We start from the raw sequence: 56019 nt of genomic DNA on the forward strand, positions 1-56019 counted from the left end.
AACATCTGGCATCGCGTCCAGGATGGCAAAGTCCAAGAGCGTTTACTTCAGCTCGACGGTTCGGCCCAGGAAGTCGTGCGCATTGATGGGCATACTCAATGCGTCAGCGGCACCCTGATGGCAGGGCTGGGGGACTCACCCAACTCCGCTGCTCGTGCACTCGATCCACAAAAGCTAAAGAATTGGTATGACCTTGCCGTCATCGGCAAGTCGCGCGTGGCCGGGCGTTCGGCGGTGATCGTCTCGTTGACACCTCGCGATCAGCACCGCTATGGTTTTGAACTGCATCTGGACAAGGAAACAGGCTTGCCGTTGAAGTCATTGTTGCTCAATGACAAAGGGCAACTGCTGGAACGGTTCCAGTTCACCCGGCTGGATACTGCCGAGGTGCCTTCCGACAGCGATTTGCAGGCAGGTTCCGAGTGCAAGCCCATTAACCTGGACAGTGACAAGGCGTCCGCCGTCAAGACTGCGCAGGTCTGGCATTCTGACTGGTTGCCGCCAGGTTTCGAACTGACCAGCAGTAACTCTCACAAGGATCCGGATACCAAAGTCCAGGTCAACAGTCTGATGTTCGACGACGGTCTGGCCCGATTCTCGGTGTTCCTTGAGCCATTGAATGGGGCAACAGTCACCGACACCCGTACCCAGCTGGGGCCAACAGTCGCTGTGTCCCGTCGCTTGACCACTCCGCAAGGCGAAATAATGGTGACCGTGGTCGGTGAAATACCGATTGGTACCGCCGAACGGATTGCGCTGTCCATGCGCAACGATGCCGCGGCTACCAACAAGCAGTGAGCTGATCAGTCATGCTCATCAATCGGGGCTGTAGGGTGCGGGAGGTTGGCAATGGCTACCCCGTCGTTGAGGCCTCGAAATGTTTTGCCGAGCATTTTCATTTGCAAATATCCCGAAAATTTTTTATAGGTCAGAGCCCCTCGGCTCTGGCCTTGTTTGTTGTTCCCGGAACAAAAATACCGGCGTATCGTTTCCGGTGTTCCTTGCTCCATATCGCTTAACCATGCTCGTCGTAACGGGAGCCGTATGTCGATACCACGCTTGAAGTCTTATCTCTCCATTTTTGCCACCGTGTTGGTGCTCGGTCAGGCGGTCACTGCGCAAGCGGCCGACTTGCCTGACTTCACGCAACTGGTCGAGCAGGCCTCGCCCGCGGTGGTGAATATCAGTACTACCCAGAAGTTGCCAGAACGCAAAGTGTCCAGCGAGCAAATGCCTGATCTTGAAGGCTTGCCGCCGATGCTGCGCGAGTTCTTTGAACGTGGTATGCCGCAGCAGCCACGCTCACCTCGTGGCGATCGCCAGCGCGAAGCGCAGTCCCTGGGATCGGGTTTCATCATTTCGCCTGACGGCTACATCCTGACAAACAACCATGTGATCGCCGATGCCGACGAGATTCTCGTGCGCCTCGCCGATCGCAGTGAGTTGAAAGCCAAGCTGATCGGTACCGATCCGCGTTCCGACGTCGCCTTGCTGAAAATCGAAGGCAAGAACCTGCCGGTTCTGAAGCTCGGCAAATCGCAGGACCTGAAGGCCGGTCAGTGGGTCGTGGCCATCGGCTCGCCGTTCGGCTTTGATCACACAGTGACCCAAGGCATCGTCAGTGCCATTGGTCGCAGCCTGCCGAACGAAAACTATGTTCCGTTCATCCAGACCGACGTGCCGATCAACCCGGGTAACTCCGGTGGTCCGCTGTTCAACCTGGCCGGTGAAGTGGTCGGCATCAACTCGCAGATCTACACCCGTTCCGGCGGCTTCATGGGCGTGTCGTTCGCGATCCCTATCGATGTGGCGATGGACGTTTCCAATCAGCTGAAAAGCGGCGGTAAAGTCAGCCGTGGCTGGTTGGGTGTGGTGATCCAGGAAGTGAGCAAAGATCTGGCCGAGTCGTTCGGTCTTGAGAAACCGGCCGGTGCGCTGGTGGCTCAGATCCAGGATGACGGTCCGGCTGCCAAGGGTGGCCTGCAAGTGGGCGACGTGATCCTGAGCATGAACGGTCAACCGATCGTCATGTCCGCCGATCTGCCGCACTTGGTGGGTGCGCTGAAGGCCGGCTCGAAAGCCAATCTTGAGGTGATCCGCGAAGGCAAACGCAAGAATGTCGAGCTGACCGTCGGCGCTATCCCTGAAGAAGGCAAAGAGCTGGACGCCCAGCCTAAATCTGGCGCGGAGCGCAGCAGCAATCGCCTGGGTGTTTCCGTGGCCGAATTGACCGATGAGCAGAAGAAAGCCTACGACCTTAAAGGTGGTGTGGTAATCAAGGACGTGCAGGACGGTCCTGCTGCCCTGATCGGCTTGCAGCCTGGTGATGTGATCACTCACCTGAACAACCAGGCGATCGGCTCCACCAAGGAGTTCACCGAGATCGCCAAGGCGTTGCCGAAGAACCGCTCGGTGTCGATGCGGGTTCTGCGCCAGGGTCGCGCCAGCTTCATCACCTTCAAACTGGCTGAATAAACCGGTTGTCGGCTTAATAAAAAACCGCCTCGAAAGAGGCGGTTTTTTTGTACCTGAATTTTGACCTCGAAGCGGTCAGCCCATCATGTCCTTGACCATGCGTTCCTGCTCCATCAGCTCGCGTTGCCGTGCGTCGATCCGCGATGACAGCGGGAAGTTGCTGCCCGCCTTGCGTTTGGCGAAGTCCAGTTGCTGGATCGCCTGGCGATAATCGCCGATCAGTGCGAAGTACTCTGCACGAGCTTGATGCAGGCCGATGATGTTGCCCGACAGGCCGCGAGTCTCGGCCACCAGGTACCAGACGTCCGGATCTTCGGGGCGGGTCTTGAGCAGGTTCTCCAGCGCTTTTTCCGCATCGGCTGCTCGATTCTGCTTGAGCAGCAGATCGACACGCACCTGATTCAGTGGGTAGTTGCCCGGATACTGAGTCAGCATCCGGTCAACCCGTGACTGAGCATCGGGCAGACGATTATTGGTGATGTCCAGATCGACCTGCGCCAGGTTGTAGATGATCTCGTTCGGCGACTTGGTCAGCAGCTGCTTGAGGTTCTCGCGAGCTTCATTCAGCTGGCCGCCCTTGATCTGGGCGATTGCCAGGCCATAGCGCGCGACGTCGTTTTTCGGGTTTTCATCGAGTTGGGCGCGGAAGCGCTTGGCACCCAAGCCTGGGGTTTCTTCATAGATCAGCTGCACGCGTGCACGAATCAGCTGATAACGCATGCTGTCTTCGATACCGCCCGGTTTGGCCTGTTCGGCACGGTTGCGGGTGTCGGCGATACGCGATTCGGTCACCGGGTGAGTCAGCAGGAATTCCGGCGGCTTGGCATCGTAGCGGTACTGGCGCATCAGCCGTTCGAACATGGTCGGCATCGAGCGCGGATCGTAACCGGCCTTCTCCAGATTCATGATGCCGATACGGTCGGCTTCCTGTTCGTTCTGGCGCGAGAACCGTCGTTGTTCCTGCATCGCCGCCGCCTGGGTGCCGGCAATGGTTGCGATCCCGGCATCGCCTGCGCCGGCAGCGGCAATCACGATCCCGGCCAGCAATGCAGCCATCATAGGAACTTGCATGCGTTGCGAGGCTTCGACACCACGGGCGAAGTGACGCTGCGACAAGTGGGCCAGTTCGTGGGCCAGGACCGAGGCATATTCGCCTTCGGTCTGGGCGTTGAGGAACAAGCCCCCGTTGACGCCGACGATCCCACCCGGTGCGGCGAAAGCGTTGAGCTGTGGGCTGTTGATCAGGATGAACTCCAGGCGCCGGTCATTGACCTGGCTGGTCTCCACAAGCCGGTAGACGCTGGATTCGACGTAATCCTTGAGTTGCGGATCGTTGAGTTGCGACACCTGGCTGCGCAGCATCGCCAGCCACGCACGGCCCAGTTGGTATTCCTGTTGCGGCGAGACGATGGCAGAACTGGCGTCACCGAGTGACGGCAAGTCGTCGGCGAAGCCCGGTGAGGCGAGCAGGCAAGCGAGCGTCAGCAGGGTAGGGCGCAAAAAAGTCATGCACAAAGCCTTAGTCGACAAAGACGTTACTGTAGCCGGACACTACGCTTGGGACCAGATATTCTAAGCGACTCAACCCCTGCCCCGGAGTGATTCGATGACTGACGCTGTAACCCACGACGCCGAGCTGGACGCCAGCGGTCTGAATTGTCCGCTGCCGTTGCTCAAGGCCAAGATGGAACTCAACCGACTGGCCAGCGGGGCGGTGCTCAAGGTGATTGCCACCGATGCGGGCTCTCAGCGCGATTTTCGCACCTTTGCCCGATTGGCCGGTCATACGCTGCTTCGTGAAGAAGATGAGGCGGGCGTTTACCGCTATTGGTTGAAAAAAGCCTGAAACCTGCGGCGTTCGTTCCTAAGGATTATTGATGTTCAAAGTGTTACGCGACTGGATTCAGCGCTATTTCTCGGATGAAGAGGCCGTGGTGCTGGCGGTGCTGCTGTTTCTGGCATTTACCGCCGTACTCACCCTGGGTGGAATGCTTGCGCCAGTGCTGGCCGGGATGGTGCTGGCGTATCTGATGCAGGGGTTGGTGGTGATCCTCGAGCGCCTGCGTCTGCCGGGGGCCGCGGCGGTGGGGCTGGTCTTCGCGTTGTTCATGGGGGGGCTGCTGGTATTCATCCTCGTCGTGGTGCCATTGCTTTGGCATCAGTTGATCACGCTGTTCAACGAATTGCCCGGCATGCTCGCCAAGTGGCAATCACTGCTATTGCTGCTGCCCGAGCGTTATCCGCATCTGGTGTCGGATGAGCAAGTGCTACAGGCAATCGAAGTGGCGCGGGGCGAGATCGGCAAATTCGGCCAGTGGGCGCTGACGTTCTCGTTGTCGAGCTTGCCGCTGCTGGTGAACATCATGATCTACCTGGTGCTAGTGCCGATCCTGGTGTTCTTCTTCCTCAAGGACCGGGAGATGATCGGCCAGTGGGTGCGTGGTTACCTGCCGCGGGAGCGAGCGCTGATCACTCGAGTCGCCCAGGAAATGAACCGGCAGATTGCCAATTACATTCGTGGCAAGGTCATCGAAATCTTCATTTGTGGGGGCGTGACCTACATCGCTTTCGTGGCGCTGGGGCTCAACTATGCGGCGCTGCTGGCGTTGTTGGTGGGTGTGTCGGTAGTGGTGCCCTATGTCGGGGCGGTGGTGGTGACCGTGCCGGTGCTGCTGATTGCGCTGTTCCAATGGGGGTGGAGCGATCAGTTCATCTATTTGATGGCGGTCTACGGGATCATCCAGACGCTGGACGGTAACGTGCTGGTGCCGCTGCTGTTCTCGGAGGCGGTCAACCTGCACCCGGTGGCGATCATCTGCGCGGTGCTGCTGTTTGGCGGGTTGTGGGGCTTTTGGGGCGTGTTCTTTGCGATTCCCCTGGCGACGTTGTTCAAAGCCGTGCTGGATGCCTGGCCGCGCAAGGAGCCGGAGGTGTCGCCGCTGCTTTGATCGTCGATTTGAGGGCCTCTTTGCGGGCAAGCCCGCTCCCACAGGGTTCATACCATCCCTATGGGAGCGGGCTTGCCCGCGAAGGCGTCCGAATAGACGCCCAAAAAATCAGGCCTTGTTCAGCGCCTGAGCAGCCGCCAAAACCGCATCCACATGCCCCGGCACCTTCACGCCGCGCCATTCCTGACGCAGCACGCCATCCTTGTCGATCAGGAACGTGCTGCGATCAACACCCATATATTCCTTGCCGTAGAGCTTTTTAAGCTTGATCACGTCGAACAGCTGACAGATGGCTTCGTCCTTGTCGCTGATCAGCTCGAAGGGGAACTCCTGCTTGCACTTGAAGTTTTCGTGAGACTTCAGGCTGTCGCGAGATAGGCCGAACACCTCGGTGTTGGCCGCCTTGAACGCCGCGTACTGGTCGCGAAAACCCTGGCCTTCGGTGGTGCAGCCCGGCGTGCTGTCCTTCGGGTAGAAGTAAATCACCACTTGCTTGCCTTTGAGGGCCGCGAGGCTGACGGTCTGCCCGCTGGTGGCGGGTGCTTCGAAGTCGGCAACCGGTTGGTCGATGGCTACGGCCATGAAAGCTTCCTTACATTGGGTTTTGTGGGCGCCACGGTTCAATCAGTGCGTCCAGGTTCATGGCGTCGGCGAAATCCAGGAACTGGTCGCGCAGCCAGCTGATCTGGGTGCCGGCCGGCAAGGTCACGGTAAACGTGGCGTTGAGCATGGTGCCGCCGGTCTGCGGAGCCTGATAGGTGTCGCAGGTCAGATTCTCCAGCTCGACGTTGTGGTCCATGAAGAACTGGCACAGCTCGTTGATGATGTCCGGGCGGTAGGCCGAGCTGACGTAGGCGACGTACGGCAGGGCCTGGGGGCGGTTCTCCAGGGCTGCGCTGCGCACCACGTTGACAGTGAAAGCGTGTCGTTTGGCCAGTACTGGCAGACTGCCTTCGAGGCGCGCCAGGGCGTCCCAGCTGCCGGAGATCTCAAGGATCAGCGCGCTGCATTCGCCATGACGCGTCAGGCGAGAGGTGACCACGGCGCAGCGGTTTTCATGGCTGGCGCGGCACAGGACGTTAGTCAGCTCCATGGGGTTGGCGCCGAGGGCACTGATGACAAGGAATTGTTCGCGAACTGTGGGGGTGGACATGCAGCATTCCTAAAGCGATGAGCGGTCGATACTGTTTATGGGCTTTTTTGCCGGGACGAGCCTGCGGATGCGAATTCACAAACCCCCAGCCGAAGGTTGCAACGTGCTCCAGTATGGCAAGAGCGAGGGGTGGCAACGCTGGATCGGGGCTTGTGATGCCGAAAATGGAGGCTGGAAACCGGCGTACGAGCTTATCAGTACCGATCAAAGTCTGAAGGGTAGCGAAAAGCAGCGCCAAGGGGAATGGCGGCAGCGCAGTACTTCGCTTGTACAAGCATCTTGGCGCCAGTACCATTACCGCTCTCTTTTTCCGGCAGGAGCGGTTGCATGATTGCGGGCAGTATGGTGGCACTGGTCACACCCATGGATGCACAGGGTCGTCTCGACTGGGACAGCCTGAGCAAACTGGTGGACTTCCACCTGCAAGAGGGCACCAACGCCATCGTGGCGGTCGGCACTACGGGTGAGTCGGCCACGCTTGACGTGAACGAGCACATCGAAGTGATTCGTCGCGTGGTTGCCCAGGTTGCAGGGCGTATTCCGGTGATCGCCGGTACGGGCGCCAATTCGACGCGTGAAGCGATCGAACTGACGACCAACGCGAAGAACGCTGGCGCCGATGCGTGCCTGCTGGTAACCCCTTATTACAACAAGCCGACGCAAGAAGGCCTGTACCTGCACTTCCGCGCCATCGCCGAAGCGGTCGATATCCCGCAGATTCTTTACAATGTGCCGGGTCGTACCGCGTGCGACATGCAGGCCGAGACGGTAATCCGCCTGTCGACCGTGAAGAACATCATCGGCATCAAGGAAGCCACGGGCGACCTGCAGCGCGCCAAGGACATCCTGGCCGGCGTGAGCAGCGACTTCCTGGTCTATTCCGGCGACGATGCGACCGCGGTCGAGCTGATGCTGCTCGGTGGCAAGGGCAACATTTCGGTGACCGCCAACGTTGCGCCGCGCGCCATGAGCGAGCTGTGCGCCGCTGCGATGGCCGGTGATGCCGTCAAAGCCCGGGCGATCCACGAAAAGCTGATGCCACTCAATAAAACCCTGTTTATCGAATCCAACCCTATCCCCGTGAAATGGGCGCTGCATGAAATGGGCCTGATGCCGGACGGTATCCGTCTGCCGCTCACCTGGCTCAGTGCTGCCTGTCACGAACCGCTGCGGCAGGCCATGCGCCAGTCCGGCGTCCTGGTTTAATTGAGGAAGTACTACGCATGAAGCGAATGGCCGGACTTTCCGCACTTGCCTTGATTATCTCCAGCACCAGTGGCTGCGGATGGATCTGGGGCCCGGAAGGTTACTTCCGTGACCGTGGTAGCGATTACCTGGAAGCGCAACAGACTGCACCGATGCAACTGCCACCGAACGTCAGCACCTCCAAGCGTCTGGATCCACTGTTGCCGATCCCGCGCAATGTGGCCGACGATACCGCCAAGGGCGAATATGTCGTGCCTCGTCCGCAGCCGCTGTCGGCGGCGGCTGATATCAGCGCCTACTCGTTGCAGAAGAGCGGCGATTCGCGTTGGATCATGGCGCAGAACCCACCGGCCGAAGTCTGGCCAGTGGCCGTGCAGTTCTTCCAGGACAACGGTTTCCGTCTGGACGAACAGCGCCCGCAAACCGGTGAGTTCACTACCACTTGGCAGCATTCCGACGAACTGTCCGCAGCCATGGCCAAGCGCCTGAGCGCGGCCGGTGTCGGCGCCGACAGCGAAACCCGCGTACGGGTGCGTATCGAGCCAGGCGTGCAGCGCAACACCAGTGAAGTCTATGTGGTCAGCGCCGAGCGTCCTGCCGGCAGCACCGCCAACGTCGACTTCACCAATCGTTCGGTCAATACCGGCCTGGACGCAGCATTGGTCGACGACATGCTCGCGAGCATGAGCCGTACTTCGGAGAAGGGCGGTTCGGTCTCCATGCTGGCCTCGCGTGATTTCGATACGCCAAGCCGTGTCAGCCTGACCGAGGATGGCAGTGGCAACCCGGTGCTCAACGTCGGTACCGACCTGGATCGTGCCTGGTCGAGCGTCGGTCGTGCGCTGGAACAGGGCGAATGGCGTGTTGAGGACATCAACCGCAGCCTGGGCCTGTACTACATCAACCTCGCCGAAAAGGCCGAGAAGAAGGATGAGCAGCCAGGTTTCTTCGGCAGCCTGTTCGGCAGCAAGCCGAACAAGGAAGAAGTTGAAGCCCGTGCCGAGCGTTATCAGGTTCGCCTGAGCAAGGTCGGCGAGAACGTACAAGTTACCGTCGAGAAAAACATCAACACCGTGGCGCCAGCAGACGTGGCGCGCAAAGTGTTGACCGTGATTCAGGACAACCTGGGCTGATCGCATGCGTTTTGCCGTTCTCGGCAGCGGTAGCCAAGGGAACGGCACGCTGGTAGCCAGCGATGACACGTATGTGCTGGTGGATTGTGGTTTCTCCTTGCGGGAAACCGAAAAACGCCTGCTGCGCCTTGGGGTAAACCCTGCGCAGTTGAGCGCGATACTTGTGACCCACGAACATGCCGATCACGTGCATGGCGTGGGTTTGCTGTCTCGGCGTTACAATCTGCCTGTCTACCTCAGTCGCGGGACCTTGCGCGGGATGCGCAAACCGATTGAACCCGCAGGCCTTCTGGCTGGCGGCGAGCAACTGCAAATCGGCCCTCTGAGCATCGGCGTCATTGCCGTGGCCCATGATGCACAGGAGCCGACGCAGTATGTTTTCAGCGATGGTCAGCGGCGTTTCGGCCTGCTGACCGACCTGGGCTCGTACTGCAACAAGGTGCTGGACGGCTATCGGGACCTCGATGCGTTGATGATCGAGGCCAACCATTGCCGTGACATGCTGGCTCGCGGTCACTACCCGTACTTTCTCAAGCAGCGGGTGGGCGGTGAATTGGGACATTTGAACAACCATCAGGCGGCATTCCTGGTGGCCGAGTTGGGCTGGCAAGGCCTGCAACACCTGGTCCTGGCCCATCTGAGCAGCAAGAACAACCTGCCGCAGCTGGCCCGGCAATGTTTTGTCGACACCCTCGGGTGCGACCCGGACTGGCTGCAACTGGCCGATCAAGATTCAGGGCTCGACTGGCGACACATCGCCTAGCCCACCTACTTAGCAAGCGGAGCCCATCATGGAAAAACGTGAAGAACTCTACCGCGGCAAAGCCAAATCGGTTTACAAGACCGACGACGCTGACCGCTTGATCCTGCTGTTTCGCAACGACACCTCGGCGTTCGACGGCAAGCGTATCGAGCAGCTCGACCGCAAAGGCATGGTGAACAACAAGTTCAACGCTTTCATCATGCAGAAACTCGAAGCAGCCGGCGTGCCGACTCAATTCGACAAACTGCTGGGTGACAACGAATGCCTGGTGAAAAAACTCGACATGATTCCGGTCGAGTGCGTCGTGCGTAACTACGCCGCCGGCAGCCTGGTCAAGCGCCTGGGTGTTGAAGAGGGTATGAAGCTCAACCCTTACACCTTCGAACTGTTCCTGAAGGACGACGCCAAGGGCGACCCGTTCATCAACGAATCCCACGTAGTGGCATTCGGTTGGGGCACCGCCGAGCAACTGGTTCGCATGAAAGAACTGTCGCTCAAGGTCAACGAAGTACTGAGCAAACTGTTCGACGACGCCGGCCTGCTGCTGGTCGACTTCAAACTCGAATTTGGCGTGTTCTCCGACGGCTCCATCGTTCTGGGCGACGAATTCAGCCCGGACGGCTGCCGTCTGTGGGACAAGGCCACCAAGAAGAAAATGGACAAGGACCGCTTCCGTCAGGGCCTCGGTGACGTCATCGAAGCCTACGAAGAAGTCGCCAACCGTCTAGGCGTACCGCTTTAATCGACGCAAGCATCTGATAGCACGGAAAAAAATCGCTAAAGGGGGTTCGCTTCCGGCGATTGTGCTGTTATGATGCGCGCCGTTGGAGAGATGCCAGAGTGGCCGAATGGGACGGATTCGAAATCCGTTGTACCTTCACCGGTACCTAGGGTTCGAATCCCTATCTCTCCGCCATACATAGAAAAGCCCCGTAGATGAAAATCTACGGGGCTTTTTCGTTTCTGGTTTTTTGGTTTAGGGCATTTTTAGGGCAAGAGCGAAGGTTGGTTGGCTCGGTTACATCGCCGATAAAATAGAAGGCCCAAACATGATCCTAAACGGGTCAGCATCAGAGGATTGGGCGCATTTAAGATCGCATAAGCTAGTTGTGGATTACGGGTGGTTTGCCCGTCTCATAAGCAGCCGGAAGACTTTTCGGCTCTCTCTAAGCGCTCACCGCACATTTCATGGATCGCGCGTTTAAGTGCCCTTCTGCTCGCTTGGGGAGGAGGGCTCCGCATCCATACGTCGTGCGATGACATCAAACAAGTCGCAGTCATCACGCAGCGGAATGAAGCAGTGCGAAGTCGCCGCGAGCGACGTGATACTCCGGGCATTCCACCAATCCCAGCAACTCGCTAGAGAAAGTGAGCTACAGTTTGTGTAACCACGAAGTGGCGCTTTCAATTGGAGAGAATCATGCTCGCAAGCATTACCGATGGAGTCTCACCAATGAGAGCATTCATCGCGCTGGTAATGCTGTTGTTGGGCAGCGCGATGGCTTACGCAGCCACATTCGATGGCTATCAATGCCAGGGTGACTGCTCAGGGCATCAGGCTGGGTATAACTGGGCAGAGCAGAATGATATTGATGACGAGAACTCATGCAGCACGCCTTCTCAGTCATTCAACGAAGGTTGTCAGTCGTACGTTGAAGACGGCAGCGGAGTGGCCTCATCGGATGACGACGAAGAGGAATGAGTGACTTGATGACAGCATCGTTGAGCTCTCATTGATCTGAAACGGGAGGTTGTATGAGAAAGGCATTGTTTTTGGCGGCTGTGGTGGCGGCAGTAGCGCTTTCAGGGGATGCTTATGCTCGTGGTAGCAGTTACGGCGGGCATTCTTCGTACAAGTCTAGTTATTCTTACGGAAGTCGTTCTGATCATACCATCAGTGGGTATACGCGAAGTAACGGAACGTATGTCGGACCTTCCCACGCTACAAATCCAGATACCACTAGGAATAATAACTACAGTACGAAAGGGAATGTGAACCCGTACACTGGAAAATACGGCACCAAACCTCGTGATAGTAAGTAGTTGGGCGAGATGGACTCTTGACTATGAGCGCGTCAGGTGACGGCTAACAGCTAAGCTGCTAGCGTAGAGGTGGTGACGCGCCTTAATGATTATGCCGACGCAGCAGGCTAGTGAGATTACCGAACTGCTGCTGCATAAATGGGCGTGCCGTACAGGTGGCAATTGAGTGTCAATTCTCCATTGGCGCTTTAGCGAGACTAAGTCTTATAAATCCCAACGCATCTTTGTAAATCTGATGCCACGCTTCTGAGGGCTCACTCATTAATGGATGCCAAAAAAAAATGAACTCATGTCCTCCATCATCTTCAGTATGATGAACCCAGGTATCAGGCAGGTCTTGCGCAACATGACACTCATGGAATGCCCACATGTGTCCTGTTATATGCGAGCGCAACGTACCCAAATCTCGTATCACCTTGCCTTGAATCCCGGCTTCTTCGACCAGCTCTCGTGCAGAGGCCACTTCAGTTGACTCTCCGGATTCCACGCTACCTTTGACCAATTGCAGACCTGCCAGCGGATGCTCAAAAGCCAAAATTTCTAGCGTTTCACTTCTCCGTAGCACTACCGGGCAGGCTTTATCTACCGTCATGCCATCTTCTCCTTGGCTTGTAATTTCAGCTGTTGATCAGTTGGAAAGCCTAGGTGATATCAGCTAACAAGAAAACCCAATTGATATGTGGACATCGTTAAGGTGCATTAGCCATCCGCTTTTGAGCCTAGGGTGAACGAGTGATGTGATGGCAAGGTGCCCAGAGAGCAGCTAAGATCAGCCAATCTTTCCTAAGGATATCGACATGAAAGCAGGGATAGCGGCAACGGTTGTACTTATCGGTATTGCCATTTCATCTACTGCCAGCGCTCAATGGGATACAACCATTCAGGACGACATCTTCTCAGGCGACAAGAAAGCAATGCTTCTCGGCAACATCAGTCCGAGCCAAGCGGTTGCATTCGACTGCGATTCGGATGGCCTCTCCCTCGCACTCTTGCAAGAAGAAAAATGGGCTGATGGGCGGACCAGCTCAGAGTGGAAACTTCTCATCAAAGTAGACAAGGGTGAGATCCATCGCTTCACAGTAGAGAGCGCGAAACGCAATAACCAATACACCCAGTACGTCACTCGTGAGAAAGAGGAAATCCTCAAGGTTTTAGCTGATCTTCGTGAGGCGAAGTCAGTGATCCAACTTGGGCTCCAGTCGGAAGAGTTTGACTCTAAATGGTCTGGGACCGTGTCCGTAGGTGGATCTACACGAGAAACGGATAAATTCACACAAGCATGCAAATTGAAGTGAATGGACAACAGCGGCTGTGCGATCCGAGACCGCTTTTCACAACACCAAGAAAACTATCATGAAGGCGGGTATAGCGGCAGCAGTTGCACTGATTGGGACTCTATTAAGTAGTGGTGCCATGGAGTCAGACGGGAACCGGTTACTGCTAGCCTGTAAAGCCGGGATCAAAAGTGGCAATGGGTGGCGAGACCTAAATAGGTAGACGTCAGTCATTCTGCTTCTGATCATTTCTTGGCCAGCGCCAATTTTTTCGATGTACTTCAATTGCGTTCGGTTTTCGGGCTGAGAAAATAAATCTTGCTGTTTTTTGGGTGGTGCTAAAGCACGGCGTTTGTTGGAGGGGGATGTCGTTTAGGTGAGTCTCCATCTCTCCGCCATACATAGAAAGCCCCGTAGATGAAAATCTACGGGGTTTTTTCGTTTACGCAGTTTTTTCCGTCGGGCTATTTTCGCATTCGTCCTGCTTTCCCCCGAGTTTTTGGTGTCGGAAAAATCAGCACAACAGCGTAAGAAAGATATGTCCGTCCACAGGAAAAGTAACTCCACCAAGTCGTTCTGATTACCGTCCCCCGTATTCATTGATCGTTTCGGCAATCAAGGTTTTTCCTTCGAAATATCCCCTGACATTGAAAGACGTTGCCGCAAAAATTCCTCATCTACTCTGGTTTCGCAGGTCTCTGATCTGTCGTAATCAGCCATCGCAAGGAGCGATCAATGTACTTTGAGATTTACAGGCAAACCCGTGGCACCTCACAGACCGGCAAGGGCCAATGGCGCTGGCGTTTGCGAGCGGGGAATCATGAAACGATTGCCAGTGGGGAGGCTTACGTCAACAAGTCTGATTGCGTACATGCCATCGATTTGATCAAAGGGACTCAAGAGCAGACACCGGTCAAGGAGATATAGGTTCCAGGCGGTGAAGCTGCTCAATCAGAGCAGCTTCGTTTCAGTCGGGCGCTCCTGAGTGGTGAGTGCCCCCGGATTTTATGGATCGGGTCGTTTGCCAACCTGCATAGACGCCGATCGCGACACCTCCCTAAACTGTCATCCAGTCTTGGGGACCGGGGTGCAACGGATGAATCGCAACGAACTACGCAAGGCCGACATCAACCTGATGGTGGTGTTCGAGACATTGATGCTCGAACGCAACGTCACGCGGGTGGCGGAGAAGCTGTTCCTCGGTCAGCCGACCATCAGTGCGGCGCTGAACCGCTTGCGGACGATGTTCAACGATCCGCTGTTCATTCGGGTCGGCCATCGCATGGAGCCGACAGCGCGGGCCGAGGAGATTATTCAGCACCTGTCGCCGGCACTGGATTCGCTGTCGGTGGCCTTGAGCCTGACCCACGATTTCGATCCGCTCAGCAGCACCATGACGTTTCGCATCGGTCTGTCGGACGATGTCGAGTTCGGTCTGTTACCGCCACTGCTGCGTTCTTTGCGCCAGGAAGCGCCGAAGGTGGTGTTCGTGGTCCAGCATGTCGACTACTGGCGCATTCCCGACTTGCTGGCGTCTGGCGATATCACCGTTGGTATCAGCCAGACCCGCGGCCTGCCGGCCAACGCCAAACGCAAGTTGTTGCGACATATCCAGCCCAGTATCTTGCGTGCAGATGCGTCGGACACGCCGTTGACCCTCGATGAATATTGCGCGCGGCCGCACGTGCTGGTGTCCCACACCGCCAATGTCAGTGGTTACGCCGATGAATGGCTGGCGGAGATTGGCCGAACACGCCACGTCGTGCTGTCCGTTCCGCAATACAGCTCATTGCCGGCGTTGCTCGCCGGCACCGATCTGATCGCCAGCCTGCCTGACTACACGGCGGAGGCGATGGCTGCGTCAGGCCAACTGTTCAAGGAGCCGTTTCCGTTCAAGACGCCGACCCTGGACCTGTCCATGGTCTGGCTCAGCCATGTCGACAGCGACCCGGCTGAACGCTGGCTGCGCTCGCGCCTGGAGGCGTTCATGAGTGAACGTCCGATCCTTCCGCTGACAGAGTGAGCAGGGCGGTGTTATATCTACGACCTTTCTGCCAATCCTCAGGAACCCCGTCATGCCCCACCTGCACATGGAATACACCGCCAACCTGTCCGAACTGAATGCCGATGTGGCATTGATGCGACTCAACAACGCGCTGGTCGCTTCGGGGCAGTTTGAAGAGTTCGACATCAAGGCCCGTGCGGTGAAGGTCGAGACTTTCAGGGTGGGTACCGCACCGGGCGAGCGGGCGTTCATGCATGTAAAGCTGTCGTTATTGAGCGGTCGCTCGCCGCAGATCAAGAAGCAGTTGTCCGAAAGCCTGCTGGCCGTGGTGCAGGATGTGTGCGAATGGCCGGTCGGGGTTGAGGTTCAACTCTGTGTGGAAATCATCGACATCGATCGAGAGTCCTACACCAAGACTGCCATCGGCCTCTGAGTTTCAGGCCATTTCCTGCTCGGCGCAGGCCTTGATCACTTGCTCGCGCAGCCAGGTGTTGGCGCTGTCCTGGTCGACGCTTTGACTCCACTGCATGTCCAGGGTGAAGCCCGGTAAACCATTGGGCGCTTCGCAGTGATTGAAGATCGCCTCATTGGCCAGCAATTGCTGGATGCGCCGGGGCAAGGTCAGGATGAAGTCGGTGCCGGTGATCATCTTCAGTGCCGCGCTGTAGCTGTTGGAGCGCGCGACAATCTGGCGTTTGTGGGCCTGTTGAGCCAGCCAGCCGTCAACCATGTTGGTGGTGGACGTCCAGGGCGTCGGGAACACATGCCGACGTTCAGTGAACGCTTGCAGGCTCAAGCGCGGCTCCAGCGGCGTGGCGCGTTTGTCGAAGACGCAGACCAGATCGTCCTCCAGTAGTCGTCTGGAGTTGAAGTCGGTGTGGCTTCGATGAAAGTTCGGGCCGAAACAGACCACCAGGTCGAGGCTGCCGTCGCGCAGTTCTTCGGCCGGGATGTCGGTTTCGAACTTGTGCATGTTGACCATCACCGGCAGGTCGGCGAAATCGAAGCTCTTCAACAGGCGCGGCAGGATCAGTTGCTCGAAGTACTCCGGCGCACAGATATTGAAGGTGACTGGTTGCAAGGTCGGATCGAACGTTGGTGTCCCGGCGTGACACAGGTTGATGCTTTCGAGAATCTTCAGCACATGGGCATACATGGTGCTGGCTTTGTAGGTGGGGCGCATACCCGTGCGGGTATTGATGAATAACTCGTCTTCGAAACTGGTGCGCAGTTTTTTCAGGCAGTAACTCACGGTGGACTGGCTGACGCAAAGTGCCTCCGACACACCGGTGACGCTGCTTTGCTCATACACGGCAACAAACACCATGAGGTCTTGCATATCGAGCTTTCTAAGCAAGTTACTGTTCAGCATCCGTTCTGTCTCGCTGTGCTCCTTGCGCTGACCGTGCGCAAACGTGTGCGAATGATCTTAGCGGAACGATAGTACCAAGAGAATGCCTTGTAGGATGTTTCATGGTCAGTTGTGGGACAGATAGTGTTATGAACACGACTTGTGAGTTCAATCACCCGAAACATGGCCAGAGGCCTTTAGCGCTGATTGCTGTGCAGGCATCGCATCGCGGCTGGATATTAACAGCGCCAACATGCCGACGCCCACCAGCAACGCGCCGATGATTTCCAGGGCGCGTGGCGACTGGCGTAACCACAACCAGTGGAACAGTGTGATGAACAGGGTGCTCAGGTAGATGTAGGAAATGACTGAGGAAGGGGCGATCACGCCAATGGCTCGATGCAGCAGCCAGAAAGTCGCCAGGGTGGCAAACAGGGCCAGGTAGATCAACCACCAGAGATCGCTCGCGCTCAGCAACGACGCCGAACGCCAGCCGCCGCTGAATCCACAAAACGCCAATAGAAACAGTGCGCCGAACAGCATGTTCCAGAAGGTCATGCCCACCGGGCCGCGCCCCTTGAGGCTGCTGGCCTTGAGCCGTTGACTCAGGGGCGAGTAGAGCGCCATTGCCAGGCAACCGACCGCATACACCGATACCGCGTACAGCGACGGCAGTTCGCCGGGGCCTGCGCCTTTCAATACCAGCAGCATGGCGCCGGCCGCGGCAACCAGCATGGGCAACGCGCGTTGTTTCAGGCGGCTGTCGGGTGTCAGGATGGCTTCGAACAGCAGTGTCAGCAACGGCACCAGAGTGAACATCGTCCCGGTGTTCACCGCCGAAGTGTAACGCAGTGCTTCGAACAACGAGCCGAAGTACAGCGCCAGCAGCATGCCGAGCACGGCATGACCGAGCAGGCCGCGGGCGGTCATGGCGGTATCGCCCTTGAACAGCAGCAGGGGTAAAAACACCAGGGCGCAACACAACAAGCGCAACCCGGTCAGCAGAATCGGGTCGATGGCCTGGCTGACCTGGGCTGCCGCGGAAAACGAGACGGCAATCAACAGCGCCCAGAGCAACATGCCGACGTGAGCGGCAGCAAAACCTGTGCGTTTCATGGTGGGGGTTCCGGGTTAATGAATGTGTTTGGCGTAATGCCGCGGATCGAAGCGCAGAACCATCAGAATCATCAGTGCCATGACGCCCATCAGTGACCACCAGGCCCATTCGAAACTGCCCAGTTGATCGCGAATCATCCCGGCGATCAGCGGCGAGAGGCCGGCGATCAGGTAACCGATGCCTTGCACGAAGGCGGTCAACCCACCCGCGCGTTGGGGATTGTCCAGATGATCCAGCGACACGATCAGGCTCATCGGGAACAGCCCGCCGATGCCCAGTCCCAGCAGGCACGGCCACAGCAGGCTCAGGTGTTGCGGGCTCAGAATCAGACCGCAAAAACCGGCCATGATCAGTGCCAGTAACACCACCAGCACCAGGCGCCGGTCACGGCTGCGGTTGGCGATGGCGGGCGTCAGTAGCCCCGACAACACTTCCATGGCCGTCAAAAAGCCCAGTAGCAAGCCGGCCTGTTGTTCGCTCCAGCCTTTTTCCACGTAGTACGGTGCCAGCCAGGCCAGGACACAGGTGTAGGACGCCGTGCCCAGGCCGAAGAAGATTGCGAGTAACCAGGCGCGGGAATTGCGGAAAAAGGATTCTTTGCGGGACGACTTTTCCCCCAATGTCGGCATTCCCGTGTGTTGAACGCACCAGAACAGCAACGCCGCCAGCGCCAGTGCCGCCCAGATCGCCAACCCCACTCGCCAACTGCCGGTGCGGGTCATCACCAACGGCGCGAATGACGCCGCAATTGCCGCGCCGGCCATGATCGACGTCACGTAGAGACCCATGCACACGGAAACGTTGTCGCTGAAACGGGACTTGATCAGGGCCGGCATCAGCGCCTGAATCAGCGCAATGCCGACGCCGGCCAGCACGGCGCTCAGGATCAGTTCCGCCGCCGAATCAAGGAATAACCGCGACACCGTGGCCAGGCCGATGATCAGCAGCGACAGCACCACGGTGCGCTGCTCGCCCAAGCGCTGACTGATACCGATACCAGAGAACATTGCCAGTCCCATGGCCATGACTGGCAGCATGGTCAACAGCGAGGCCAGGCTGAAACTCAGCGGGATATCACCGCGAATGGCTGACAGCAACGGGCCGACAGCGGCCATGGACGGACGCAGATTCAGGGCGACAAGAATGATGCTGAACATCAGCCAGGGGGCAGGGCGGGAGGTTGCGCGAACGTTTTCCATAATCGGACCTTCAGGAACAAGGAGCCGATTAGGCGCGCGAGCCCTGGAGGCGGCAAATCAGAAAGTCTGGAGCAGTATTTAGAAATTAAATAACTGTACCGCTCGGCTAATCCCCTTTAGCGAATAATCGATTGTTTAGCCAATCCACACCCAAGGTTCTTCAAATCCCGATTTAACGGCTTAACCGCCCGTGTGACGCTGCTGCTCATCTGTTTATCGCGGTCTTCTCTATGGACGGTTGTCCAGTCGCACTCCCTTCCGAACTCGCCTTCTGGGCCTTGTGGCACTGCCGTCACGCGCGCCCGCCGGATTCTTGCATCTCCCGTTGATTGTTCTGACAGGTCCCGCGCCATGCGCCGGGATCAAACCGGCGGCGCCTGTGCGTTTGCCTGACGCGGATAGACGAGAATTCCCATGAGCTGTGCCAAGACATCCTTCGCTACCAAAGAGCAAGCCCTGACCTTTCTTGAGCAGAACCCGGATATCGAGATGTTCGAGCTGTTCATCCTCGACAATAACGGAGTGCCACGCGGCAAATTACTGCATCGCGATGAGTTGCTGGCGGTGTATGAAAGCGGTCGGCCACTACCGAGTACCATCCTGGGCCTGACCATCAATGGCGATGACGTGGAAAACTCCGGTCTGGTCTGGGACGTCGGTGATATCGATTGCCGCGCTTATCCCGTCAGCGGCAGTTTGCAGCGCATGCCGTGGCGATTGATTCCCACGGCGGCGGTGCAGGTCAGCATGCATCCGCAAGAGGGCATGCCCGCGACCATCGCCGACCCACGGCACCTGCTGGCCAAGGTCATCGAAGGCTTGCAGGCCGACGGTTATTACCCGGTGATGGCGGCGGAGCTGGAGTTCTATCTGCTGGATCAGCAGCGCGACGGCAACGGTCGGCCGCAACCGGCGCGGGATGTCGATGGCGGGCGGCCACGCGGGACTCAGGTCTACGGCTTGCGTGAACTGGAACAGATCGAGCCATTTCTGGCCGACCTCTACAGCGCCTGCAAGCTCCAGGGCATTCCGGCGCGCACGGCGATTTCCGAATACGCGCCGGGGCAAGTGGAAATCACCCTCGAACACCGCACCGACGCTTTGCAGGCGATGGACGAAGCCGTGCGCTACAAGCGGCTGGTCAAGGGCGTGGCGCACAAGCACGGGATGACGGCTTGTTTCATGGCCAAGCCGTTCGATGACCTGGCCGGCACCGGCATGCACATGCATGTCAGCCTGGCGGACAAGGACGGCAATAACCTGTTCGCCAGCGAGGCCCCGGTCGGCACGCCGCTGCTCAAACACGCGGTCGGCGGGATGCTCGCCACATTGCTCGATGCGTTGCTGTTGTTCTGTCCGAACGCCAACTCGTACCGTCGTTTCCAGACCAACAGCTACGCACCCCTGGCGGCCACTTGGGGCGTGGACAACCGCACCGTGAGTTTGCGAGTGCCCGGCGGGCCGGCATTCTCCCGGCATATCGAGCACCGTATTTGTGGTGCCGACGCCAACCCGTATCTGGCGGCGGCGGCGATCCTGGCCGGTATTCATCGCGGCATCCGCGAGCAACTTGACCCCGGGGCGCCGGTGGAGGGCAACGGTTACGCCCAGGCCGCGCAATTGTTGCCGACCGACTGGTTGACCACGTTGCGAGCGCTGGAAGGCTCGAATTGGGCCGGGGAAGCATTCGGCAGTGAGTTTCTAGGTGTCTATCTGGCAGTGAAACGAGCCGAATACCGGCAATTCATGGGCGAAGTCGGTGAGCAGGACTGGCGCTGGTATCTGCATCAGGCTTGAAACGGGTCGCCAGTGTTGGAAGTTTTGGCCTAATATCAGAAGCCAACTATTCGTTGGCTTCTTTTTCACGAAATATTGATGGTTGACTGATTAAGATTTGTGGCGTCTCGGTCAATGAAATTTTCACATTTGCCGCGGGCACTTCTTTTCAGGAACAGCCGATCACATGTTGAAGTTCAAAGCCGTGCGCCCCGAATGGGTGACGTTGGTTTCCAGTGCCTTTCTATTGGCAGGGTTCAATTTAGTTCTCTGGCAACACCTCTTCGATATCACCGCAGCAGACGGTCAAGGCATCGTCATGCGTGTCGCGTTCGGGCTGATGATCCTGGCGGCCTTCAACATTGTGCTGACCTTGCTGGCATTCCGACCCGTGATGAAACCCGTGTTGACGCTGATCTTTCTGATCAGTGCCGGTGTGGCGTACTTCATGAGCCAATATGGCGTGCTGATCGACGCCGGTATGTTGCGTAACTTCGCCGAAACCAATGCCACGGAAGTACGCGACTTACTCTCGCTAAAACTGTTTGTTTATATCGTGCTGCTCGGCGTCTTGCCGTCGTGGTTGTTGTGGAAAATCCCGGTTAATTATCGTCGCTGGCACCGTGAGTTATTAAGTAAAGTGCTGGTGAGTGTCGCGTCGGTTGCGGTGATCGGCGGTGTCGCATTGGTCAATTATCAAGGCCTGTCGTCGTTGTTTCGCAATCACCATGAATTGCGTCTGATGGTGGTGCCGAGCAACTACATCGGTGCCTCGTTCGGTTATCTGCGTGAGCAAGTGGTGTCTGCACGGCAACCTTTTGCCAAACTGGGTGAAGATGCCCAGAAAAAACCGGCCTGGCAGGCCCACGACCGTAAATCCCTGACGGTACTGGTGGTGGGCGAAAGTGCCCGGGCCGAGAACTTCGGCATCCTGGGTTATGACCGCGACACCACGCCGAAACTGAGTAAGGAATCCGGCCTGATTGCCTTCACCGATGTGCATTCGTGCGGGACGGAAACGGCGGTGTCGGTGCCCTGCATGTTCTCCAACATGGGTCGCAAGGATTACGACGCCAGCAAGGCGAAGAACCAGGAAGGCCTGCTGGACGTGCTCAAGCGTGCAGGTCTCGAGGTCATCTGGCGCGATAACCAGTCGGGCTGCAAAGGCACCTGCGATCGGGTCACTGTCGATGACGTGAGTGACCTGAAAGACCCTGTGCTGTGCGCCAACAGCGAGTGCCGCGATGAAATTCTCCTGCAAGGCATGCAGCACTTCATCGACACGCTGAATAAAGACACCGTGCTGGTCCTGCACCAAATGGGCAGTCACGGTCCGGAATACTTCAAGCGCTACCCGAAAGAATACGAACACTTCACACCTGTGTGTGAAAGCAATGCGCTGAACAATTGCAGCCGCGAAAGCATCGTCAATGGCTACGACAATACGCTGGTGTATACCGACCACGTGCTGTCGACCCTGATCGATCTGTTGCGCAGCAACCAGGGCAAAGTCGATACCGCGATGCTGTATCTGTCGGACCACGGCGAGTCGCTGGGCGAATACAACCTGTTCCTGCATGGCACGCCTTACATGCTCGCACCGGAACAACAGAAACATGTAGCGATGCTGGCGTGGTTCTCCGACAGCTATCAAAAGTCGTTCTCGGTGGACACCCATTGCCTGCAACTGAATCGTGAAAAACCCTTAAGCCAGGACAACCTGTTCCATTCGATGCTCGGTCTGCTGGAGGTCAACAGCACGGTCTACAACCCGGGTCTGGATATGTTCGCCGGATGCCGCGGCGCAATGGGCGACGGTGTGCTGGCCAAAAAATGAGCGACTCGAGCTTTTTTTCACGTAACGACCGCTAATCTGCGGCGCCTGGAACATCCAACAAGAGCCATTACACATGTCCGCGCAGCCCCCATCCGCCTTCGAGCTTGAGTTCGCCCGGCGCTACGATCAGGAACACGCCCGCGTCTGTAAACAGCCGCGACCGCGCGGCCTGGCGGGGCGTTTGACGTTCTGGCGCGAAGAGCAATTGGTGCGTAACGCGCTTCAGGTCGCTGGCGAACCGGGATTGATTCTTGATGTGGCCTGCGGGGTCGGGCGTTTCTGGCCAGTTCTGGCCGAGCATGCGAACCGGGTGATTCTCGCGACCGATCCGTCTCAGGACATGCTCGATCACGCCAGCACCCACCATCCGCAGAACCTGCTGAAACGGATCAAGACCTTTCAGAGTTCTGCCTTCACCATCGGCTTGTCGGCGAATGCGGTTGACTGCATTTTTTGCCTGCAACTGTTTCAACGCATCGCCTGTCCCGAGCATCGATTGTCCATGCTGGGCGAGTTCCACCGGGTCAGTCGCGATACCGTGATTGTGGCGGTGCGGGTTGATGGGCGTTTCAAGCTCGAGCGTTCGGACGTGGAGGGCGCACAGGCCCAGCCACAGGCCAGCAAGGCCGAGCTTGAGGCCGAGTTCAGGCAAGCGGGTTTCTGCTTGCTCAGTCATCAGGACTTGGTACCGGGTTGCACGCGGATGCGGGTCTACGTGTTGCGTAAGGACAGCTAGCCTTTCAGACAATTCTTGCTGTCCGGCAGGTATTTTCGCTAAAGCTCTTGTTCAGTGGATGCGCGGAAATCGCCGGGGGCGATATATACTGCGCGCCATTCTTCAAGGGAGAGCCGTGTGGCCATCGATATTCACTGGATTCGCGACAACGATAGCCTCGGTCAGTTTTGCACCGAGTGGCAGCAGCTGCCATTCGTTGCCCTCGACACCGAATTCATGCGGGTCGACACCTTTTACCCGATCGCAGGCCTGCTGCAGATCGGCGATGGCGTACGCGCTTACCTGATTGACCCACTGACCATCGACAACTGGCAGCCCTTGGCCGCGTTGCTGGAAAACCCGGCCGTGGTCAAGGTCGTGCATGCGTGCAGCGAAGACCTCGAAGTCCTGCTGCGCCTGACCGGCAGTCTGCCGGCGCCGCTGTTCGACACCCAACTGGCCGCTGCTTACCTGAACCTGGGTTTCTCCATGGGCTATTCGCGGCTGGTGCAGGACGTGCTCGGCATCGACCTGCCCAAGGGCGAGACCCGTTCCGACTGGCTGCAACGTCCACTGTCCGAGACTCAGATCAGTTACGCGGCCGAAGATGCCGTGCATCTGGCGGAGGTTTTCGTACAGCTGCGTCCGAAGCTTTCTGACGAAAAATACGCGTGGGTCCTGGAAGACGGTGCCGAGCTGGTCGCCAATCTGCGGCGCGAGGTCGACCCGTACGAGGTCTATCGCGACGCCAAACTGGCCTGGAAGCTGTCCCGCGCCCAACTCGCCGTGTTGCGTGAACTCTGCGCTTGGCGCGAGCGTGAAGCCCGCGCCCGTGATCTGCCGCGCAACCGCATTATCCGTGAACATTCACTGTGGCCGTTGGCACGCACCCAACCGGACAACCTCGGCGCACTGGCGAAAATCGAAGACATGCACCCGCGCACCGTGCGTCAGGACGGCGAATTTCTGCTTGATCTGATCAAGCGCTCTGGCAGTGTGTCGCCTGATCAGTGGCCGCCAGCGGTGCCGGAGCCATTGCCGGTGGAAGCCGCCGCGCTGGTCAAACAGCTGCGTGCCATCGGCCAGGCCGAAGCCGAGCGCCTGAACATCGCGCCGGAGCTGATGCTGCGCAAGAAAACCCTGGAAGCGCTGCTCAAGAGCGGCTTCCCCAATGGTCCTTACCAATTGCCTGATTCGCTGCGTGGCTGGCGCCGCGAATTGATGGGCCAGGCGCTGCTCGACAGCCTGGCCACCGCCGGAGAACAGCCTTGAAACGTATTTGCTCGATTTATCGAAGCTCGAAGAAAAGCGGGATGTACCTCTATGTGCTCAAAAGCGATGCACTGGAACGCGTGCCTGAACCCCTGATGGCGGCTTTCGGCAAAGCCATCCACGCTTTCGACCTGGTGTTGACCCCCGAGCGCAAGCTGTCGCGCGAAGATATTGCTGTAGTACTGGAGAACCTCGACAAGCAGGGCTACCACCTGCAAATGCCACCGGCCGAGGATGAATACATCGAACACTTGCCGGAAGAATTGCTGCGCCGCAACGACCCGATGTAATCGGCAGACAGGCTCTATTCAGAGCCTTATGAAACACTGGAATGATTTTGGCGATGGCCGTGACGATGGAGTGATCCTCTGTCGGCGGTCGTCTGCACTGCTTTTGAAAGGTTTGAAACATGCGCGTTCTGATTGCTGAACACGACCACCCTGTGTATGCCCAACTGTTGCGTCAGGCAGCGCCTGATCTGGAAGTATTGACCAGCGGTGACTCCGCCGAACTGGCCCGTCAGGCCGCCGACTGCCAGGTCTGGCTCGGTCAGCCGGACCTGCTGGCGACGCTGTTGCGTCAGGGCCATACGCCTGCATGGCTGCAGTCGACTTGGGCCGGTATCACGCCGCTGCTGGCCGATGGCTTGCCACGGCACTATCGGCTGACTCGCGCGGTAGGGATTTTTGGTCAGGTCATGGCTGAATACGTGCTGACTTACATGCTCGGCCACGAGCGCGAAGTGTTGGCGCGGCTGGTCAGCCAGGTCGAGCGCAAATGGGACAATCGCCAGGGTCAAAGCCTGGCTGGACGAAAGGTGCTGATTGTCGGCACCGGTGATATCGGTCAGACAGTGGCGCAGTTTCTGCTGCCGTTTGGCGTCGAGTTATACGGCATCGCCAGCACTGCCCGGGAGCAGGCGCCCTTTGTCGAAGTCGGCGCGCTGAGCGATTTGCCGCGCCTGGTCGGTGAGGTGGATTACGTGATCAATCTGCTGCCGAATACCCCCAATACGCACGACCTGTATGACGCTGCCCTGTTCAAGCAGTTCAAGGCGACGGGGTTGTTCATCAACGTCGGACGCGGCGTTGCGGTGGTCGATGCGGATCTGGTGGAAGCCTTGAAGGAAGGGCATCTGGCCGGGGCTGTGATCGACGTCTGCCGTCAGGAACCACTGCCGCAACGTCATCCGTTCTGGACCGCGTGGGGCCTGCTGCTGACCGGCCACAGCTCGGCACCGACTTCGCCACCGGCGATGGTGAAGCTGTTTGTCGAGAACCTGCGGGCGTATCAGGCGGGTGAAGCGTTGCGTGGGGAAGTGGATTTCGCGCGCGGGTATTGAGGCGCAGCTGAAAAGGTCGCAGCCTGCGGCAGCTCCTACAGGGCTTTGTGAACACCTGTAGGGAGCTGCCGCAGGCTGCGATCTTTTGTTTTTACAGGGTGAAATTACCTTCAGCCGCCAACTCGCTCAGCGGACGACGCGGGCTTGGCTCTTCACGTGCTTGCAGGTACTCGGCCAGTGTCGCCTTGTCGCCCAGCTTGCCGATCGCCACGGCGGCGTGCAGCGCGTAGCCTTCAGGAATGTTCAGCTCCTTGCGGGTCAGCTCCTGATCGAAACCGGCCATGCCGTGGGTGTGCCAGCCGCTGATGCTCGCTTGCAACGCCAGGTGGCCCCAGGCGGAACCTGTGTCGAAGGTGTGCCACAGCGCCGGGGTTTCTTCGCTGGCGCCAGGTGCCACGAAGGTGGTTTTCGAGATCACGATCACCAGTGCCGAGGCGTGCTGCGCCCAGCTGCGGTTGAACTCGTTCAGCAGGCCCAGGTAACGCTCCCAGTTCGGCGTGTCGCGACGCGCATAGAGAAACCGCCAAGGCTGCGAGTTGTACGCCGATGGTGCCCAGCGGGCGGCTTCGAAGAAGCTCAGCAGGGTCTCTTCGGGAATGGTTTCACCGGTGAAGGCGCGGGGCGACCAGCGATCGGTGAACTGAGGGTGAATGGCGTAATCGGCAACGCGTGGATTAGCACTCATCAAGAGATTCCTTTACGTTTGAAAGTGGGGGTCGTCGAAAAACCGGCGGGTACAGTTGAGCTGAGCGCCAGTTTTTTTGAGCCAGCAGTTCACCTGAATGCAACGCGGTTGAGCGTTAATGGCACTTGGGGAGGGCTCCTTGCGACTGGCAAAGCTACTGGGTGGCGCAAAAACTGACAAGTGCCGTCGTACCGGCAGTCGCCAATGCTTGGCCCGCCGATGCCTTGGCACTAGACTGGCGGCCTTTTCACCACCTGATGTTGATGCTTGAGCCATGGCCGCCAAAGTCGAACCGTTCTGGATACGCAAAACCCTCGATCAACTGGATCAAGAGGAATGGGAATCGCTGTGCGACGGCTGTGGCCTGTGCTGCCTGCAAAAGCTCGAGGATGAAGACGACAACGCCGTCTACTACACGCGTATCGCCTGCAAACTGCTGGACCTCAAAACCTGTCAGTGCACCGATTACCCCAACCGTCGCGACTTTGTCCCCGATTGCATCCAGCTCACGCCGGGCAAGGCCGATGAGTTCAAATGGTTGCCGCCGACCTGCGGTTATCGACTGGTCAGCGAAGGCAAGGACCTGCCGCTCTGGCATCACCTGGTATGCGGTGATCGTGATGCGGTGCATCACGAACGTATTTCCCAGTCCGGGCGCATGCTCGCCGAAGGCAGCGTGGCCGAAGACGATTGGGAAGATCATCTGATTTTTCGCGCGGGTTAATTCCCGATGCCATTTAGTCTGTGGCGAGGGAGCTTGCTCCCGCTTGACCGGGCTGGCGCTCCAGTGCGCAGCACTCACAAAATCGGCGGTGATCACAAGAATTTTGGGCCGCTACGCAGCCCGGCGCGAGCAAGCTCGCTCGCCACAATAGGAGTGTGTATGGTGGTGGGAGTGCTCCGGGCGTTGGCTGTCGGGCTGCTGGCCCTGAGTTCGCCCGTGTGGGCGGCGAAGAAAGTCGATCTGGATTATCACGTGCGCCTGTTGCCGCAAAGCGATCAGGCCGAAGTGCGCCTGACCCTGGCCCAAGGCTCGGCAGTGCGCAGTCTGGATTTCGACTTGGGCGACGGCAGTCACTACAGCGATTTCAAGGCCGACGGCCAATGGCAGCTCACACCGGGCACGCAGGTCCGTGGTGTCTGGCGCCCGGCCGCCGACAAGGCCAGCCTGACCTACCGCGTGCGCATCAGCCACGGGCGCAAGAGCGGCAGCTTCGATACACGCATGACGCCAACGTGGGCGCTGATGCGTGGCGATGACCTGGTGCCCGCGGCGAAACTCGATCAGCAGGACGGTATCGAGTTGGTGTCACGCCTGGAATTCGAATTGCCCACCGGTTGGAAAAGCGTCGAAACCGCCTGGCCGCGGATCGGCAAAAACAAGTTCCGCATCGATAACGTCTCGCGCCTGTTCGACCGTCCCACTGGCTGGATGCTCGCCGGTAACCTCGGCAGCCGTCGCACGCGGTTGGGGGAAACCGAAGTCACCGTGGCCTCGCCCCAAGGCCAGGGGATGCGCCGCATGGATGTGCTGACGCTGCTGACGTTCGTGTGGCCGCAAGTGCAGGAAGTTTTTCCGCGTCACCCCAGCAAATTGCTGATCGTCGGCGCCAATGACCCGATGTGGCGTGGCAGCCTGGCCGCGCGGGAATCGATCTATCTCAATAGCCGCCTGCCGCTGGTCAGCGAAAGCGGCACCAGTACCTTGATGCGTGAATTGGCTCAGGTGTTCGGGCGGATCAACGACAGCCAGCGCAGCGGCTGGATCAGCGAAGGGTTTGCCGAGTATTACGCCATCGAACTGGTGCGCCGTGCGGGCGGCATGAGTGATGAGCGGTATGAGAGCCTGCAGAGCAAGTTGGCCAAGGCCAGCCAGAAGGTCACCACCTTGCGCGGGGAGCAGATCAACCCGGCGCAGGTGGCCAAAGCGGTGGTGTTGCTGCAGGAACTGGATCGCGAGATTCGCCTGAAGACCCGCAACAAGCGTTCGCTGGATGATGTATTGCGTGGGGCGATGCGTTTGGAGAGTGTCGATACCAAGGAATTCGTTCAGCTCAGTGAGAGCGTTATTGGCGAGTCTTCCAAGGTGCTTGATACCGGGTTGCTTCAGTAATACCGCCTTCGCGGGCAAGTCGGGTCGCGAAGAGGCCCTGAGCCTCACCGCAAATGCCGGATCAAACCCCGGCTTTCGGCGACTTCAAAGAATCATTCCCGGTCACGGTGGCGGTTTTGGTCGCCGCCTCGGCATTGGCCTTCAACCGACTCAACTCTTCCCCGGCACGCTCAATCCTGGCCCGAGCGTTAACCATGTCCTGACGGCTCTTTTCCAGAAAGCTTTTCGCCGAACTGTGCCCGGTAATACCCCGCGCCATCGCTACGCCGCCAATGGCCACTTGAATCAACCCGAACACACCACCGCGCCGCAGGCCTTTGCCGACCATCACCACGCCGCCGGCCAGGGAACCGATGCGCTCCCAACCCTGGACGTTCTGCGCGGGCTGAGTCTGGAACGGGGTGGATTCGATGCGCTCTACGCGTTTGAGGTCGCTCATGATCTGTCTCCAGGCTTCAAGAATGGATAATTAAGCTGACTGCCGAGGCGGTCGGCTCGTTCCATCGGATGTGCGGTGATTCAGCGGAATTTCGGGCCTGAGCGGGTGTTGTTGCCCTTGGCCATGCGGTCGTACAGCACCACGTTGACCGTGGCCGCCAGGTTCATGCAGCCGGTGGTCGGGATATAGACCACGTCTTCGCACCAGTCTCGGATCTCTTTATCCAGTGAACCGTCTTCGGGGCCGAAGATGTAGAGGGCGCGATCCGGGTGCGTGTATTCCGGCAGCGAGCGGGCGCCGTCGACCAGTTCTACCGCGACCGGTACACAGCCCAGCGGCAGGATTTTCTTCAGGTCATCGATGCCGATCAGCGGAATGTCGTAGTGGACTTTCTTGGTGTCGGTGACGAAGTCGGCGGCGCGCTCATAGCGCTTGCCGGTGTAAAACACCGACGCCACGCCATAGCAACCGGCGGCGCGCATCACCGAACCGACGTTCTCCGGTGATTTGGGGTTATACAAACCAATGCAGCTGTACCGTTTGTCTGCCACGAGCGGGGTGCCTTCGGGAAAAAAGCGCGATTATACGGGGATTGGGGGAGGGGTGTTCAGTTTGGAGATGATCGTACCCACGGAGCGTGGGAACGATCAGCAGACCTTCAGTCTTCTTTCTTCATCAGTCCGGCCAACGCCGCAAACGGGTTATGCGTCGCCTTGGCAATCTTTGGCGTACTCAGCGAGCCTTCGTCGAAATACTGCTGATCGGTGTAACGCGAATGCTCGTTGTCATGGCAATACAGGCACAACAGCTCCCAGTTCGAGCCGTCCTGCGGGTTGTTGTCGTGGTTGTGGTCGCGGTGGTGCACGGTCAGTTCGCTCAGGCGTTTGCCGGAGAACTCACGGGCGCAGCGGCCGCACACGTGCGGGTACATCTTCAGGGCCTTGTCGCGGTAACCCATTTCCTTGTCGCGCTGGTTGTCGGCGAGGATGCGGTCCAACTTTGAGGTGTTGGTTGGAGGCGTTGACGAACTCATGGGTTCACCTTTGTAAAAGACTAATGACGGTTATGTGTTGAAGTTTAGCCTAGCCCTTGAGCTTCTCGGCAATCCAGATGGTGTGGCGGGTGCCTTTGTTGCCGTGGGCGAAGACCTGCACTTCTTCGGCCTTGAAGCCGGCCTTTTTCAGCTTGTCGGAAAACTGCCGGTCAGCGCTGGCCGACCACACCGCCAGCACGCCCTTGGGTCGCAGGGCCTTGGCGCAGGCGCTCAGGCCACCGGCGGAGTAGAGCCAGCTATTGGCTTTCTGGGTCAGGCCTTCGGGACCGTTGTCGACGTCGAGCATGATTGCGTCGAAACCCTGCGGCTCGGCTTGCAGCACCTTGGCCACGTCTTCCATGCGGATCACCGTACGCGGGTCGAGCAATGGGTTGCCGGCTTTTTCCCCCAACGGCCCACGGTTCCACTCCACCACGCCGGGCACCAGTTCGGCGACCACCACTTCAGCGGTCTTGCCCAAATGCTTGAGCGCCGAGGCGAGGGTGAAGCCCATGCCCAGGCCGCCGATCAATACCCGCGAATTCGGCCGGCCGGCGACCTTGCGGCAGGGGATTTGCGCCAGGGCATCTTCGGAGCCGTGCATGCGGGTGTTCATCAACTGCCCGCCATCGCCGCCCTGAATCTTGATGACGAAGTCCTCGCCGTATTCGAACAGGCACAGGGCACCGCCGTTTTCAGGAATGGGGGTGGTGTCGAGCAGAACGAAACGTTTCATGGGGCTCTCTTGAGGAGAAAATGACAGGCGGAAGAAGGCAAACGAACGCGGTTGGGAGTAGCCTGCAATTGACTACAAGGCCAACGGAGCCATTGATGAAGCGCACCATTCTAACGGTCATTGCCCTGGCCGCGCTCTCGATAACTGCAGTGCAGGCCCAGGAGCAGCAAACCATCCCTACCGGCCCCACGCCGATACCCGGTTCGCCCGGCACTGCCACGCCGACGCCGTACCCGCAGATTACCCCGACCACTGTGCCCAAGACCGGCAACGGTGGGCCACCGTTGTTGCCGCCGATCGAAATGCCCAACCCGCCCAAGGACCAGACCTTGCCGGGCCTTGAGCCGAGCACGACGAAAATCAAAACGCCGGGCGGATAGTGTCTAAATCTGCTGCGAGAGCAGTTGCCCGTCGGCCATGCGCAAGCGTTTGGAGAGGGAGACGGCGAGGGCGCGGATGATCTTGGCGGCGATTTTCGGCGCTTCGTTGAGCATCTTTTCCAGGGAGTCCTTGCCCAGGTTGAGCAACTGGCAGTTGCTCGCGGCCACACAACTGGCTGAGCGCCGTTCGCCGTCGAGCACGGCCATTTCGCCGAATGCCCGACCGCTGCGCAAGGTGGCCATGGTCACCGGTTGCCCTTCGCTGTTGGTCTTCTGCACCGCAACCTGGCCGGTGTGGATGATGCACATGAAACTGCCGGCATCGCCCTCATGGAAGATCTCTTCGCCTTCGGCGATGGTGCTGATGCTGAAGTAACCTGAAGCCGCCACGAAGTCGGCCGGCAGCAGTTGATCGAACAGGCCGCAGTCCATCAGCCAGTCGCGAATTTCTTTGTTCAGTAAGGTCGGTTCTGACATGTCGTCACGGTCTTTTTCTTGTGTCTGTTGCTGTTCCAGGCGCGCCCGGCGTCTGGTGTTAAGACCGGGACGCCGGGCCAAGTTCCTCAGGCAATGCCCAAAACCTTCAAAACAAATGCGTATTCGAGGGCTACGTCACGTAATCCCTGGTAGCGACCGCTCATCCCACCATGCCCGGCGCCCAATTCAGTCTTGAGCAGCAGGGGATTGGTGTCGGTTTTGGTCGCGCGCAATTTCGCCACCCACTTGGCCGCTTCCCAGTACTGCACGCGACTGTCGTTGTAGCCGGCGATCACCAGCGTTGCCGGATAGGCTTGCGCGGTGACGTTTTCATACGGGGCGTAGGCCTTGATCCGATCATAGACGTCTGGCTCTTGCGGGTTGCCCCATTCGTCGTATTCGGTGACGGTCAGCGGCAACTCTGGGTCGAGCATGGTGTTGAGCACGTCGACGAACGGCACTTCGGCTATTGCCGCACCGAACAGCTCCGGCCGCTGATTGAGCACCGCGCCGATCAGCAGGCCACCGGCGCTGCCGCCACTGATTGCCAGCTGCGATGAGGTGGTGAAACCGTTGGCGATCAGGTGTTCGGCGCAGGCGATGAAGTCGCTGAAAGTGTTGTGCTTGTGTTCCTGCTTGCCGGCGCGATACCAGGCTTCACCCAATTCACCGCCGCCGCGAACATGCGCGATGGCAAACGCCATGCCGCGATCCAGCAGGCTCAGGCGGGCGTGGGAGAACCACGGGTCGAGGCTTTCGCCGTAAGCGCCATATCCGTACAGATAAAGTGGCGTCGGTTTACCGAGGAATTCGCGTTTGACCACCAGGCTGATCGGCACTTGTGTACCGTCCGGCGCCGTCGCCCAAAGCCGCTGGCTGACGTACGCGTCGGCGTCGAACGGGCCGAGCACCGGGGTTTCCTTGAGGACTTTCTGCTCGCCGGTGGCCAGGATCAGTTGACGGATTTGCGCCGGACGGTTCAAGGCCTCGTAGCGCAGACGGATTCTGTCGCTGACAAATTCCAGGCTGTTCTGCACATGCAGGCTGTAGGCCGCATCCGGTAATTGCACGCGATACGGCGCCAGGCCTTGTGGGCGGACTTCAATGATCGGCAGGCCGCCTTCACGCAGGCTCAAGGTCATGGCCTCGGCGTTCAGGCTCATGCCATCGATCATCACCGCGTCGCTGTGGGGGATCAGGTTCTGCCAGTCGGCTTCGGTCGGCGCGACGCCGGTGTCGGCGGCCTGGTACAGGGCGAAGTTGATGCCGTCGCGGTTGGTGCGGATCAACCACGTCCACTCGCCATCGAGTTTGCCGTGGTCGACATCGTACTCATGGTCTTCGACCCGTGGTGCCAGGCAGGTAAAGGCCTGATGGGGCAGCGAGGCGTCGAGCACCCAGACTTCGCTGGTGGTCTTGCTGCCCAGCGACAGCAGCAATTGCCGTTCGGAACTTGAGCGGTAGCAATGCAGGAAGAATCGGCCGTCCGGTTCATGGAACACTTCTTCGGCGGCGGTGCCGTCCAGCCGATAGCGGAACAGTTTGTGCGGGCGATGGGTGTCGTCGAGTTCACCGAAGAACAGCGTCAGGCTGTCATTGGCCCAGGTCATGCTGCCGTCGCAGTCCTGGAATTCCAGTTCGCTGACGCGGCCGCTGGACAACTCCTTCACGAACAGCGTGTAAACCTCCTCGCCACTGGAATCGATGCTGTAGGCCAGGCGCTGGTGGTCCGGGCTGACGCTGAACGCGCCCAGGGAAAAGAAACCGCCCTTGGCCAGCACGTTCGGATCGAGTAGCAGGAGTTCCTGGCTTTCGTCGATGTGCAGGCTGCCATCGGTCGGAAGTGGGCAGCGGTAATGACGGGCGTATTCGTCGCCGGCCGTGGTGCGGGTGTAATACAGGTACGGGCCCCAGGGCGAGGGCAGCGACAGATCGGTTTCGAGAATCCGCCCCTTGATCTCTTCGAACAGGATTTCGCGCAGCCCGGCCTGATCGGCGGTTTGCGCCTCCTGATAGCGGTTTTCAGCTTTCAAGTAATCGAGCACTGCGTCGGTGTCGCGCTCCTGCAGCCAGGCATACGGGTCATCGCCGTCGGCCTTGTGGGCAATGGGCGCGTCGGAAACGTTGGCGGATAGGGGCATGAAGGACTCTCGAACGTTGTACGAAATTGGGGGATCGCAGACGGCGGGGCAGCCTGAAGTGCGAAAAGTCGTTACTATAAGCGCCTCTTTGCCTGCCTTGCCATGGACACCATGACCGAGAACGACTATCTGATCGCTTGGGGCCTCTACGCCTTTGCCGCTTTAGGCTGCCTGTTGGTGTGGATGCGCATCACCCGCTGGATGTGGCGCTGGCTGCGTGAGCCGCTGCGGCTGCTGATGGCGGTGTTGCTGTTTAGCCCGACCATCATCGACCCGGTGAAGGAAAAGGTTGCCCCGGCCATTGCCATTACTGCACTGGATCTACTGTTCAAGGTCGGCAACAACGCCTGGCGGGCGATTTCCGACCTGTTCATGTACGGCATGATTGCCTTCGGTCTTTATCTGGTGCTCGTGGCGATCCGTTTCCCGATCGAGCGCGCATCCAAGGCTCGTAAGGAGCGGGCGGAGGCCGCCAAGGCTGCGGCGCGGGCCGACGAGCCTGAAGGCGATCAACCGTTCGGCGGTGCCGGTGATGATCGTTACGGCCGGCCACCGGTGCCGAGCAACCCGCAGCGTTTGCGGGTTGAACCACGTCTGTAACAGTGCCCCTGCCTTTCATCGAGAGTCCGAGCATGTGTGAGTTATTGGGCATGAGCGCCAATGTCCCGACCGATATCGTGTTCAGCTTCACCGGGCTGATGCAGCGCGGCGGCCGCACCGGACCGCACCGTGACGGTTGGGGCATCGCTTTCTATGAAGGCCGTGGCCTGCGCCTGTTTCAGGACCCGGCGGCGAGCAGCGAGTCGGAAGTGGCGAACCTGGTGCAGCGCTATCCGATCAAGAGCGAAGTGGTGATCGGCCACATCCGCCAGGCCAATGTCGGCAAGGTCTGCCTGTCCAACACCCATCCGTTTGTGCGCGAGTTGTGGGGTCGCAACTGGTGTTTCGCCCACAACGGCCAGTTGGCCGACTTCAACCCGACCGCCAGTTTCTACCGCCCCGTCGGCGATACCGACAGCGAAGCGGCATTCTGCGATTTGCTCAACCGGGTGCGTGCTGCGTTCCCTGAGCCGGTAGAGATCGAAGAACTGCTGCCAGACCTGGTGGCCGCTTGTGCCGAGTACCGCAGCAAAGGCGTGTTCAACTGCTTGCTCAGCGACGGCGACTGGCTGTTCTGCTACTGCTCGACCAAACTGGCGCAAATCACTCGCCGTGCCCCGTTCGGCCCGGCACGCTTGAAGGACGTCGATGTGATCGTCGACTTCCAGGCCGAAACCACGCCCAACGACGTGGTTACGGTGATCGCCACCGAACCCTTGACCGAAAACGAAACCTGGACCCGCTACGAACCGGGCCAATGGAGCCTCTGGCGACGCGGTGAATGCGTCAGCCAGGGCAAGACCGAATAAGGATCTCTCCCCCCATGTTGCTCAGTTATCTACGGCTGGTGTTGTTTGCGGCAGGCCTGTTGATCGGTGTCCAGGTGCCTGGGTTCATCAGTGACTATGCCAAGCGGGTCGAAGCGCATCTGATCGAGGCGCAAAGCGGTTTGAGCGGTTTTCAGGGCACTGCCAATCAGTTTTTCAAGGGCGATATGCAGGCGCTGGTGGCCCATTACCGTGCCAGCGAAGACCCGATCTTTCGCAGCGATGCCGACAGCCTGAGCACCTTGCTCACCCGTCAACTGGCCCTCGACAAGCAATTCCAGGCCATGCAGGGACCGTGGTACATCCGCTTCCTGCAAGTGGTGCTGGCGGCCGACCCGGATATTCGCAAGGAAACCTGGAACGGCTACAGCTACCAGATCCTGCTGACGCCGGAAGCGATGATCTGGGGCATGAGCGGCGCGTTGCTGCTGTCGTTCGGCATTGAATGCCTGTTCCGACTGATCGACTGGGTGGTGCTGGGCGGCAAGCGCCTGCGCCAGAGCCGGCCGATCGAAGAGCGGGATTTGCGCGGGTTGTAACACTGGAGCCGACTTGCCGGCGATTGCCGCGAGATCGCATCGCTGGCAAGCCGGCTCCTGTTTTTACCAATCGACCGAGTAACTCATGCTCAGCGTGCGGCCTTCGGCATTGGCGTACGGCGCTCTGGCGTTGGCTTGGGTGAACAGGTTCTGGTACGTGCGATTGGTCAGGTTGTACACGCCGCCTTCAAGACGACCGACCGGCAGTTGCACGGAGCCGAGCAGGTCCACCAGCGTATAACCTTCGATGTCGCGTCCATTGTCGTCCTTGGCGGCGGCATCGTAATTGGCCAAACGCATGCCTTGCAGGCGCAGGCTGTAGTCGTCTTCGGTGTAGCCGACGAACAGTGTGGTCTTGGCGGGTGAGATGCGTGTGGCCGGCAGATCGATCCATTTGCCGTTCTGCTCGGTCTCGCCTTTGGCCCAGGCATAAGTGCCACCCACCGACCAGTGATCGGTCGCGCGGTAGGTCAGGCTGTTTTCGATGCCGCGAACTCGCTCTTTCTGGTTGATCAGGCGCAATACGCGATCATTGGCATCGTAGAATTGGGTCACGTCCGAGGTGTTTTCGTACACGGTGACGTCGGCTTGCCACTGGTCCCAATTGCCACGCCAGCCCAACTCGTAACTGTCGACCTTGATGGCCTGGGCGTTAAGACTCTGGATGTCGAAGGTGCTGCTGACGTCACGCATGAAGCGCTGGATATCCGGCAGCGAAAACCCCTGGCTGTAATTGGCGAAGACGTCCTGGTTTTCACTCAGGTGGTAGACCGCCCCCAGGTTGTACAGCGTGGCGTCGTATTTGAGGGTGTCACCGGGCAGCGTTGCGCGTATGCCGGTCTGGACGATCTGACCGTAGGCGATGCTGTCGGAGACGTCGCTTTCGATCCATTCACGGCGCACTCCGCCACGCAAGGTCCAGTCTCCGATGTCCCAGGACATCTGTCCGAACAGCGATTTAGTGGTGGTTTCGATGTCCGGGCCCAGCTCGTAGGTGGTGCCGGTCTTGGTGTAGTTCAGGCCATTGAGCGTGTATTGATCACCTCGTTGACGGGAGCGCTCATTGTCATAGTCGGCGCCCCAGACCAGATTGCCCGTGGCGCTTCCGATCGCCGGCAGCGGCGTGTCGATGGCCGCGCGCAGGCCGTAGACGTCCTGCACACTGTTGTTGTTGGAGATCCCGGCTCTGCCTCGCGACAGGTCTGGAAAGAACAGTGCATCGGCGCGGCGCCAGTAGCTTTCCAGTTGCAGGCCCTGACCGTAGAAGTCCTTGTCGGTGTAGTTGAGATTGACCGCCTGGTTATGGGTATAGGGTTGGTCGTCGAGTTTCAGCCCTTTGACGGCCACCGCTTGCTGCGAGTTTTTCGGGTCTTTGGTGTAGCCGGTGTCCTGCTGGTCCTTGTAGTCCTGCAGCGACAGGCTGATTTTCTTGTCGGCATCCAGTTCGTAACCGAAACGACCTTGCAGGTCATAGGTTTCGGTGTCCATGTTGCTGCCCTGGGAGGTGTCCTGGGGGATGCGGTTGCCATTGCCGTCGAACTGATCGTTGCGCTGGGTCAGGTCGGCGGACACATACCAGTCCAACGCATCCTTGCGCCCGGTGGCACTCTGGAAAGCTTCGTAGGCGAAGCCTTTTCTATTGAGGTTGTTACCGCTGGTCAGGCCCAGTTTGCTGCTGTAGGCAATGTCCTGGCCCTGATTGCGCTTGGTGATGATGTTGATGATGCCGCCTGAAGCACCGGCCCCGTAAATGCTGCTGGCGCCGGAGATCACTTCGATGCGTTCGATGCTGGCCGGGGCGATGCTGTTGAGCTGGCGGAAGTTGTCACGGGTGGCGTTCTGCGATACGCCGTCGATCAACACCAGCATGTTGCGCCCGCGCAGGGTCTGGCCGAAGTTGCTCATCCCGCCGCTGGATGGCGCAATACCCGGGACCAATTGCCCGAGGATGTCGGAGACCCGGCGACCCGCGCCGCTCTGCTCACGGACTTGCTGCTCGTCGATCACCTGGACCGAGCCCGGAATCGAAGCGATGCTTGCTTCGCTGCGAGTCGCGGACACGACGGTGGCTTGCATGTTCAAGGTGCCGGGCTGCTGTTCGGTGTCCTCGGCCCAGGCCTGGGCGCTGAAGGTGCCAAGTAGCGGGATCAGCAGGGAGAGTTTGGTTCGGGTCATGACGTGGTCTTTTTTAGTTGTGATAAGTGTGGGGCGATAAGGTCGAACGGTCAGGCGTAGCGTTGAACGACCGCACCCAGCGGATGCCGATGGCGGCTATGGCGTAGGTCAGTGCCACCAGCCAGAAACTGTGGGCCAGGCCCACCAGGCCCATGCCGATACCGCCAAGGACGACACCGAGCAGAGCACCAGCCTTTGCCGCACTGTTACCGAGGCCGAGCGCGAAGCCCTGCTGGGTGATGGAAACGGTGTTGGCGATCAGGGCATAGGCGACGGGCAGCAGGGCGCCTTGCCAGATGCCCCAGACGAGTCGGCTGACGAGAAAGCCCAGCCATTCATTGGCCAATGCCGTGGCCGCCAGCGTCAGGGCACATAACCAGGCCACGCCTTCGATGACGCGCAGGGTGTAGGCCGGCTGCCAGCGGTCGAACAGGCGTCCCCACAGCGGGGCGGAAATGGCCAGGGTCGCGGCGCTCGCCGCGTAGGTGGCGCCGATCAGCCAGCTTGGGGCATGCAGAATGTTCGCGACATATAGGGCGTAGAACGACTGCGGCATCATCTTCGCCGCCTGAATCAACACGATCACCAACAGGATTCCACTGAGCCAGCCTTTGGGCAGGGCCACCGGCTCAACAGGTTTTTTCTTCGCGGTTCGCGCCTTGTCGGCCGGCAGGAAAAAACTCCCCAGTGCGCACAGCAGGCAAATCGCCGTCGCGCCATAACACAGCAAGGCAAACCCCGAGACGTCCATCAGCCAGCCACCCAGCACCGGGCCGATCAACGAGCCGACGGCGGTTGCCGATTGCAGGCGGGCCAGGGTGTGACCCCGTCTGGCACTGTCGCAGCAGGCCAGGGCATAGGCTTGCGCGGCCGCGAGAAAACCGGCCAATGCGCCTTGCATCACGCGAATACCCACCAGCAGCCACGGGTCGAGGGTGATGGCTGCCAAGCCTTGGCACAGCGCGAGGGCCAGCAACGCCCGAACAATCATCGGTTTGTGCCCGGTGCGATCCCCCAGCCGACCCCACAGGGGGGTCAGCAACATGGCCGCCAGCATCGGGCCGGCATAGACCATCGCCGATAACAGCGCGGTGTAGCCGGCGCCTTCGGGCCCGAGCAGATGCTGGATCTGCAAGGGCCAGAACGGGCCGCTCATCTCCATGGCGCCCATGGAGACAAACTGGATGACGATCAGCAGTCGCAAGGCGCGACCGTCAGCGAGCATGGGTGTTGGGTCGCAGCGGGTTACTCAGGCGTCCGACGATGTCGGCATGACTGTCGAGCAAGCGCATGCGCATGAACGATTTGGCGGGCCAATCCTGTTCCAGCAAGGCCTGGCGTTCGCTTTCCCAGCGTGCCGGTTCAACGCGCTCGCGCAAGGTCTCGAAGCACTGTGCAACGTGCGCTGCCAATCGCTCCCACAGGATATTTTCCGGCACATTCCAGTGGCGGGCACAAAGCAAGGTCAGCTCACCGAGGTGGCACATGAAAGTGGTGTGCAGGAGTTTGTCGCGGACAAAGCCGGCGTCGTCATACAGGGTCATTTTCGGATCGTGCAGCTGGATATCCAGACCCTTGGCGTGCAGGGTTTTGCGATCGATACGAACGTCGCCGAAATCACGCAACAGCAGCCGATTCAGCTGCCCGTCAGCGCCCATCACCATGAAACTGTTTTGCTGGTGCGCTTCGAACGCCACGCCGTACATCAGATAGATGCCCAGCAGACTTGGTACGGCAATCGACAGGTAATCATCGAAGAACGTCAGCATGGCCTCGCTGTCGTCCCGGCCTTGAGCCAGTCTGACCCAATCACGCAGCAACGGTTGTTCGAATTCGTTGACGGCGAACAGGCTGCCGACCGGCACCGCCAACTCGCCTGCTTGCAGCAGGGTCAGCGGGTTGTCGCGATACAGCACGCCAGCATGCCGGGAGCGTTCGTCATCGGCCGGCAGTGGTGCGTAATGCACGCCGATGCGCTCTGGAACGATGTTCAGCAGGCGTTGAATCTGCGGTTCCTGATCGAGGATATCCAATACCAGTTGGCTGATGCGCGGACCCATCCGGGCCGAGCGCGGCGACACGGTGCGCTGCACGCTGGTCAGGCGCAAAGCCACCGGCAGTTTGACCATCGGTGCCGTGCGACTGGCCTGCGGCAGGACCGTGCGGAAGGACATGGTCGGGTGGCCGGTAAACGCCACGATGTCAGTGACGATCAGCAGGTTGTCGGCGATCTCGTTGGCGAATGAATGTGGCAGCTCTTCATGGGCTTGCCATGGGTGCGACGGCAGCGGGAGGTAGTCCTTTGCGTCCAGGCCCAGCTGCTGCAAATGGCGTTGCAATTGCTCGGCGGCTTGTGGGAAGTGACCTTGCCACCAATCCCAGTAGTCCGTGGTGCCAGCCAGCGCTTCAACATGTGCGTACTGGCGGTGCAGGGCGCACAGCACGATCGGAAAACTCGCTTCGAATTCTGGCGAGAAAGCGATGACCTGAGCGGCGCTCAAGCCCAGTTTGGTCTTGTAGTTCGGGTGCCACGGATGGCCGAGAGTCCCCCACTGTTCGAGCAGCGATGTAGGGTTCTGGTGGCAGGGGCTGGCTTTGAGCCAGGCGAGCAGATTGTCATCGTATCCGGTGTCGATCTGCTCTCTCAGGCGCTCGGTCCATCCGTGGTGAAACGCCAGGCACAGGGTGTCGTTGCTGAAGCTGTCATCCAGCTCCCGGGCCAGACGTTCCAGTACCTGCGGGGAGGCTGGCGGATTGAGCTGAGTGCTGAGGTGAGCGAGCAGTTCGCTGGGCAACTGGATTTTGTGCGGCAGTTTGTCGGGGGTGTGCAGGACGATGCTGCCGCGTACGTCCCAGCTGTTCATTCTGCTGCTGGACAAATGCTCGAAGCAAAGATGCGCGCCATCGCCAAGCGGCAGCCAGCAGCGGCTGGTGTCGTCGTATTCGCAGGTGTCGGGATCAATCAGCTCTTCACGGAACAGCGCCTGGATCAGGCGTTGGAAACAGCGCTGGGCGGCGGGCTCCAGGGCATTGCTCAAATGATCGAGCGTGATGCGGTGGGACTGGAAAGCCTGAGTACCGAGAGCTTCGCTCCAGTGAGCGAGCAATTGCTGCTGTTGTTGCGTGTAATCGCGCATCAGGTCCGACTCCTTCTGGACAATTGATTCTGAAAGCGCGCAAAGAATACCGTTTTGAAAAATTAATGCAAATGATAGTGGTTCATATTTACACTTCGGAAAATGCCTTTCAGGCTCTGGCCTGCGGTTTGCTCAAGACGATGTAGTGCTCGCCCACTTTCTGCGCATAACACTCCACGACTTGCTGACACAGCGCCACGATTTCTTCGACCCACTCCACACCCACCCGCCACGACACCACCACCGGCAAATTCGCTGGTCGCTGATCGATGGCCAGCAAGGTCAACTCTCCCCGGGCCAATTCCTCGGCCACCAGCACGGGCGACAGTGCGCCTATACCGAAACCGTCCCGCAGCAATCGGGTAATCGCCGACACCGAGTTCACGCAGTTCAGCCGTGGCGCCATGACCCCGTTGGCCTGCATCAGGCTCAAGATGTCCTGGTGCGGACGGGAGTTTTTCGAATAGGTGATGATCCGCTCCCGTGCCAGGTCGGCGACACCTGAATACTCACGGTTGTAGATGGAATTGCTGGCCACGATCCAGCCCATCGGATGACTGGCCAGCTCCAGGCTGCGCACGCTTTCCTGGCGCAGCAGGTCGGTTTGCAGGATCAGATCGAGAAAGCCTTTTTGCAGCTGATCGCAGAGGTTGAGCGCGGTATCGGCCACCAGCTCGATTTCCACCAGCGGATAGTGATCCATCATCTGTGCCACCAACGGGCTGAGCCAGGTGTGGATCACCGTGTCCATGACGCCGATCCGCACCCGCCCGGCCTTGCTCGAACGCGTTTCGATCGACTGCTTGAGCGACTGCATCGTCTCCATCATCTGCTCGGCATATTCGAGCACTTTCAGGCCTTCGGGGGTCAGGCTCACGCCGCGGGAGTCGCGCAGAAACAGCTTCACCCCAAGCTCGCTTTCGAGCACGGCGATGCGGCTGGAAATCGACGCCTGGGTGGTGAAGAGCTTGTCTGCCGTCAGGCGAAAACTCTTGAGTCGGGCAACCCAGACAAACGTCTCGAGAAACTTCAGGTTCATGGGGTCAGCTCGTGGATAAAGTTTTTCTTATGTCTAGGGCGGGTTTTTATTAGTTGGACGCAGCAGGGCCAACCGCCCAAAAATCAGGCCATCCGGTTCCCACGATAGGCGTCGTCGGGGCTCAGAACAATACCAATAAAATATGCACGGAGATTTTGCCATGAGTGCGCCCGACACCCTCGACATCCCCAAAACCACGGCTCGCCCGGGACCTTTTGACTGGTACCGCAACATCAACAAGCAGGAGCGTCGCACGTTCTGGAGCTGCAAGATCGGCTATGGCCTGGATGGCATGGACACCCAGATGCTCAGCTTCGTGGTACCGACCCTGATTGCCATGTGGGGCATCACCACCGGCCAGGCCGGGCTGATCCACACCAGCACCCTGATCGCCTCGGCCATCGGTGGTTGGGTGGCGGGGATTCTCTCCGACCGCATCGGTCGGGTGCGTACCTTGCAACTGACGGTGCTGTGGTTTGCGTTCTTCACTTTCCTCTGCGGCTTCGCCCAGAACTACGAGCAACTGTTGATTAGCCGCACGTTGATGGGCTTCGGTTTCGGTGGTGAATGGACCGCCGGCGCGGTGCTGATGGGCGAAGTGATCCGCGCCAAGGACCGTGGCAAAGCCGTCGGCATGGTGCAGTCGGGTTGGGCGTTGGGGTGGGGGCTGACAGCGATTCTGTATGCGCTGCTGTTCTCGCTGTTGCCGCCCGAAGACGCCTGGCGGGCACTGTTCATCCTCGGCATCGTGCCGGCGATTTTCGTGATCTTCGTCCGTCGCCTGGTCAAGGACCCAGAAATCTACCGCGAAGCCAAGGCCAGGCAAGAGCCAAGCAACCCGGCGAAGTTCTACGAGATTTTCGCCCCTGGCATCCTCTTCACCACGATTCGCGCTTCGATATTGACCACCGGCGCCCTCGGCGGTTACTACGCGATCACCTCCTGGCTGCCGACGTTTCTGAAGAACGAGCGGGGCTTGAGCGTACTCGGCACGGGCGGTTATCTGGCGATGGTGATCATCGGGTCTTACGTCGGTTATGTAATCAGCGCGTATCTGACTGACATCCTTGGTCGTAAAAAGAACTTCATTCTGTTTGCCGTCGGCTCGTTCACTATTGTTCTGCTGTACACCCAATTGCCGGTCAGCAACGGCGTGATGCTCTGGCTGGGCTTCCCCTTGGGCTTCTTCGCTTCGGGGATTTTCAGTGGCATGGGGTCGTTTCTGACCGAGTTGTTTCCAACGCGGATTCGCGGCTCGGGCCAGGGTTTTTGCTACAACATCGGTCGGGCACTGGCGGCGTTGTTTCCGCTGCTGATCGGCTTGCTCAGTCAGAAGGTGCCATTGAGCGTGGGAATCGGGGCTTTCGCGGCGGTGTCCTACGGGGTGGTGATCCTGGCGGCGCTCAGCTTGCCGGAAACCCGTGGCAAACAACTCGACGCCGAATAACCGAATGTCCGGTAACTGATAATCTGAGGGGCAGATGCCCTTCAGCTAAAAAGACAAAAGCCTACAGGAGTGTTCACCGTGAACCGCCTGCTATTGAACTGCGACATCGGCGAGAGTTTCGGCAACTGGACCATGGGTCTGGACGCCGAGGTCATGCCCTTCATCGACTGCGCCAACATCGCCTGCGGTTTCCATGCCGGCGACCCGAGCATCATGCGCAAGACCGTCAGCCTGGCCCTGAGCAACGGCGTGCAGATCGGCGCGCATCCGGCCTATCAGGATCTGGTCGGTTTCGGCCGCCGCTCCATGGCGTATACCGCCCAGGAACTGCAGGACCTGTTGCACTACCAGATCGGTGCCCTCGACGGCATTTGCCGGGCTCAGGGCGGGCGGGTGAGTTACGTCAAACCTCACGGCGCGATGTACAACGACATGATGGCCAACCCGGCGCAATTGCGCGCGGTGATCCAGGCCGTGGCGGCCTATGACCGGACGCTGCCGCTGATGCTGATGGCCACCCGCGACAACAGCGCGGCCCAGCAGTTGGGTGACGAATACGGTGTGACCCTGTGGTTTGAAGCCTTCGCCGATCGCGCTTACGACAGCGCCGGAATGCTGGTCTCGCGGCAACTGCCGGGGGCCGTGCATCACGATCCCGAGAAAATCATCGAACAGGCGCTGATCATTGCCCGCGGTGACAACCTCACGGCCAACGATGGCAGCGCCTTGCACTTGCAGGCCAATACCTTGTGCGTACACGGTGACAACGCCAGTTCGGTGGCCGCCGTGCGGCGCATTCGCGAGGCCTTGAATCAGCAGAGCGCATCATGAAACCACGGGTGGAAGTGGTGGCGCTCGATTGCCTGATGGTGCGCCTGTTCGATGAAATTGCCGAGGCCAACATGCCGTGGATGCTGGCCGCCAGTGAGCGTTTGCGAGAAGCATTCGCCAGCCATTTGATCGATCTGGTGCCGTCCTACACAACGTTGATGGTGCATTACGATCTGATGGCATTGAACCCGGCCCAGGCCCGGGAGTTGATCGCTCAAGCCCTGATCGATCTGACGCCCAACGCTCGGGCCAAGGGTAAATGCCATGTGCTGCCGGTCTGGTATGACTTGAGCGTTGGGCCGGAGTTGAACCTGTTGTCCCAGCGTAGCGGCTTGGCGGTGAATGAAGTGATCCGCCGTCACAGCGAACACGAGTATCAGGTGTTCGCGTTGGGCTTCGCGCCGGGGTTCGCGTTCATGGGGTTGGTGGAAGAAGTGTTGGCCGCACCGCGTCTGAGTACCCCGCGCAAAAAAGTCGCCGCCGGCAGTGTCGGCATCGCCGAACGCCAGACGGCGGCTTATCCGGTAGTGTCCCCCGGCGGCTGGAACCTGATCGGTCGCACACCGGCCAAATTGTTCGACCGTGAACGCGACGGCTACAGCTTGATGCAACCGGGCGATACGGTGCGCTTCGAGGCGGTCAGTCATGCCGAGTTCATCAACCTGGGCGGTGACGACACGCCGTTGGAGACCTTGGCATGAGCCGACTGACGATTGAAGCAAGTACACCGCTTTGCCTGTTGCAGGACGCCGGGCGATTTGGTGTGCGGCATCTGGGCGTGACCCAGGGCGGCGGACTGGATTGGCGATCGATGTCGTGGGCCAATTGGCTGTTGGGCAACGGGCTGGATGCGTCGGTGATCGAAATTACCCTCGGCGGGTTCAGTGTGGTGGCCGAGGACGATTGCTTGCTGGCATTGGCTGGTGCCGATCTTGGGGCGCAGATTGATGGCCAGCCCTTGGCGCCGTGGCGCAGTTTCAAACTGGGCAAAGGTCAACGATTGCAATTCACGCAACCGTTGCTTGGCGCTCGGGCGTACCTCGCGGCACCAGGCGGGTTTGATGCGCCGAAGGTGCTGGGCAGCACTGCGACTGTGGTGCGTGAGGAACTCGGCGGCCTCGACGGCATGGGCCGGGCGTTGGCCAAGGGATCGTCGTTGAAGTACTCCACCGAGGCGCCGCTGCTGGTACGGGAACTGCCTCGCGAGCACGTTCCGGATTTCAACCTCGATACGCCGCTGGACCTGGTGCTTGGTGCGCAAATCGGTGAATTCAGCGGGCAGAGTCTGTTTGACGCATTCAACAGCGCCTGGACCCTCGACAGTCGCGCCGATCGCATGGGCATTCGTCTGTTGGGAACGGCTTTGCAGTATCAGGGCAAGCCGATGATTTCCGAAGGCATCCCGCTGGGGGCGGTCCAGGTGCCGCCGGATGGGCAGCCGATTGTGCTGCTCAATGACCGGCAGACCATTGGCGGTTATCCGCGGTTGGGGGCGTTGACGCCGTTGGCATTGGCGCGTCTGGCGCAGTGTCTGCCGGGGGCGAAGGTGCGGTTGAAACCGGTGGTGCAGGACGTCGCGCATCGCGAACAAGTCGAGTATTTGCGCCGGTTTGTTAACCGTTAAAAGCTTCGCGGGCAAGCCTCGCTCCTACAGGTTCAATGCATGACGCACGAACACCGAAACCTGTAGGAGCGAGGCTTGCCCGCGAAGGCGGCATCACAGACAACAACAATCTTTATTTGGAAAGAAACCGCATCCCTTCCTCCAACCCCCGCAACGTCAGCGGATACATTTGATCATCGATCAAATCCCGCACGATGTTGGTCGACGAGGTGTAGCCCCAGGTGTCTTTCGGGTACGGGTTGATCCAGATGAGCTTCTTGTACTTTTCCTTGAAGCGCTGCATCCACACGTAACCGGCTTCTTCGTTCCAGTGCTCGACGCTGCCGCCGGCCTGGGTGATTTCATAGGGCGCCATGGCGGCGTCGCCGATGAAGATCACTTTGTAGTCGGCGCCGTACTTGTGCAGCAAGTCCTGGGTGGCGGTGCGCTCGGAGGTGCGGCGCATGTTGTTCTTCCACACCGATTCATAAATGAAGTTGTGGAAGTAGAAGTACTCCAGATGCTTGAACTCGGTCTTGCAGGCCGAGAACAGCTCTTCGCAGATCTTCACGTGGGCATCCATCGAGCCGCCGATGTCGAACAGCAGCAGCAACTTGACGGTGTTGCGCCGCTCCGGACGCATCTGGATGTTCAACAACCCGGCATCGCGCGCGGTGTGGTCGATGGTGCCGTCGATGTCCAGTTCTTCCGCCGCGCCCTGACGGGCGAATTTACGCAAGCGACGCAGGGCGACCTTGATGTTGCGCGTGCCCAGTTCCACCGAATCGTCGAGGTTCTTGTACTCGCGCTGATCCCAGACTTTCACCGCTTTGCCCTGACGCTTACCGGCATCGCCGACCCGAATGCCTTCCGGGTTGAAACCGCCGGAACCGAACGGGCTGGTGCCGCCGGTGCCGATCCATTTGTTGCCGCCGGCATGGCGTTCTTTCTGTTCTTCCAGGCGTTTCTTGAACTCTTCGATCAGCTTGTCCAGGCCGCCGAGGGACTGGATCGCGGCCCGCTCTTCGTCGGTCAGGGAGCGTTCGAATTCCTTGCGCAGCCAGTCTTCGGGGATCAACGCCTGAAGGTGATCGTCGAGCTTTTCCAGACCGTTGAAGTAGGCACCGAACGCTCGGTCGAACTTGTCGAAATGCCGTTCGTCCTTCACCAGGATCGCCCGCGACAAGTAATAAAACTCGTCCATGTCGGCGAAGGTCACGCGCTGTTTCAGCGCGTTGATCAGGTCCAGCAGCTCACGCACCGAGACCGGCACCTTGGCTGCGCGCATTTCGTTGAACAGATTGAGCAGCATGGCGATCGCCCTTATTGGTACTTAGCGAGTGCCGCGACGGCTCATGAACGCCAGACGTTCAAGCAATTGCACGTCCTGTTCGTTCTTCACCAGAGCGCCTGCCAGCGGCGGAATGGCCTTGGTCGGATCGCGTTCGCGCAGCACCGCTTCGCCGATGTTGTCGGCCATCAGCAGTTTCAGCCAGTCCACCAGTTCGGAGGTCGAGGGCTTCTTCTTCAGGCCCGGCACCTTGCGCACGTCGAAGAACACGTCCAGCGCTTCGCTGACCAGGTCTTTCTTGATGTCCGGGTAGTGCACGTCGACGATCTTCTGCAGCGTCACGCGATCGGGGAACGCGATGTAATGGAAGAAGCAGCGGCGCAGGAAGGCGTCCGGCAGTTCTTTTTCATTGTTGGAGGTAATGATGATGATCGGACGTTTCTTGGCCTTGATGGTCTCGTCGATCTCGTAAACGTAGAACTCCATCCTGTCGAGTTCTTGCAGCAAGTCGTTGGGGAACTCGATGTCGGCCTTGTCGATTTCGTCGATCAGCAGAATCACCCGCTCTTCGGACTCGAACGCCTCCCAGAGCTTGCCCTTTTTCAGGTAGTTGCGAACGTCGTGGACCTTGTCCACGCCCAGTTGCGAATCCCGCAGACGGCTGACCGCGTCGTACTCGTACAGGCCTTGATGCGCCTTGGTGGTGGACTTGATGTGCCAGGTAATCAACTTGGCGCCGAAGGACTCGGCCAGTTGCTCGGCGAGCATGGTCTTGCCGGTGCCTGGCTCACCCTTGACCAGCAGTGGCCGCTCCAGGGTGATAGCGGCGTTGACCGCCAGCTTCAGGTCATCGGTGGCGACGTAGGCCTGGGTGCCTTCGAACTTCATCTGCTAATCCTCAAACGGTAACGCCGACCTGAACGGAACAGGGCGGGGCGCAATAGTTGTAGTGTCCGACTATAACGCGCAGCCCGGTCGACTGTGAACGCAGACGGGTTATTCAGTCTCTGAATGGGGCGTCACTTCGTGACTCATCCCGCATCCGGTTTGGGTCGTTCGTACTGGGCATTGAACGCCTCAATGAAGCCATTACGCAAAATCTGCAAAAACGCTTCAAATGCGCTGATATCTCGCTGGTGCACGCTGCCCCTGAGCTCGACGCGCGTGGCGAACTGGTTTTTCGCCTGGTTCTTCAGCACGTTCTCGGTGCCGCCGACGAGCGCTTCCCAGATGGAGCGGAAAATCCCTTTGTCCTTGTTCTCCACATCCTGTTGCCAGTTGAACACTTCGACGTCCCGCAACAGTGGCTTGATATAGCCGGTGAGTTGACCCTTATTGGCTTTGGCCTCGATGACCACGTCGCCATGGCCGGCATTGAAGTCGAACTTGCCGTAGGCCGACGCGAAGTCGTTCAGGCGTTTGAGTTCAAGGTCCCTGGCGCGCAGGCGGAACTCGAAGTCTTCGAAATTGCTCAGCGGATCGAAGGTTGCCGTTGTTTCCAGCGGTGCATTCCCCGGTAACAGCGCCTTGCCATCGAAACGGGCATCGCGTTTGCCTTTGGTGTCGACTACGTTGGTCAGGTTGTAAATGTTGGCATTGACCTGAGTAGCGCTCAGGTTCACGGGTGGTTTTGAATTGAAGTTGTGAAAGGTGACCCGGCCATCGTTGATCCGCACTTCGTTCAGGGTAATCGGCAGCAATTTTTCCAACTGTGCCCGCCAGTCGGTGCCCTGACCGGTCTGGGAGTTTTTCTTGTTGGCGCCGCCATCGACGAAGTTCACCTCGGGTTTGTCGAACTGTGCCTTGGCCACCACGGCGTGGTCGTACCAAAGTGAGTGCCAGCTGACGGAGAGGTCGATCAATGGCGCGTTGACGAACGGCACCGGGACCTTGCCCTCGACCTTGACGATTTTCAGCCCGTTGATTTTGTAGGCGCCACGCCACAAGGCCAGGTCCACGTCGGTAACCTGCCCGCGATAGTCGCCCATGTTGGCCAATCGCTCGTTCAGGTAGTCACGCACGATGTAGGGCAGGGCGATATGCACGGCAACCAGCAACATGAGGAGGCCGGCGAGGGTCAACAGGGGCCAACTGTATCGACGCTTCATGGCGGCAAATCTCTGGCGGTGTAAAGCGGTTGACTGCTATGGCAGCCGGACGTTCGACTGACTGGACGACCACGAGCAACAGGCATACCTTGGAGGGCTAATTCAACGCGGTATAAGGACCCAGCCATGAGCCGTATCTATGCTGACAACGCCCATTCCATCGGCAATACGCCGCTGGTGCAGATCAACCGTATCGCCCCGCGCGGTGTCACCATTCTGGCCAAGATCGAAGGGCGCAACCCTGGATATTCGGTCAAGTGCCGAATCGGCGCGAACATGATCTGGGATGCTGAAAGCAGCGGTAAACTCAAGCCCGGCATGACCATCATCGAACCGACCTCGGGCAATACCGGTATCGGCCTGGCATTCGTTGCCGCCGCCCGTGGTTATCGGTTGATGTTGACCATGCCCGCGTCCATGAGCATCGAACGACGCAAGGTGCTCAAGGCCCTTGGCGCCGAACTGGTGTTGACGGAGCCGGCCAAGGGCATGAAAGGCGCGATCGAGAAAGCTGCCGAAATCCTCGCCAGTGATCCGTCCACCTACTTCATGCCGGGGCAGTTCGAAAACCCGGCCAACCCGGCCATCCACGAAAAAACCACCGGCCCGGAAATCTGGAACGACACCGACGGTGCGGTCGACGTGCTGGTAGCGGGCGTCGGAACGGGTGGAACCATTACCGGGGTTTCGCGGTATATCAAGAATACCCAGGGCAAACCGATTCTCTCGGTGGCGGTGGAGCCAATGGTGTCCCCGGTGATCACCCAGGCGATCGCCGGGGAAGAGATCAAACCGAGCCCCCACAAGATCCAGGGCATCGGCGCTGGTTTTGTGCCCAAGAACCTGGACCTGTCGATGGTCGACCGAGTGGAATTGGTCAGCGACGACGAATCCAAGGCGATGGCCCTGCGCCTGATGCAAGAAGAAGGGATTTTGAGTGGCATCTCTTGCGGCGCCGCCATGGCGGTGGCTGTACGCCTGGCCGAAACCCCGGAAATGCAGGGCAAAACCATCGTGGTGATCCTGCCCGACTCTGGCGAACGCTACCTGTCGAGCATGCTGTTCAGTGACTTGTTTACCGAACAGGAAAATCAGCAATAAGATTTTATGGCTGTTTTGAAGCCGATCAGGGGGTTGATTCAGGTCAGCCCCCGTTCAGGAACCCTATGTTAAGAAGTGCTTTATTGCACAATCCTTAACACTGAATGTTGAGTAATACGGGTTTTTCCCGAGGCCGGTAGTGTTTATCATGGCCGACTGCCACGTCGGGTAAAAGGCGTTGTGCGGAGTTTCCTATTCTCAAGGAGTCGTAGATGAGCTTTTCCTTTGTCGCGAAGGCGTCGGTGTTGCTGCTGTTCCTCGGCAGCACGCTCTATGTGCATTTGCGTGGCAAGGCGCGTTTGCCGGTCCTGCGTCAGTTCGTCAATCACTCGGCCCTGTTCGCGCCCTATAACGCCTTGATGTACCTGTTCTCCGGTGTGCCGTCCAAGCCCTATCTGGACCGCAGCAAGTTCCCGGAGCTCGACGTGCTCAGGGACAACTGGGAAGTTATCCGCGACGAAGCCATGCACCTGTTCGACGAGGGTTACATTCGCGCCGCCGAAAAGAACAACGACGCCGGTTTCGGTTCGTTCTTCAAGAAGGGCTGGAAGCGTTTCTACCTCAAGTGGTACGACAAACCGCTGCCATCGGCTGAATTGCTCTGCCCGAAAACCGTCGAGCTGGTCAGCCGCATCCCCAATGTGAAAGGCGCGATGTTTGCCCTGTTGCCGGGCGGTAGCCACCTCAACCCGCACCGTGACCCGTTCGCCGGTTCCCTGCGTTATCACCTGGGGTTGTCGACGCCGAACTCCGATGATTGCCGCATCTTCGTCGACGGTCAGGTCTACGCCTGGCGTGATGGCGAAGACGTGATGTTCGATGAAACCTACGTGCACTGGGTCAAGAACGAAACCGAGCAAACCCGCGTCATCCTGTTCTGCGACATCGAACGTCCCTTGAGCAACCGCCTGATGACCCGCATCAACCGCTGGATCAGCGGCTGGCTGGGGCGTGCTACTGCGCCGCAGAACCTTGACGATGAGCGCGTTGGCGGGATCAACCAGGCTTATGCCTGGAGCAAGACTTTCAGCGACAAATTCAGCGGTATGGTCAAGCAGTGGAAGCGCCGCAACCCCAAGGCCTATCGCGTGCTGCGACCGGTGCTGGCGGTGGTGGTGTTGACGTTGTTGGGGTATTGGTTGTTCGGTTGAGGCCGACCATGGAATGAAAAAACCGCTCCTTGGGAGCGGTTTTTTTATGCGCGCTTGCTCATGAGCTCCAGGCCTTGTAAGTGATCCGACTTGCCTGCGAAGGCGTTTTATCGGGCAACCACCTCAACCGGCTTCACCACTGCCGGCTTCAACACCAGCCACAACGCCGCCGCAATCAACACTCCGCCATAGAGGTGCGCCATCGACAGCGGCTCATCCAGCAACAGCGCGCCCCACAACACCCCGAACGGTGGAATCATGAAGGTCACGGTCATCGAGTTCACCGGGCCGATCGAGCTGAGCAAACGGAAGTAAACGATGTAGGCAAACGCGGTGCAGCCCAAGCCCAATCCCAGCAACGACAACCAGACACTCCAGCCGCCCCAGCTCGCCGGTGGCTGGCTGATCACGCTGTAGCCGAACAGCGGCAGCAAAAACAAGGTGGCGCCGAGCATGCTGCCCAGGGCCGACAGGCGACTGTCGAGGCCGCCGGCCTGGTCGAGCCAGCGGCGGGCGAGGAAGCCGGCAAAGCCATAACAGGTGGTAGCCATCAGGCACGCCAGTGCGCCCATCAGCAGTTGCATATCGAACGCCACCGGACCTGCACGGGTGAGGATGCCGACGCCAAACAGTCCGAGAAACACCCCGCAGACCTTCGCTCCGGTGAGTTTTTCACTGAAGAACAACCCGCCGATCAACACGCCCATCAACGGTGTGGTGGCGTTGAAAATCGCCGAATAGCCGGCCGGCAGCACTTGCGCGGCCACGGAATAGAGCGTCGCCGGAACCCCGGAGTTGATCACTCCGAGCAGCATCACCGTCTTGAGTTTGCCTTTGAAATCCCAGCTGATACGCAGCAGCCCGACGATCACCAGCAGCCCGACAGCGGCAATCGATACACGGAAAAAGGCAGTGGGGATTGTGCCAATCACTGGGGCGATAATGCGCATGAACAGAAAGCTCGCCCCCCAAATGGCGGCAAGTGACAACAAACGCAGGATATCGACGGGGTTCACAGCACTTTCCTTCCTTGATTGGCGCGCAAGTGTCGCGCCAGTCGGGGTACAAGGCAATGGTTGCGTTGCGTCACACGGGGCCACTAAGCTCAAGCTCCAACGATAAGAACAGCCGCAGAGGTTTCACCATGCCGCAGCAATGGCCAGCCGCCGACATCGCCCGAATGATCCTCGATGGCTTTGACGATTACCGCGAGCATTTCCGTCAGATCACCGACGGTGCCCGAGGCCGCTTCGAGCAAGCCCAGTGGCAGGCGACACAAGTCGCGTCGGCGGCGCGGATCAACCTCTACGAAGAGAAAGTCGGCGAAACGGTCGGGCGCCTGCATCAGTCGTTCGCCGCCGATGTGCTGATGGACGTCAGCAGCTGGCCGTTGGTCAAAAGCGCCTATATCAGCCTGATCGACCTGCGCTTCGACGATGAACTGTCCGAGACCTGGTACAACTCGATTTTCTGCGGGCTGTTCAGCCACGACCTGATCAGCGACGGCTGCATGTTCATCCACACTACACGGCCAAGCTTGCGCCGCGCCCGGGCGGCGCAAACCCGCACCTACAAGCCCCATGGCCAGTTGTCCGGCATGCTCGCGAGTATTTTTACCGACTATCGCTTCAGCGAGGATTACGCCGATTTGCCCGGCGACCTGCGCCGCCTCGAAGCGCAATTGCGCGAGAACCTGCCGGACTGGGTCTGCAAGGACCCGGAACTGAGTGTCGAGCTGTTTTCCTCGGTGCTTTACCGCAACAAAGGTGCCTATCTGGTGGGGCGCATCTTCACCCAGGACGATCAATGGCCACTGGTGATTCCGCTGCTGCACCGCGAAGGGCGGGGCATCCAGATCGATGCACTGATCACCGACGAGGCGGAGGTGTCGATCATCTTCTCCTTCACCCGTTCGTACTTCATGGTCGATGTGCCGGTACCGGCGGAGTTCATCGGCTTTCTCAAACGCATCCTGCCAGGCAAACACATCGCCGAGCTGTACACCTCGATCGGCTTCTACAAGCATGGCAAGTCCGAGTTCTACCGGGCGCTGATCAATCACCTGGCCAACACCGACGACCAGTTCATCATGGCCCCCGGCGTGCGCGGGATGGTCATGAGCGTGTTTACGCTGCCGGGCTTCAACACCGTATTCAAAATCATCAAGGACCGCTTCTCGCCGTCGAAAAACGTCGACCGCGCCACGGTGATCGAAAAGTATCGCCTGGTAAAAAGCGTCGACCGGGTCGGGCGCATGGCCGACACCCAGGAGTTCGCCGACTTCCGTTTCCCCCTGAGCAAGTTTGAGCCGGCATGCCTGGAAGAACTGCTTGAAGTGGCGCCGTCCACGGTGTCGGTGGAAGGCGATACGGTGCTGATTCGTCACTGCTGGACCGAACGCCGGATGACGCCGTTGAACCTTTATCTGGAACACGCCAACGAAGCGCAGGTGCGCGAGGCGCTGGAAGATTATGGCCTGGCGATCAAGCAACTGGCGGCGGCGAACATTTTCCCCGGCGACATGCTGTTGAAAAACTTTGGCGTCACCCGTCATGGTCGCGTGGTGTTCTATGACTACGACGAAATTTGCTTCCTGACCGAAGCCAACTTCCGCCACATCCCGCAACCGCGCACGCCGGAAGACGAAATGGCCTCCGAACCGTGGTACTCGATCGGGCCACTGGACGTGTTCCCCGAGGAGTTTCCACCGTTCCTGTTTGCCGATTCCGGGCAGCGAAAGTTGTTCGATCAGTTGCACGGCGAGCTGTACAACGCCGATTACTGGAAGGGGCTGCAGGAAGCGATTCGGGCGGGGAAGGTGATTGATGTGTTTCCGTATCGGCGCAAGGGGCTGGATAACGAATAGCTCGTCTGAGCGAACACACTGTGGCGAGGGAGCTTGCTCCCGCTGGGTTGCGAAGCGACCCCAAAACCATTCATCGCGCAGATTCAGACAGCCGCGATGACAGGTTTACGACTGCTTCGCAGCCGAACGGGAGCAAGCTCCCTCGCCACAAAAGCGCGTCACTCAGCAGCCCAAATCTGCGACAATCCGCCTCCTGCGCCACTAGACGACTTTTGCGTACCTGATGACTGACGAATCGCCTTCCATCGACAAACTGCTGAAAAACCTCGATCACGCCATGCTCGCCGACCGCCACCGGCTGCGGCGGCAGTTGCTTGAGCTGCGCAAGAAACCTGACGAGGCCAAGCTGGCCCAGTGGGTGACGCGCACACAGGCGTCCTGTGATCAGGTGTTGGCGCGGCGCGCCAGCCTGCCGGTGATTCGCTACGACGACAGCCTGCCGATCGCCGCCAAGCGCGACGAAATCAAAGCGGCATTGCTCAAACATCAGGTGCTGATCATTGCCGGCGAAACCGGTTCGGGTAAAACCACCCAGTTGCCGAAGATCTGCCTGGAAATCGGCCGCGGCCAGCACGGCCTGATCGGCCATACCCAGCCGCGTCGAATCGCCGCCCGCAGCGTGGCGAGCCGGGTCGCTGAAGAGTTGGCGACACCGTTGGGTGCGCTGGTGGGCTATCAGGTGCGGTTCGAGGACCAGAGCGATGCCAACACCCTGATCAAACTGATGACCGACGGCATCCTGCTGGCGGAAACCCAGAACGACCGCTACCTCGAACGCTACGACACGATCATCGTCGACGAAGCCCACGAACGCAGCCTGAACATCGACTTCCTGCTCGGTTACCTGAAAACCCTGCTGCCCCGTCGTCCGGACCTTAAGGTCATCATCACCTCGGCCACCATCGACCTGGAGCGTTTCTCCAAACACTTCGATGACGCGCCGATTGTCGAGGTCTCCGGTCGCACCTTCCCGGTGGAAACCTGGTATCGCCCGCTGACCCTGGAGCAGGACGAGGAGGGCAACCGTGTCGAGGATGACCTGACCGTGGATCAGGCGATCCTCGCCACCCTCGACGAAATCGCCGCGTTCGAACGCAGTGAGCGCAAGAGCCCCGGCGACGTGCTGGTGTTCCTGCCCGGCGAGCGCGAGATTCGCGACGCGGCGGACATGCTGCGCAAGGCACAGCTCAAACACACCGAGATTCTGCCGTTGTATGCGCGGTTGTCGCCGGCCGAACAGCAGCGGATTTTCCAGTCGCATCCGGGGCGTCGAGTGGTTCTGGCGACCAACGTTGCGGAAACCTCGTTGACGGTGCCGGGCATTCGTTACGTGATCGACAGCGGCACCGCGCGCATCAGTCGCTACAGCTATCGCGCCAAGGTCCAGCGTTTGCCGATCGAAGCGATTTCCCAGGCCAGTGCCAACCAGCGTAAAGGTCGCTGCGGGCGGGTCGAGCCGGGTATTTGCGTGCGCTTGTACAGCGAAGAAGATTTCATCGGCCGGCCGGAATTCACCGACCCGGAAATCCTGCGGACCAACCTCGCGGCGGTGATTTTGCAGATGCTCCATCTGCGCCTCGGCGAGATCACTGATTTCCCGTTTATCGAACCGCCGGATGGCAAGGCCATCAGCGACGGTTTCAACCTGCTGCAAGAACTCTCGGCGGTGGACCGCAACAGCCAGCTGACCC

General features: G+C 59.2%; 55 protein-coding genes and 1 tRNA gene (2 of these 56 only partly in view). 34 read left to right on the forward strand and 22 right to left on the reverse strand.

Annotated features, from left to right (window positions below):
- Both ACEN8R_RS02485 and ACEN8R_RS02490 read left to right on the forward strand, forming a co-directional pair.
- Positions 1-798: the 3' portion of a MucB/RseB C-terminal domain-containing protein gene (locus tag ACEN8R_RS02485; protein ID WP_064619726.1), read on the forward strand. Its footprint begins 165 nt before the window's first position; the window shows 798 of its 963 coding nt (coding positions 166-963); its start codon lies off the left edge, out of view; its stop codon occupies positions 796-798.
- 246 nt (positions 799-1044) lie between these two features.
- Positions 1045-2475: a DegQ family serine endoprotease gene (locus ACEN8R_RS02490; RefSeq protein WP_019647985.1), complete on the forward strand. Its 1431-nt coding sequence runs from the start codon at positions 1045-1047 to the stop codon at positions 2473-2475.
- 75 nt (positions 2476-2550) lie between these two features.
- Here ACEN8R_RS02490 and ACEN8R_RS02495 read toward each other — a convergent pair whose 3' ends face one another.
- Positions 2551-3984, reverse strand: a complete 1434-nt coding sequence (locus ACEN8R_RS02495; protein ID WP_018926780.1) for a M48 family metalloprotease — start codon at positions 3982-3984, stop codon at positions 2551-2553.
- Positions 3985-4081: 97 nt separating this feature from the next.
- Here ACEN8R_RS02495 and ACEN8R_RS02500 point away from each other — a divergent pair, with 97 nt between their 5' ends.
- Both ACEN8R_RS02500 and ACEN8R_RS02505 read left to right on the forward strand, forming a co-directional pair.
- Complete coding sequence (locus tag ACEN8R_RS02500) at positions 4082-4321, forward strand: sulfurtransferase TusA family protein (protein ID WP_007941445.1); 240 nt, start codon at positions 4082-4084, stop codon at positions 4319-4321.
- 31 nt (positions 4322-4352) lie between these two features.
- Entirely contained in the window at positions 4353-5423 is a 1071-nt protein-coding gene (locus tag ACEN8R_RS02505) for an AI-2E family transporter (RefSeq protein WP_018926779.1), read from the forward strand.
- Between the two features lie 108 nt (positions 5424-5531).
- Here the strand turns inward: ACEN8R_RS02505 and ACEN8R_RS02510 are convergent, their stop codons facing one another.
- Together ACEN8R_RS02510 and ACEN8R_RS02515 are read right to left on the reverse strand one after the other, a co-directional pair.
- Positions 5532-6005 carry a peroxiredoxin gene (locus ACEN8R_RS02510; protein WP_018926778.1) on the reverse strand — a complete coding sequence of 158 codons (474 nt, stop codon included), beginning with the start codon at positions 6003-6005 and terminating at the stop codon, positions 5532-5534.
- Between the two features lie 10 nt (positions 6006-6015).
- Positions 6016-6576, reverse strand: coding sequence for a glycine cleavage system transcriptional repressor (locus ACEN8R_RS02515; protein ID WP_007898662.1), 561 nt, complete (start codon positions 6574-6576; stop codon positions 6016-6018).
- A 327-nt stretch (positions 6577-6903) separates the two neighbouring features.
- Here ACEN8R_RS02515 and dapA point away from each other — a divergent pair, with 327 nt between their 5' ends.
- The 6 genes from dapA to ACEN8R_RS02545 all read left to right on the forward strand — a co-directional run bounded on the left by dapA (position 6904) and on the right by ACEN8R_RS02545 (position 11380).
- Positions 6904-7782, forward strand: coding sequence for a 4-hydroxy-tetrahydrodipicolinate synthase (gene dapA / locus ACEN8R_RS02520; RefSeq protein ID WP_007941448.1), 879 nt, complete (start codon positions 6904-6906; stop codon positions 7780-7782).
- Positions 7783-7799: 17 nt separating this feature from the next.
- Entirely contained in the window at positions 7800-8915 is a 1116-nt protein-coding gene (gene bamC / locus ACEN8R_RS02525) for an NlpB/DapX family lipoprotein (protein WP_018926776.1), read from the forward strand.
- A 4-nt stretch (positions 8916-8919) separates the two neighbouring features.
- Positions 8920-9678, forward strand: a complete 759-nt coding sequence (locus tag ACEN8R_RS02530; protein ID WP_007941451.1) for an MBL fold metallo-hydrolase — start codon at positions 8920-8922, stop codon at positions 9676-9678.
- 28 nt (positions 9679-9706) lie between these two features.
- A complete protein-coding gene (gene purC / locus ACEN8R_RS02535) occupies positions 9707-10420 on the forward strand; it encodes a phosphoribosylaminoimidazolesuccinocarboxamide synthase (protein WP_018926775.1) in 714 nt (237 codons plus the stop codon).
- Positions 10421-10504: 84 nt separating this feature from the next.
- A tRNA-Ser gene (locus tag ACEN8R_RS02540) sits at positions 10505-10594 on the forward strand.
- Between the two features lie 504 nt (positions 10595-11098).
- Positions 11099-11380: a hypothetical protein gene (locus ACEN8R_RS02545; protein ID WP_237229566.1), complete on the forward strand. Its 282-nt coding sequence runs from the start codon at positions 11099-11101 to the stop codon at positions 11378-11380.
- A 510-nt stretch (positions 11381-11890) separates the two neighbouring features.
- Here ACEN8R_RS02545 and ACEN8R_RS02550 read toward each other — a convergent pair.
- On the reverse strand, positions 11891-12313 hold the full coding sequence (locus ACEN8R_RS02550) for an NUDIX hydrolase (protein ID WP_064619717.1): 423 nt from the start codon (positions 12311-12313) through the stop codon (positions 11891-11893).
- Between the two features lie 205 nt (positions 12314-12518).
- Between ACEN8R_RS02550 and ACEN8R_RS02555 the strand changes: the two genes are divergently transcribed.
- The 4 genes from ACEN8R_RS02555 to ACEN8R_RS02570 all read left to right on the forward strand — a co-directional run bounded on the left by ACEN8R_RS02555 (position 12519) and on the right by ACEN8R_RS02570 (position 15433).
- Entirely contained in the window at positions 12519-13016 is a 498-nt protein-coding gene (locus tag ACEN8R_RS02555; protein WP_064619715.1) for a hypothetical protein, read from the forward strand.
- A 714-nt stretch (positions 13017-13730) separates the two neighbouring features.
- Positions 13731-13922 (forward strand): YegP family protein, encoded by a 192-nt coding sequence (locus ACEN8R_RS02560; RefSeq protein WP_018926774.1) that lies wholly within the window; start codon positions 13731-13733, stop codon positions 13920-13922.
- A 169-nt stretch (positions 13923-14091) separates the two neighbouring features.
- Complete coding sequence (locus ACEN8R_RS02565; protein ID WP_018926773.1) at positions 14092-15018, forward strand: LysR substrate-binding domain-containing protein; 927 nt, start codon at positions 14092-14094, stop codon at positions 15016-15018.
- Positions 15019-15070: 52 nt separating this feature from the next.
- Positions 15071-15433 carry a 5-carboxymethyl-2-hydroxymuconate Delta-isomerase gene (locus ACEN8R_RS02570; protein WP_258612575.1) on the forward strand — a complete coding sequence of 121 codons (363 nt, stop codon included), beginning with the start codon at positions 15071-15073 and terminating at the stop codon, positions 15431-15433.
- A gap of 3 nt (positions 15434-15436) precedes the next feature.
- On the opposite strand, the gene ACEN8R_RS02575 is transcribed toward ACEN8R_RS02570, so the two are convergent.
- The 3 genes from ACEN8R_RS02575 to ACEN8R_RS02585 all read right to left on the reverse strand — a co-directional run bounded on the left by ACEN8R_RS02575 (position 15437) and on the right by ACEN8R_RS02585 (position 18667).
- Entirely contained in the window at positions 15437-16372 is a 936-nt protein-coding gene (locus ACEN8R_RS02575; RefSeq protein ID WP_019020897.1) for a LysR family transcriptional regulator, read from the reverse strand.
- Between the two features lie 147 nt (positions 16373-16519).
- Positions 16520-17467, reverse strand: coding sequence for a DMT family transporter (locus ACEN8R_RS02580; RefSeq protein ID WP_495624560.1), 948 nt, complete (start codon positions 17465-17467; stop codon positions 16520-16522).
- A gap of 15 nt (positions 17468-17482) precedes the next feature.
- Positions 17483-18667 carry a cyanate transporter gene (locus ACEN8R_RS02585; protein ID WP_495624561.1) on the reverse strand — a complete coding sequence of 395 codons (1185 nt, stop codon included), beginning with the start codon at positions 18665-18667 and terminating at the stop codon, positions 17483-17485.
- Between the two features lie 414 nt (positions 18668-19081).
- Between ACEN8R_RS02585 and ACEN8R_RS02590 the strand changes: the two genes are divergently transcribed.
- The 6 genes from ACEN8R_RS02590 (at position 19082) to ACEN8R_RS02615 (ending at position 25609) form a co-directional block, all read left to right on the forward strand.
- Positions 19082-20464: a glutamine synthetase family protein gene (locus ACEN8R_RS02590; protein WP_138866164.1), complete on the forward strand. Its 1383-nt coding sequence runs from the start codon at positions 19082-19084 to the stop codon at positions 20462-20464.
- A 166-nt stretch (positions 20465-20630) separates the two neighbouring features.
- Complete coding sequence (locus ACEN8R_RS02595) at positions 20631-22280, forward strand: phosphoethanolamine transferase (RefSeq protein WP_018926767.1); 1650 nt, start codon at positions 20631-20633, stop codon at positions 22278-22280.
- Positions 22281-22353: 73 nt separating this feature from the next.
- Positions 22354-23016 (forward strand): class I SAM-dependent methyltransferase, encoded by a 663-nt coding sequence (locus tag ACEN8R_RS02600; protein WP_495624562.1) that lies wholly within the window; start codon positions 22354-22356, stop codon positions 23014-23016.
- Positions 23017-23133: 117 nt separating this feature from the next.
- Positions 23134-24267 carry a ribonuclease D gene (gene rnd / locus ACEN8R_RS02605; RefSeq protein WP_064619698.1) on the forward strand — a complete coding sequence of 378 codons (1134 nt, stop codon included), beginning with the start codon at positions 23134-23136 and terminating at the stop codon, positions 24265-24267.
- The gene (locus tag ACEN8R_RS02610) at positions 24264-24557 is read left to right on the forward strand and encodes a YcgL domain-containing protein (RefSeq protein WP_019580824.1); all 294 of its coding nucleotides are present in this window, start codon (positions 24264-24266) and stop codon (positions 24555-24557) included. The genes rnd and ACEN8R_RS02610 overlap by 4 nt, the downstream gene beginning before the upstream one ends.
- 119 nt (positions 24558-24676) lie before the next feature.
- Positions 24677-25609, forward strand: coding sequence for a D-2-hydroxyacid dehydrogenase (locus ACEN8R_RS02615; RefSeq protein ID WP_018926763.1), 933 nt, complete (start codon positions 24677-24679; stop codon positions 25607-25609).
- A 91-nt stretch (positions 25610-25700) separates the two neighbouring features.
- On the opposite strand, the gene ACEN8R_RS02620 is transcribed toward ACEN8R_RS02615, so the two are convergent.
- Positions 25701-26294 carry a nitroreductase family protein gene (locus ACEN8R_RS02620; protein WP_007942200.1) on the reverse strand — a complete coding sequence of 198 codons (594 nt, stop codon included), beginning with the start codon at positions 26292-26294 and terminating at the stop codon, positions 25701-25703.
- Between the two features lie 274 nt (positions 26295-26568).
- Here ACEN8R_RS02620 and ACEN8R_RS02625 point away from each other — a divergent pair, with 274 nt between their 5' ends.
- Entirely contained in the window at positions 26569-27018 is a 450-nt protein-coding gene (locus ACEN8R_RS02625) for a YcgN family cysteine cluster protein (protein ID WP_007942199.1), read from the forward strand.
- Positions 27019-27177: 159 nt separating this feature from the next.
- Entirely contained in the window at positions 27178-28407 is a 1230-nt protein-coding gene (locus ACEN8R_RS02630) for a hypothetical protein (RefSeq protein ID WP_495624563.1), read from the forward strand.
- Between the two features lie 61 nt (positions 28408-28468).
- On the opposite strand, the gene ACEN8R_RS02635 is transcribed toward ACEN8R_RS02630, so the two are convergent.
- The 4 genes from ACEN8R_RS02635 to ACEN8R_RS02650 all read right to left on the reverse strand — a co-directional run bounded on the left by ACEN8R_RS02635 (position 28469) and on the right by ACEN8R_RS02650 (position 30615).
- A complete protein-coding gene (locus ACEN8R_RS02635) occupies positions 28469-28846 on the reverse strand; it encodes a YgaP family membrane protein (RefSeq protein WP_018926761.1) in 378 nt (125 codons plus the stop codon).
- An 80-nt stretch (positions 28847-28926) separates the two neighbouring features.
- On the reverse strand, positions 28927-29397 hold the full coding sequence (locus ACEN8R_RS02640) for an RNA methyltransferase (RefSeq protein WP_007942196.1): 471 nt from the start codon (positions 29395-29397) through the stop codon (positions 28927-28929).
- 107 nt (positions 29398-29504) lie between these two features.
- Positions 29505-29879, reverse strand: coding sequence for a YajD family HNH nuclease (locus ACEN8R_RS02645; RefSeq protein ID WP_007942195.1), 375 nt, complete (start codon positions 29877-29879; stop codon positions 29505-29507).
- A gap of 49 nt (positions 29880-29928) precedes the next feature.
- Positions 29929-30615, reverse strand: a complete 687-nt coding sequence (locus ACEN8R_RS02650) for a spermidine synthase (protein WP_018926760.1) — start codon at positions 30613-30615, stop codon at positions 29929-29931.
- A gap of 95 nt (positions 30616-30710) precedes the next feature.
- Between ACEN8R_RS02650 and ACEN8R_RS02655 the strand changes: the two genes are divergently transcribed.
- Positions 30711-30995 (forward strand): hypothetical protein, encoded by a 285-nt coding sequence (locus ACEN8R_RS02655; RefSeq protein ID WP_477743397.1) that lies wholly within the window; start codon positions 30711-30713, stop codon positions 30993-30995.
- A gap of 3 nt (positions 30996-30998) precedes the next feature.
- On the opposite strand, the gene ACEN8R_RS02660 is transcribed toward ACEN8R_RS02655, so the two are convergent.
- Both ACEN8R_RS02660 and ACEN8R_RS02665 read right to left on the reverse strand, forming a co-directional pair.
- Positions 30999-31472, reverse strand: a complete 474-nt coding sequence (locus tag ACEN8R_RS02660; RefSeq protein WP_018926758.1) for a cyclic nucleotide-binding domain-containing protein — start codon at positions 31470-31472, stop codon at positions 30999-31001.
- A gap of 86 nt (positions 31473-31558) precedes the next feature.
- Complete coding sequence (locus tag ACEN8R_RS02665; protein WP_064619681.1) at positions 31559-33613, reverse strand: S9 family peptidase; 2055 nt, start codon at positions 33611-33613, stop codon at positions 31559-31561.
- A gap of 102 nt (positions 33614-33715) precedes the next feature.
- Between ACEN8R_RS02665 and ACEN8R_RS02670 the strand changes: the two genes are divergently transcribed.
- From ACEN8R_RS02670 to ACEN8R_RS02680, 3 genes are read left to right on the forward strand one after another with little or no spacing between them, the layout of a single operon-like run.
- Entirely contained in the window at positions 33716-34213 is a 498-nt protein-coding gene (locus tag ACEN8R_RS02670) for a hypothetical protein (protein ID WP_019580815.1), read from the forward strand.
- Between the two features lie 32 nt (positions 34214-34245).
- Positions 34246-35022, forward strand: a complete 777-nt coding sequence (locus tag ACEN8R_RS02675; RefSeq protein WP_007934123.1) for a class II glutamine amidotransferase — start codon at positions 34246-34248, stop codon at positions 35020-35022.
- Positions 35023-35036: 14 nt separating this feature from the next.
- On the forward strand, positions 35037-35579 hold the full coding sequence (locus ACEN8R_RS02680) for a DUF2937 family protein (RefSeq protein WP_019580813.1): 543 nt from the start codon (positions 35037-35039) through the stop codon (positions 35577-35579).
- A gap of 63 nt (positions 35580-35642) precedes the next feature.
- Here the strand turns inward: ACEN8R_RS02680 and ACEN8R_RS02685 are convergent, their stop codons facing one another.
- The 4 genes from ACEN8R_RS02685 to ACEN8R_RS02700 form a co-directional block, all read right to left on the reverse strand.
- On the reverse strand, positions 35643-37754 hold the full coding sequence (locus ACEN8R_RS02685) for a TonB-dependent receptor (RefSeq protein WP_018926753.1): 2112 nt from the start codon (positions 37752-37754) through the stop codon (positions 35643-35645).
- A gap of 13 nt (positions 37755-37767) precedes the next feature.
- Positions 37768-38979: an MFS transporter gene (locus ACEN8R_RS02690; protein WP_018926752.1), complete on the reverse strand. Its 1212-nt coding sequence runs from the start codon at positions 38977-38979 to the stop codon at positions 37768-37770.
- Positions 38969-40891 carry an IucA/IucC family protein gene (locus ACEN8R_RS02695; RefSeq protein WP_495624564.1) on the reverse strand — a complete coding sequence of 641 codons (1923 nt, stop codon included), beginning with the start codon at positions 40889-40891 and terminating at the stop codon, positions 38969-38971. Before ACEN8R_RS02695 ends, ACEN8R_RS02690 begins: the two co-directional genes overlap by 11 nt.
- A gap of 109 nt (positions 40892-41000) precedes the next feature.
- Positions 41001-41930, reverse strand: coding sequence for a LysR family transcriptional regulator (locus ACEN8R_RS02700; RefSeq protein ID WP_018926750.1), 930 nt, complete (start codon positions 41928-41930; stop codon positions 41001-41003).
- Between the two features lie 160 nt (positions 41931-42090).
- Here ACEN8R_RS02700 and ACEN8R_RS02705 point away from each other — a divergent pair, with 160 nt between their 5' ends.
- From ACEN8R_RS02705 to ACEN8R_RS02720, 4 genes are all read left to right on the forward strand, one after another.
- Positions 42091-43377, forward strand: coding sequence for an MFS transporter (locus ACEN8R_RS02705; protein ID WP_018926749.1), 1287 nt, complete (start codon positions 42091-42093; stop codon positions 43375-43377).
- 78 nt (positions 43378-43455) lie between these two features.
- Positions 43456-44208, forward strand: a complete 753-nt coding sequence (locus ACEN8R_RS02710; protein WP_018926748.1) for a 5-oxoprolinase subunit PxpA — start codon at positions 43456-43458, stop codon at positions 44206-44208.
- Positions 44205-44909 carry a 5-oxoprolinase subunit PxpB gene (gene pxpB, locus ACEN8R_RS02715; protein ID WP_018926747.1) on the forward strand — a complete coding sequence of 235 codons (705 nt, stop codon included), beginning with the start codon at positions 44205-44207 and terminating at the stop codon, positions 44907-44909. The genes ACEN8R_RS02710 and pxpB overlap by 4 nt, the downstream gene beginning before the upstream one ends.
- Positions 44906-45832: a 5-oxoprolinase subunit C family protein gene (locus ACEN8R_RS02720; RefSeq protein ID WP_018926746.1), complete on the forward strand. Its 927-nt coding sequence runs from the start codon at positions 44906-44908 to the stop codon at positions 45830-45832. The genes pxpB and ACEN8R_RS02720 overlap by 4 nt, the downstream gene beginning before the upstream one ends.
- A 112-nt stretch (positions 45833-45944) precedes the next feature.
- Here ACEN8R_RS02720 and ACEN8R_RS02725 read toward each other — a convergent pair whose 3' ends face one another.
- The 3 genes from ACEN8R_RS02725 to ACEN8R_RS02735 form a co-directional block, all read right to left on the reverse strand.
- Positions 45945-47123 carry a vWA domain-containing protein gene (locus tag ACEN8R_RS02725; protein ID WP_007934103.1) on the reverse strand — a complete coding sequence of 393 codons (1179 nt, stop codon included), beginning with the start codon at positions 47121-47123 and terminating at the stop codon, positions 45945-45947.
- Between the two features lie 21 nt (positions 47124-47144).
- On the reverse strand, positions 47145-47990 hold the full coding sequence (locus tag ACEN8R_RS02730) for an AAA family ATPase (RefSeq protein ID WP_018926745.1): 846 nt from the start codon (positions 47988-47990) through the stop codon (positions 47145-47147).
- 143 nt (positions 47991-48133) lie between these two features.
- Complete coding sequence (locus ACEN8R_RS02735; RefSeq protein WP_018926744.1) at positions 48134-49210, reverse strand: DUF748 domain-containing protein; 1077 nt, start codon at positions 49208-49210, stop codon at positions 48134-48136.
- 126 nt (positions 49211-49336) lie between these two features.
- Here ACEN8R_RS02735 and cysK point away from each other — a divergent pair, with 126 nt between their 5' ends.
- Together cysK and ACEN8R_RS02745 are read left to right on the forward strand one after the other, a co-directional pair.
- On the forward strand, positions 49337-50311 hold the full coding sequence (gene cysK, locus ACEN8R_RS02740; RefSeq protein WP_018926743.1) for a cysteine synthase A: 975 nt from the start codon (positions 49337-49339) through the stop codon (positions 50309-50311).
- 212 nt (positions 50312-50523) lie between these two features.
- On the forward strand, positions 50524-51462 hold the full coding sequence (locus ACEN8R_RS02745) for an aspartyl/asparaginyl beta-hydroxylase domain-containing protein (RefSeq protein WP_018926742.1): 939 nt from the start codon (positions 50524-50526) through the stop codon (positions 51460-51462).
- A gap of 107 nt (positions 51463-51569) precedes the next feature.
- Here the strand turns inward: ACEN8R_RS02745 and ACEN8R_RS02750 are convergent, their stop codons facing one another.
- On the reverse strand, positions 51570-52478 hold the full coding sequence (locus ACEN8R_RS02750) for a DMT family transporter (protein WP_495624565.1): 909 nt from the start codon (positions 52476-52478) through the stop codon (positions 51570-51572).
- Positions 52479-52606: 128 nt separating this feature from the next.
- Here ACEN8R_RS02750 and aceK point away from each other — a divergent pair, with 128 nt between their 5' ends.
- Both aceK and hrpA read left to right on the forward strand, forming a co-directional pair.
- On the forward strand, positions 52607-54328 hold the full coding sequence (gene aceK / locus ACEN8R_RS02755) for a bifunctional isocitrate dehydrogenase kinase/phosphatase (RefSeq protein WP_086944851.1): 1722 nt from the start codon (positions 52607-52609) through the stop codon (positions 54326-54328).
- A gap of 223 nt (positions 54329-54551) precedes the next feature.
- Positions 54552-56019, forward strand: the 5' portion of a protein-coding gene (hrpA, locus tag ACEN8R_RS02760; RefSeq protein ID WP_018926739.1) for an ATP-dependent RNA helicase HrpA. The gene runs 2444 nt beyond the window's last position; the window shows 1468 of its 3912 coding nt (coding positions 1-1468); the start codon lies at positions 54552-54554; its stop codon lies off the right edge, out of view.

It is taken from the genome of Pseudomonas sp. Pseusp15, assembly GCF_059492165.1.

What these genes read in the sequence shown, in the direction of transcription:
- ACEN8R_RS02650 (WP_018926760.1), bottom strand. Translation starts at nt 30,615, where the DNA reads ATGAAACGTTTCGTTCTGCTCGACACCACCCCCATTCCTGAAAACGGC.
- pxpB (WP_018926747.1), top strand. Translation starts at nt 44,205, where the DNA reads ATGAAACCACGGGTGGAAGTGGTGGCGCTCGATTGCCTGATGGTGCGC.
- ACEN8R_RS02705 (WP_018926749.1), top strand. Translation starts at nt 42,091, where the DNA reads ATGAGTGCGCCCGACACCCTCGACATCCCCAAAACCACGGCTCGCCCG.
- ACEN8R_RS02585 (WP_495624561.1), bottom strand. Translation starts at nt 18,667, where the DNA reads ATGGAAAACGTTCGCGCAACCTCCCGCCCTGCCCCCTGGCTGATGTTC.
- ACEN8R_RS02685 (WP_018926753.1), bottom strand. Translation starts at nt 37,754, where the DNA reads ATGACCCGAACCAAACTCTCCCTGCTGATCCCGCTACTTGGCACCTTC.
- ACEN8R_RS02625 (WP_007942199.1), top strand. Translation starts at nt 26,569, where the DNA reads ATGGCCGCCAAAGTCGAACCGTTCTGGATACGCAAAACCCTCGATCAA.
- ACEN8R_RS02600 (WP_495624562.1), top strand. Translation starts at nt 22,354, where the DNA reads ATGTCCGCGCAGCCCCCATCCGCCTTCGAGCTTGAGTTCGCCCGGCGC.
- aceK (WP_086944851.1), top strand. Translation starts at nt 52,607, where the DNA reads ATGCCGCAGCAATGGCCAGCCGCCGACATCGCCCGAATGATCCTCGAT.
- cysK (WP_018926743.1), top strand. Translation starts at nt 49,337, where the DNA reads ATGAGCCGTATCTATGCTGACAACGCCCATTCCATCGGCAATACGCCG.
- ACEN8R_RS02735 (WP_018926744.1), bottom strand. Translation starts at nt 49,210, where the DNA reads ATGAAGCGTCGATACAGTTGGCCCCTGTTGACCCTCGCCGGCCTCCTC.
- ACEN8R_RS02675 (WP_007934123.1), top strand. Translation starts at nt 34,246, where the DNA reads ATGTGTGAGTTATTGGGCATGAGCGCCAATGTCCCGACCGATATCGTG.
- ACEN8R_RS02570 (WP_258612575.1), top strand. Translation starts at nt 15,071, where the DNA reads ATGCCCCACCTGCACATGGAATACACCGCCAACCTGTCCGAACTGAAT.
- ACEN8R_RS02515 (WP_007898662.1), bottom strand. Translation starts at nt 6,576, where the DNA reads ATGTCCACCCCCACAGTTCGCGAACAATTCCTTGTCATCAGTGCCCTC.
- ACEN8R_RS02695 (WP_495624564.1), bottom strand. Translation starts at nt 40,891, where the DNA reads ATGCGCGATTACACGCAACAACAGCAGCAATTGCTCGCTCACTGGAGC.
- ACEN8R_RS02645 (WP_007942195.1), bottom strand. Translation starts at nt 29,879, where the DNA reads ATGAGTTCGTCAACGCCTCCAACCAACACCTCAAAGTTGGACCGCATC.
- ACEN8R_RS02720 (WP_018926746.1), top strand. Translation starts at nt 44,906, where the DNA reads ATGAGCCGACTGACGATTGAAGCAAGTACACCGCTTTGCCTGTTGCAG.
- ACEN8R_RS02495 (WP_018926780.1), bottom strand. Translation starts at nt 3,984, where the DNA reads ATGACTTTTTTGCGCCCTACCCTGCTGACGCTCGCTTGCCTGCTCGCC.
- ACEN8R_RS02550 (WP_064619717.1), bottom strand. Translation starts at nt 12,313, where the DNA reads ATGACGGTAGATAAAGCCTGCCCGGTAGTGCTACGGAGAAGTGAAACG.
- ACEN8R_RS02500 (WP_007941445.1), top strand. Translation starts at nt 4,082, where the DNA reads ATGACTGACGCTGTAACCCACGACGCCGAGCTGGACGCCAGCGGTCTG.
- ACEN8R_RS02545 (WP_237229566.1), top strand. Translation starts at nt 11,099, where the DNA reads ATGCTCGCAAGCATTACCGATGGAGTCTCACCAATGAGAGCATTCATC.
- dapA (WP_007941448.1), top strand. Translation starts at nt 6,904, where the DNA reads ATGATTGCGGGCAGTATGGTGGCACTGGTCACACCCATGGATGCACAG.
- ACEN8R_RS02505 (WP_018926779.1), top strand. Translation starts at nt 4,353, where the DNA reads ATGTTCAAAGTGTTACGCGACTGGATTCAGCGCTATTTCTCGGATGAA.
- ACEN8R_RS02575 (WP_019020897.1), bottom strand. Translation starts at nt 16,372, where the DNA reads ATGCTGAACAGTAACTTGCTTAGAAAGCTCGATATGCAAGACCTCATG.
- ACEN8R_RS02490 (WP_019647985.1), top strand. Translation starts at nt 1,045, where the DNA reads ATGTCGATACCACGCTTGAAGTCTTATCTCTCCATTTTTGCCACCGTG.
- ACEN8R_RS02635 (WP_018926761.1), bottom strand. Translation starts at nt 28,846, where the DNA reads ATGAGCGACCTCAAACGCGTAGAGCGCATCGAATCCACCCCGTTCCAG.
- ACEN8R_RS02565 (WP_018926773.1), top strand. Translation starts at nt 14,092, where the DNA reads ATGAATCGCAACGAACTACGCAAGGCCGACATCAACCTGATGGTGGTG.
- ACEN8R_RS02665 (WP_064619681.1), bottom strand. Translation starts at nt 33,613, where the DNA reads ATGCCCCTATCCGCCAACGTTTCCGACGCGCCCATTGCCCACAAGGCC.
- ACEN8R_RS02680 (WP_019580813.1), top strand. Translation starts at nt 35,037, where the DNA reads ATGTTGCTCAGTTATCTACGGCTGGTGTTGTTTGCGGCAGGCCTGTTG.
- ACEN8R_RS02595 (WP_018926767.1), top strand. Translation starts at nt 20,631, where the DNA reads ATGTTGAAGTTCAAAGCCGTGCGCCCCGAATGGGTGACGTTGGTTTCC.
- ACEN8R_RS02580 (WP_495624560.1), bottom strand. Translation starts at nt 17,467, where the DNA reads ATGAAACGCACAGGTTTTGCTGCCGCTCACGTCGGCATGTTGCTCTGG.
- ACEN8R_RS02700 (WP_018926750.1), bottom strand. Translation starts at nt 41,930, where the DNA reads ATGAACCTGAAGTTTCTCGAGACGTTTGTCTGGGTTGCCCGACTCAAG.
- ACEN8R_RS02690 (WP_018926752.1), bottom strand. Translation starts at nt 38,979, where the DNA reads ATGCTCGCTGACGGTCGCGCCTTGCGACTGCTGATCGTCATCCAGTTT.
- ACEN8R_RS02655 (WP_477743397.1), top strand. Translation starts at nt 30,711, where the DNA reads ATGAAGCGCACCATTCTAACGGTCATTGCCCTGGCCGCGCTCTCGATA.
- ACEN8R_RS02670 (WP_019580815.1), top strand. Translation starts at nt 33,716, where the DNA reads ATGGACACCATGACCGAGAACGACTATCTGATCGCTTGGGGCCTCTAC.
- purC (WP_018926775.1), top strand. Translation starts at nt 9,707, where the DNA reads ATGGAAAAACGTGAAGAACTCTACCGCGGCAAAGCCAAATCGGTTTAC.
- ACEN8R_RS02660 (WP_018926758.1), bottom strand. Translation starts at nt 31,472, where the DNA reads ATGTCAGAACCGACCTTACTGAACAAAGAAATTCGCGACTGGCTGATG.
- ACEN8R_RS02730 (WP_018926745.1), bottom strand. Translation starts at nt 47,990, where the DNA reads ATGAAGTTCGAAGGCACCCAGGCCTACGTCGCCACCGATGACCTGAAG.
- ACEN8R_RS02510 (WP_018926778.1), bottom strand. Translation starts at nt 6,005, where the DNA reads ATGGCCGTAGCCATCGACCAACCGGTTGCCGACTTCGAAGCACCCGCC.
- ACEN8R_RS02560 (WP_018926774.1), top strand. Translation starts at nt 13,731, where the DNA reads ATGTACTTTGAGATTTACAGGCAAACCCGTGGCACCTCACAGACCGGC.
- ACEN8R_RS02620 (WP_007942200.1), bottom strand. Translation starts at nt 26,294, where the DNA reads ATGAGTGCTAATCCACGCGTTGCCGATTACGCCATTCACCCTCAGTTC.
- ACEN8R_RS02530 (WP_007941451.1), top strand. Translation starts at nt 8,920, where the DNA reads ATGCGTTTTGCCGTTCTCGGCAGCGGTAGCCAAGGGAACGGCACGCTG.
- ACEN8R_RS02745 (WP_018926742.1), top strand. Translation starts at nt 50,524, where the DNA reads ATGAGCTTTTCCTTTGTCGCGAAGGCGTCGGTGTTGCTGCTGTTCCTC.
- ACEN8R_RS02630 (WP_495624563.1), top strand. Translation starts at nt 27,178, where the DNA reads ATGGTGGTGGGAGTGCTCCGGGCGTTGGCTGTCGGGCTGCTGGCCCTG.
- ACEN8R_RS02590 (WP_138866164.1), top strand. Translation starts at nt 19,082, where the DNA reads ATGAGCTGTGCCAAGACATCCTTCGCTACCAAAGAGCAAGCCCTGACC.
- bamC (WP_018926776.1), top strand. Translation starts at nt 7,800, where the DNA reads ATGAAGCGAATGGCCGGACTTTCCGCACTTGCCTTGATTATCTCCAGC.
- ACEN8R_RS02615 (WP_018926763.1), top strand. Translation starts at nt 24,677, where the DNA reads ATGCGCGTTCTGATTGCTGAACACGACCACCCTGTGTATGCCCAACTG.
- ACEN8R_RS02555 (WP_064619715.1), top strand. Translation starts at nt 12,519, where the DNA reads ATGAAAGCAGGGATAGCGGCAACGGTTGTACTTATCGGTATTGCCATT.
- ACEN8R_RS02725 (WP_007934103.1), bottom strand. Translation starts at nt 47,123, where the DNA reads ATGCTGCTCAATCTGTTCAACGAAATGCGCGCAGCCAAGGTGCCGGTC.